This window comes from Sphingopyxis indica (assembly GCF_900188185.1).
GTDB classification, from domain to species: Bacteria; Pseudomonadota; Alphaproteobacteria; order Sphingomonadales; family Sphingomonadaceae; genus Sphingopyxis; species Sphingopyxis indica.
Genome location: NZ_FZPA01000001.1, coordinates 790,647 through 847,034, shown reverse-complemented (window position 1 = coordinate 847,034; position 56,388 = coordinate 790,647). Strand labels below are relative to the sequence as shown.

General features: G+C 66.0%; 51 protein-coding genes and 1 tRNA gene (2 of these 52 running past the window's edge). 22 read left to right on the top strand and 30 right to left on the bottom strand.

What is annotated here, in order from left to right; genetic code table 11:
* Nucleotides 1-40 carry the end of a peptide ABC transporter permease gene (locus CHB69_RS19595; RefSeq protein ID WP_141133904.1) on the top strand. Its footprint begins 128 nt before the window's first position, so only the last 40 of its 168 coding nucleotides appear in the window; the start codon falls outside the window, past its left edge; its stop codon occupies nt 38-40.
* An 86-nt stretch (nt 41-126) separates the two neighbouring features.
* Here CHB69_RS19595 and CHB69_RS03980 read toward each other — a convergent pair whose 3' ends face one another.
* The gene (locus CHB69_RS03980; protein ID WP_089214616.1) at nt 127-411 is read right to left on the bottom strand and encodes a hypothetical protein; all 285 of its coding nucleotides are present in this window, start codon (nt 409-411) and stop codon (nt 127-129) included.
* Between the two features lie 147 nt (nt 412-558).
* Complete coding sequence (locus CHB69_RS03975; protein ID WP_089214615.1) at nt 559-2,001, bottom strand: M28 family peptidase; 1,443 nt, start codon at nt 1,999-2,001, stop codon at nt 559-561.
* Nucleotides 2,002-2,128: 127 nt separating this feature from the next.
* On the opposite strand from CHB69_RS03975, the gene ettA reads away from it, so the two are divergent.
* The 3 genes from ettA to CHB69_RS03960 all read left to right on the top strand — a co-directional run bounded on the left by ettA (nt 2,129) and on the right by CHB69_RS03960 (nt 5,942).
* On the top strand, nt 2,129-3,808 hold the full coding sequence (ettA, locus tag CHB69_RS03970) for an energy-dependent translational throttle protein EttA (RefSeq protein WP_089214614.1): 1,680 nt from the start codon (nt 2,129-2,131) through the stop codon (nt 3,806-3,808).
* A 4-nt stretch (nt 3,809-3,812) separates the two neighbouring features.
* Nucleotides 3,813-4,262, top strand: coding sequence for a PaaI family thioesterase (locus CHB69_RS03965; protein ID WP_089214613.1), 450 nt, complete (start codon nt 3,813-3,815; stop codon nt 4,260-4,262).
* A 129-nt stretch (nt 4,263-4,391) separates the two neighbouring features.
* Nucleotides 4,392-5,942 carry an arylsulfatase gene (locus tag CHB69_RS03960; RefSeq protein WP_089214612.1) on the top strand — a complete coding sequence of 517 codons (1,551 nt, stop codon included), beginning with the start codon at nt 4,392-4,394 and terminating at the stop codon, nt 5,940-5,942.
* Nucleotides 5,943-6,007: 65 nt separating this feature from the next.
* On the opposite strand, the gene CHB69_RS03955 is transcribed toward CHB69_RS03960, so the two are convergent.
* From CHB69_RS03955 to CHB69_RS03940, 4 genes are all read right to left on the bottom strand, one after another.
* Nucleotides 6,008-7,348, bottom strand: a complete 1,341-nt coding sequence (locus CHB69_RS03955; RefSeq protein WP_089214611.1) for a chloride channel protein — start codon at nt 7,346-7,348, stop codon at nt 6,008-6,010.
* Between the two features lie 93 nt (nt 7,349-7,441).
* Nucleotides 7,442-8,152 carry an NYN domain-containing protein gene (locus CHB69_RS03950; RefSeq protein ID WP_089214610.1) on the bottom strand — a complete coding sequence of 237 codons (711 nt, stop codon included), beginning with the start codon at nt 8,150-8,152 and terminating at the stop codon, nt 7,442-7,444.
* A complete protein-coding gene (putP, locus tag CHB69_RS03945; RefSeq protein ID WP_089214609.1) occupies nt 8,145-9,578 on the bottom strand; it encodes a sodium/proline symporter PutP in 1,434 nt (477 codons plus the stop codon). The genes CHB69_RS03950 and putP overlap by 8 nt, the downstream gene beginning before the upstream one ends.
* A gap of 47 nt (nt 9,579-9,625) precedes the next feature.
* A complete protein-coding gene (locus tag CHB69_RS03940) occupies nt 9,626-10,264 on the bottom strand; it encodes a carbonic anhydrase (RefSeq protein WP_089214608.1) in 639 nt (212 codons plus the stop codon).
* A gap of 62 nt (nt 10,265-10,326) precedes the next feature.
* Between CHB69_RS03940 and lipA the strand changes: the two genes are divergently transcribed.
* Both lipA and CHB69_RS03930 read left to right on the top strand, forming a co-directional pair.
* Nucleotides 10,327-11,262 (top strand): lipoyl synthase, encoded by a 936-nt coding sequence (gene lipA / locus CHB69_RS03935; protein ID WP_089214607.1) that lies wholly within the window; start codon nt 10,327-10,329, stop codon nt 11,260-11,262.
* Nucleotides 11,263-11,265: 3 nt separating this feature from the next.
* Complete coding sequence (locus tag CHB69_RS03930; RefSeq protein WP_089214606.1) at nt 11,266-11,706, top strand: type II toxin-antitoxin system RatA family toxin; 441 nt, start codon at nt 11,266-11,268, stop codon at nt 11,704-11,706.
* A 249-nt stretch (nt 11,707-11,955) separates the two neighbouring features.
* On the opposite strand, the gene CHB69_RS03925 is transcribed toward CHB69_RS03930, so the two are convergent.
* The gene (locus CHB69_RS03925; protein WP_089214605.1) at nt 11,956-12,516 is read right to left on the bottom strand and encodes a CinA family protein; all 561 of its coding nucleotides are present in this window, start codon (nt 12,514-12,516) and stop codon (nt 11,956-11,958) included.
* A complete protein-coding gene (locus CHB69_RS03920) occupies nt 12,513-13,694 on the bottom strand; it encodes a bifunctional 2-C-methyl-D-erythritol 4-phosphate cytidylyltransferase/2-C-methyl-D-erythritol 2,4-cyclodiphosphate synthase (protein ID WP_089214604.1) in 1,182 nt (393 codons plus the stop codon). The genes CHB69_RS03925 and CHB69_RS03920 overlap by 4 nt, the downstream gene beginning before the upstream one ends.
* A gap of 97 nt (nt 13,695-13,791) precedes the next feature.
* On the opposite strand from CHB69_RS03920, the gene dusB reads away from it, so the two are divergent.
* The 7 genes from dusB to hflX all read left to right on the top strand — a co-directional run bounded on the left by dusB (nt 13,792) and on the right by hflX (nt 22,999).
* On the top strand, nt 13,792-14,790 hold the full coding sequence (gene dusB / locus CHB69_RS03915; RefSeq protein WP_089214603.1) for a tRNA dihydrouridine synthase DusB: 999 nt from the start codon (nt 13,792-13,794) through the stop codon (nt 14,788-14,790).
* Complete coding sequence (locus CHB69_RS03910; protein WP_089214602.1) at nt 14,787-15,881, top strand: two-component system sensor histidine kinase NtrB; 1,095 nt, start codon at nt 14,787-14,789, stop codon at nt 15,879-15,881. Before dusB ends, CHB69_RS03910 begins: the two co-directional genes overlap by 4 nt.
* Entirely contained in the window at nt 15,878-17,296 is a 1,419-nt protein-coding gene (gene ntrC / locus CHB69_RS03905; protein ID WP_089214601.1) for a nitrogen regulation protein NR(I), read from the top strand. Before CHB69_RS03910 ends, ntrC begins: the two co-directional genes overlap by 4 nt.
* An 82-nt stretch (nt 17,297-17,378) precedes the next feature.
* On the top strand, nt 17,379-19,670 hold the full coding sequence (locus CHB69_RS03900; RefSeq protein ID WP_245836493.1) for a sensor histidine kinase: 2,292 nt from the start codon (nt 17,379-17,381) through the stop codon (nt 19,668-19,670).
* Nucleotides 19,660-21,039 carry a nitrogen assimilation response regulator NtrX gene (gene ntrX / locus CHB69_RS03895; RefSeq protein WP_089214599.1) on the top strand — a complete coding sequence of 460 codons (1,380 nt, stop codon included), beginning with the start codon at nt 19,660-19,662 and terminating at the stop codon, nt 21,037-21,039. Before CHB69_RS03900 ends, ntrX begins: the two co-directional genes overlap by 11 nt.
* 114 nt (nt 21,040-21,153) lie before the next feature.
* Nucleotides 21,154-21,651, top strand: coding sequence for an RNA chaperone Hfq (gene hfq / locus CHB69_RS03890; RefSeq protein WP_089214598.1), 498 nt, complete (start codon nt 21,154-21,156; stop codon nt 21,649-21,651).
* 7 nt (nt 21,652-21,658) lie between these two features.
* The gene (hflX, locus tag CHB69_RS03885) at nt 21,659-22,999 is read left to right on the top strand and encodes a GTPase HflX (RefSeq protein ID WP_089214597.1); all 1,341 of its coding nucleotides are present in this window, start codon (nt 21,659-21,661) and stop codon (nt 22,997-22,999) included.
* On the opposite strand, the gene mazG is transcribed toward hflX, so the two are convergent.
* The 10 genes from mazG to CHB69_RS03840 form a co-directional block, all read right to left on the bottom strand.
* Nucleotides 22,977-23,702, bottom strand: a complete 726-nt coding sequence (gene mazG, locus CHB69_RS03880; protein WP_245836491.1) for a nucleoside triphosphate pyrophosphohydrolase — start codon at nt 23,700-23,702, stop codon at nt 22,977-22,979. The two genes, hflX and mazG, sit on opposite strands and share 23 nt — an antisense overlap.
* Before the next feature lie 119 nt (nt 23,703-23,821).
* Nucleotides 23,822-23,998, bottom strand: coding sequence for a hypothetical protein (locus CHB69_RS20020; RefSeq protein ID WP_170935423.1), 177 nt, complete (start codon nt 23,996-23,998; stop codon nt 23,822-23,824).
* Nucleotides 23,995-24,762: an MBL fold metallo-hydrolase gene (locus CHB69_RS03875; protein WP_089214595.1), complete on the bottom strand. Its 768-nt coding sequence runs from the start codon at nt 24,760-24,762 to the stop codon at nt 23,995-23,997. The genes CHB69_RS20020 and CHB69_RS03875 overlap by 4 nt, the downstream gene beginning before the upstream one ends.
* A 13-nt stretch (nt 24,763-24,775) precedes the next feature.
* Entirely contained in the window at nt 24,776-25,552 is a 777-nt protein-coding gene (locus CHB69_RS03870) for a TatD family hydrolase (RefSeq protein WP_089214594.1), read from the bottom strand.
* Entirely contained in the window at nt 25,552-27,129 is a 1,578-nt protein-coding gene (gene metG / locus CHB69_RS03865; protein WP_089214593.1) for a methionine--tRNA ligase, read from the bottom strand. The genes CHB69_RS03870 and metG overlap by 1 nt, the downstream gene beginning before the upstream one ends.
* A gap of 172 nt (nt 27,130-27,301) precedes the next feature.
* Nucleotides 27,302-28,276: a DNA polymerase III subunit delta' gene (locus CHB69_RS03860; protein WP_089214592.1), complete on the bottom strand. Its 975-nt coding sequence runs from the start codon at nt 28,274-28,276 to the stop codon at nt 27,302-27,304.
* Nucleotides 28,264-28,893: a dTMP kinase gene (gene tmk / locus CHB69_RS03855; protein ID WP_089214591.1), complete on the bottom strand. Its 630-nt coding sequence runs from the start codon at nt 28,891-28,893 to the stop codon at nt 28,264-28,266. Before tmk ends, CHB69_RS03860 begins: the two co-directional genes overlap by 13 nt.
* Nucleotides 28,887-30,104 (bottom strand): D-alanyl-D-alanine carboxypeptidase family protein, encoded by a 1,218-nt coding sequence (locus CHB69_RS03850; RefSeq protein ID WP_089214590.1) that lies wholly within the window; start codon nt 30,102-30,104, stop codon nt 28,887-28,889. The genes tmk and CHB69_RS03850 overlap by 7 nt, the downstream gene beginning before the upstream one ends.
* A gap of 40 nt (nt 30,105-30,144) precedes the next feature.
* Nucleotides 30,145-31,131 (bottom strand): septal ring lytic transglycosylase RlpA family protein, encoded by a 987-nt coding sequence (locus CHB69_RS03845; protein ID WP_089214589.1) that lies wholly within the window; start codon nt 31,129-31,131, stop codon nt 30,145-30,147.
* The gene (locus CHB69_RS03840) at nt 31,115-32,173 is read right to left on the bottom strand and encodes a lytic murein transglycosylase (RefSeq protein ID WP_089214798.1); all 1,059 of its coding nucleotides are present in this window, start codon (nt 32,171-32,173) and stop codon (nt 31,115-31,117) included. Before CHB69_RS03840 ends, CHB69_RS03845 begins: the two co-directional genes overlap by 17 nt.
* A 152-nt stretch (nt 32,174-32,325) precedes the next feature.
* Here CHB69_RS03840 and CHB69_RS03835 point away from each other — a divergent pair.
* From CHB69_RS03835 to CHB69_RS03805, 7 genes are all read left to right on the top strand, one after another.
* Nucleotides 32,326-32,412: transfer RNA gene (locus CHB69_RS03835), tRNA-Ser, on the top strand.
* A gap of 197 nt (nt 32,413-32,609) precedes the next feature.
* Nucleotides 32,610-33,653 carry a linear amide C-N hydrolase gene (locus CHB69_RS03830; protein WP_089214588.1) on the top strand — a complete coding sequence of 348 codons (1,044 nt, stop codon included), beginning with the start codon at nt 32,610-32,612 and terminating at the stop codon, nt 33,651-33,653.
* A gap of 14 nt (nt 33,654-33,667) precedes the next feature.
* Complete coding sequence (locus CHB69_RS03825; protein ID WP_089214587.1) at nt 33,668-34,633, top strand: linear amide C-N hydrolase; 966 nt, start codon at nt 33,668-33,670, stop codon at nt 34,631-34,633.
* A gap of 466 nt (nt 34,634-35,099) precedes the next feature.
* Nucleotides 35,100-38,303 carry an autotransporter outer membrane beta-barrel domain-containing protein gene (locus tag CHB69_RS03820; protein ID WP_089214586.1) on the top strand — a complete coding sequence of 1,068 codons (3,204 nt, stop codon included), beginning with the start codon at nt 35,100-35,102 and terminating at the stop codon, nt 38,301-38,303.
* 191 nt (nt 38,304-38,494) lie between these two features.
* Entirely contained in the window at nt 38,495-39,109 is a 615-nt protein-coding gene (locus tag CHB69_RS03815; RefSeq protein WP_317151082.1) for an RNA polymerase sigma factor, read from the top strand.
* Nucleotides 39,099-40,031, top strand: coding sequence for a FecR family protein (locus CHB69_RS03810; protein WP_089214585.1), 933 nt, complete (start codon nt 39,099-39,101; stop codon nt 40,029-40,031). The genes CHB69_RS03815 and CHB69_RS03810 overlap by 11 nt, the downstream gene beginning before the upstream one ends.
* A 1-nt stretch (nt 40,032) precedes the next feature.
* Nucleotides 40,033-42,426, top strand: coding sequence for a TonB-dependent receptor (locus CHB69_RS03805; protein WP_089214584.1), 2,394 nt, complete (start codon nt 40,033-40,035; stop codon nt 42,424-42,426).
* Nucleotides 42,427-42,441: 15 nt separating this feature from the next.
* On the opposite strand, the gene CHB69_RS03800 is transcribed toward CHB69_RS03805, so the two are convergent.
* From CHB69_RS03800 to aspS, 6 genes are all read right to left on the bottom strand, one after another.
* Nucleotides 42,442-42,978, bottom strand: a complete 537-nt coding sequence (locus CHB69_RS03800; protein ID WP_089214583.1) for a J domain-containing protein — start codon at nt 42,976-42,978, stop codon at nt 42,442-42,444.
* A 63-nt stretch (nt 42,979-43,041) separates the two neighbouring features.
* Nucleotides 43,042-43,827, bottom strand: coding sequence for a polyphosphate kinase 2 family protein (locus CHB69_RS03795; RefSeq protein ID WP_089214582.1), 786 nt, complete (start codon nt 43,825-43,827; stop codon nt 43,042-43,044).
* A gap of 59 nt (nt 43,828-43,886) precedes the next feature.
* A complete protein-coding gene (locus CHB69_RS03790) occupies nt 43,887-44,705 on the bottom strand; it encodes an alpha/beta fold hydrolase (protein WP_245836489.1) in 819 nt (272 codons plus the stop codon).
* An 89-nt stretch (nt 44,706-44,794) separates the two neighbouring features.
* Nucleotides 44,795-45,181 carry a type II toxin-antitoxin system VapC family toxin gene (locus CHB69_RS03785; RefSeq protein ID WP_089214580.1) on the bottom strand — a complete coding sequence of 129 codons (387 nt, stop codon included), beginning with the start codon at nt 45,179-45,181 and terminating at the stop codon, nt 44,795-44,797.
* Nucleotides 45,178-45,513 (bottom strand): hypothetical protein, encoded by a 336-nt coding sequence (locus tag CHB69_RS03780; RefSeq protein WP_089214579.1) that lies wholly within the window; start codon nt 45,511-45,513, stop codon nt 45,178-45,180. The genes CHB69_RS03785 and CHB69_RS03780 overlap by 4 nt, the downstream gene beginning before the upstream one ends.
* Nucleotides 45,514-45,552: 39 nt before the next feature.
* On the bottom strand, nt 45,553-47,334 hold the full coding sequence (gene aspS / locus CHB69_RS03775) for an aspartate--tRNA ligase (RefSeq protein WP_089214796.1): 1,782 nt from the start codon (nt 47,332-47,334) through the stop codon (nt 45,553-45,555).
* 144 nt (nt 47,335-47,478) lie between these two features.
* Here aspS and CHB69_RS03770 point away from each other — a divergent pair, with 144 nt between their 5' ends.
* The gene (locus CHB69_RS03770; protein ID WP_141133903.1) at nt 47,479-47,727 is read left to right on the top strand and encodes a hypothetical protein; all 249 of its coding nucleotides are present in this window, start codon (nt 47,479-47,481) and stop codon (nt 47,725-47,727) included.
* An 8-nt stretch (nt 47,728-47,735) separates the two neighbouring features.
* On the opposite strand, the gene CHB69_RS03765 is transcribed toward CHB69_RS03770, so the two are convergent.
* Complete coding sequence (locus CHB69_RS03765; RefSeq protein ID WP_170935422.1) at nt 47,736-49,247, bottom strand: FAD-binding protein; 1,512 nt, start codon at nt 49,245-49,247, stop codon at nt 47,736-47,738.
* Nucleotides 49,247-49,576 (bottom strand): hypothetical protein, encoded by a 330-nt coding sequence (locus CHB69_RS20015; protein ID WP_170935421.1) that lies wholly within the window; start codon nt 49,574-49,576, stop codon nt 49,247-49,249. The genes CHB69_RS03765 and CHB69_RS20015 overlap by 1 nt, the downstream gene beginning before the upstream one ends.
* 107 nt (nt 49,577-49,683) lie before the next feature.
* Here CHB69_RS20015 and rnd point away from each other — a divergent pair, with 107 nt between their 5' ends.
* Nucleotides 49,684-50,871: a ribonuclease D gene (gene rnd, locus CHB69_RS03760; RefSeq protein WP_089214576.1), complete on the top strand. Its 1,188-nt coding sequence runs from the start codon at nt 49,684-49,686 to the stop codon at nt 50,869-50,871.
* Between the two features lie 3 nt (nt 50,872-50,874).
* Here the strand turns inward: rnd and CHB69_RS03755 are convergent, their stop codons facing one another.
* The 4 genes in view from CHB69_RS03755 to CHB69_RS03740 are tightly spaced (at most 5 nt apart) and all read right to left on the bottom strand, a layout consistent with a single transcriptional unit that may run on beyond the window.
* Complete coding sequence (locus tag CHB69_RS03755) at nt 50,875-52,344, bottom strand: Ppx/GppA family phosphatase (RefSeq protein ID WP_089214575.1); 1,470 nt, start codon at nt 52,342-52,344, stop codon at nt 50,875-50,877.
* A complete protein-coding gene (locus tag CHB69_RS03750; protein ID WP_245836519.1) occupies nt 52,337-54,508 on the bottom strand; it encodes an RNA degradosome polyphosphate kinase in 2,172 nt (723 codons plus the stop codon). Before CHB69_RS03750 ends, CHB69_RS03755 begins: the two co-directional genes overlap by 8 nt.
* 5 nt (nt 54,509-54,513) lie before the next feature.
* Entirely contained in the window at nt 54,514-55,173 is a 660-nt protein-coding gene (locus CHB69_RS03745; protein ID WP_089214574.1) for an HdaA/DnaA family protein, read from the bottom strand.
* A protein-coding gene (locus tag CHB69_RS03740; RefSeq protein WP_089214573.1) for a heavy-metal-associated domain-containing protein crosses the window boundary here: on the bottom strand, nt 55,173-56,388 show its 3' portion. 56 nt of this gene lie beyond the right edge of the window; only the last 1,216 of its 1,272 coding nucleotides appear in the window; its start codon lies beyond the right edge, outside the window — the gene reads right to left on this strand; the stop codon is at nt 55,173-55,175. The genes CHB69_RS03745 and CHB69_RS03740 overlap by 1 nt, the downstream gene beginning before the upstream one ends.

Genomic DNA, 56,388 nt, shown 5'->3' with positions numbered 1-56,388 from the left:
GATCGTCGCCTTGATCGCCGCGCTGCTGGCGCCGGGCTGACTTGTCCCGCGGCAAAGAAAAAGGCGGCCTTCCGCGAAGGAAGACCGCCTCTTTTCGGTTCGGTCATTGCCCCGAAGGGCTGTGACTTACTTCGTTTCTTCGGCCGGAGCGGCAGCGGCGTCAGCCGGAGCAGCAGCAGCGTCGGCAGCCGGCGCAGCAGCGTCGGTCGCAGCGGCGTCAGCGGCGGTCGCAGCAGCTTCCGCACCTTCGGCAGCGGCGTCAGCGCCGGCAGCGGCAGCGTCGGCACCGGCTTCCATGGTCGCGTCAGCGGCCGGAGCTTCGGTGGTGGTGGCTTCGTCAGCAGCCTTCTCACCGCAAGCGGCGAGGGCGAACATGCTGGCGGCAACGGCGATAGCAGCAAACTTCTTCATGATGTGTGGGCTCCCTAAAATGCCTTTCCGCGCTAGGGCAAATTTCCCGTTGCGCGAGCGGCGGGATTTAGACGTTCCGCGTGAATCGTCAACAAAAATAATTGAGATGGAACGGCCGCGCGGAAATCGGCCATTCGCCGTCAAGGCCTATGGCAGCTCGCTGTCGCTGCTGTTCGCGAGAATCGCCAGAGTTGCCGCCCAGACCGTCACATTCTGCCGCAATTGCGCCGGATCGACCTTGTCGAGCGTGTCGTCGGGCGTGTGATGAACGTCGAAATAACGTGTCCCATCCTGACCCAGATCGACCGCAGGCGTGCCGGCTTCGACCAGCGCCCCGACGTCCGCGCCGCCATGCGCTTCGTCATGGCCCGTGACGACGCCGAAGGGGGCCACGGCGGCGCTGACGCGCTTCTCAAGATCGGCGGCGCTTTCGGGAAGTTTGAATTGGACGCGCCATACGCGGTCGGCACCGAAATCCGATTCGAGCGCCACGGCATGTTTTTCCTTGCCGTGCGCGTCGAAATAGGCCTTGCCGCCGAACACCCCAACCTCCTCGGCGCCCGCCCACAGAATGCGGATCGTGCGGCGCGGCTGGCCACCAGCCATCTGGCCAGCGGTCATGACATGCTTCGCGGCGGCGGTGATGATGCCGCACCCCGCCGCATCGTCGATCGCCCCGGTGCCGAGATCCCAGCTGTCGAGGTGGCACGCGACGATCACCGGGCTCGCCGCGGGATCGCTCCCCGGCACTTCGGCGATCACATTGCCCGACACCTGCTCGCCGAGCTGCTTCGGCGTCAGCAGCAGCTTCATGCGCAGCGGCTCGGGCGTATAGCCGAGATAGGTTTCCTTGGTGCGCATCGACAGCGTCCGCTGCCACTGGCGCACCAGCAGGTCGGCGTCGGGGTTGGCGATCGCGCCCGCCGGGATCGGCTTCACGCCTTCCTCGAAAGTGGTGACGCCCGTGTGCGGGTTGCGGTGGCTGTCGGTGCCGATCGAGCGGATGACGATCGCCACCGCGCCCTTCTTTGCCGCGACATTCGGCCCCTGAAAGCGGCCGCGGCCATATTGGCCATAGCCGCTGCCGTCCTGCGCCGGCTCCATCTGATGGTCGATGAAGACGATCTTGCCCGCCACCAGATGATCGGGCGCCGCGACGAGCGCGTCGAAGCTCGCAAAATAGGCGATCTCGCCCTCGATCCCATTGGGTCCGGTCGATCCGCTGTTCCCGAGCGCCGCAATCGCAAGCTTCTGCGGGTGAAAGGGACCGACCAGCGATGCCGCTTCCTCGCCGCGCACCCAGGTCGGCATCATATAGGGCTCTTCGCGGACATTGTGGAAACCCATGTCGGTCAGCCGCTTGACCGCCCAGCGCCGCGCCGCCGCTTCGGCCTCGGTGCCCGCCTGGCGCGGGCCGATCTCGGTCGTCAGCGCCTCGGTGATCGCCCACGCCGGATCCTCGCCTTGCTGCGCCAGCTCGGCGGCCGAGGGCGGCGGCGGGATCGACGCCGCGGCGGGAAGGCTGAGGATGAGGGCAAGGCCCGCGGCGGTTGCGCCCGCAAGCGGCGCGGCGATCGGCTGTCTCGTCATGGCGCCGGTCCTAGCGGGCGGGTGGCGCATCCCGCAAGCGCCGATTGCCAAGGCGGCGCCCATTCGCTAACCGGCGCCCAATTCTCTCCCGGCCGCGTCTGCGGCCCAGCCAGCTACCGGAGCATCTATGGCCGCCCAATATAGTTTCGTGATGAAGGGTCTCAGCAAGACCTATCCCGGCGCGCAAAAGCCGGTTCTCAACAACATCAACCTGCAATTCTATCCCGACGCCAAGATCGGCATCGTCGGCCCGAACGGCACGGGTAAATCGACGCTGATGAAGATCATGGCGGGTATCGACAAGGATTTCACGGGTGAGGCGTGGCCGGGCGAGGGGATCAGCGTCGGCTATCTGCCGCAGGAGCCCGAGCTCGATCCGACCAAGACGGTGAAGGAAAATGTCATGGACGGCGTCCGCGGCGTCGCCGACATGATGGACCGTTTCAACGCGATCAGCGCGTTGATGGCCGATCCGCCCGAGGACGCCGATTTCGACGCGCTGATGGCCGAAATGGGCGAGCTGCAGGAAAAGATCGACGCGGTCGACGGCTGGACGCTCGACAACCAGCTCGAAATCGCGATGGAAGCGCTGCGCTGCCCGCCGGGCGACTGGAGCGTCGAAAATCTGTCGGGCGGCGAAAAGCGCCGCATCGCGCTCACCCGCCTGCTGCTCGAAAAGCCGTCGATCCTGCTGCTCGACGAGCCGACCAACCATCTCGACGCCGAAAGCGTCGCGTGGCTCGAAAAGCATCTGGTCGACTATCCGGGCAACGTCATCCTCGTCACCCACGACCGCTATTTCCTCGACAATGTCGTGAACTGGATCCTCGAACTCGATCGCAGCCGCTATTTTGTCTATGAGGGCAATTATTCGACCTATCTCGACAAGAAGGGCAAGCGGCTCGAGCAGGAGGCGCGCGAGGACGCTGGCCGCCAGAAGGCGATCAAGGACGAACTCGAGTGGATCCGGCAGTCGCCAAAGGCGCGCCAAGCCAAGTCGAAGGCGCGCATCAAGAGCTTCGATCAGCTCGTCGAAGCGCAGGAAAGCCGCGCCCCCGGCAAGGCGCAGATCGTCATCCAGGTTCCCGAGCGCCTCGGCGGCAAGGTGATCGAGGTCGAAAATCTGTCGAAGGCCTATGGCGACAAGCTGCTCTTCGAGGATCTGTCCTTCACGCTGCCGCCGGGCGGCATCGTCGGGGTGATCGGGCCCAACGGCGCGGGCAAATCGACGCTGTTCCGCCTGCTCACCGGACAGGAACAGCCCGACGAGGGTTCGATCACGCTCGGCGACACGGTGCGCCTCGGCTATGTCGACCAGAGCCGCGACGCGCTCGACCCTAACAAAAATGTCTGGGAAGAAATCTCGGGCGGGCACGACATGATGACCGTCGGCAAGCACGAGATGCAGACGCGCGCCTATGTCGGCGCGTTCAACTTCAAGGGCACCGATCAGCAGAAGAAGGTCGGGATGCTGTCGGGCGGCGAGCGCAACCGCGTCCATATGGCGAAGATGTTGAAAGCCGGCGGCAACGTGCTGCTGCTCGACGAGCCGACCAACGACCTCGACACCGAAACGCTCGCGGCGCTCGAGGAAGCGCTCGAAAATTTCGCCGGCTGCGCGGTGGTCATCAGCCACGACCGCTTCTTCCTCGACCGCCTCGCGACGCACATCCTGGCCTTTGAGGGCGACAGCCATGTCGAATGGTTCGAGGGCAATTTCGAAGCCTATGAAGAGGACAAGATCCGCCGCCTCGGTGACGAGGCGACGCGTCCGCATCGCACTTCGTACAAGAAGCTGACGCGATAAGCCGATGAGCGAAGGGGAGGGCACGCCGCCGTCGTCGGACGCGATCCGCATGGACGTGGACGCGCTCAACGCATTCATGGCGGAGGCTTTCCCCAATTCGGCGCCGGGATCGCGCGGCCGCGTGATCTCGGCCGAGCCGGGGCGGATCGTCGCGCGGCAGGAGCCGGCCGAGACGATGCTGCGCCCCGGCGGGCTCATTTCGGGGCCGACCCAGATGGCGCTCGCCGACATGGCGGCCTATGCGCTCGTCCTCGCGCATATCGGCCCCGTCGCGATGGCGGTGACGAGCGCGCTCAATTATCAGTTCCTGCGCCCGTGCCTGCCGAAACCACTCAACGCCGAAGCGACGCTGCTCCGGCTCGGCAAACGGCTCGCGGTGATGGACGTGCGGCTCTACACCGAAGAGGCGAGCCGGCCGGTGGGGCAGGCGAGCGTCACCTACGCGATTCCGTGACCCGCGCGGCGCGGTCGATATATCGGGCCTCAGCCAGCGTCCCCGACTAAATCGGTGTTTACCCCGATAGGCCGGCAAAGGCCTTTCGATAGGCTTCTCCTCGAATCACGCGCAACGAGGAGATCTGCGATGCCCAATGGAAAGCCCAATATTCTCGTCATCTGGGGTGACGATATCGGCATGTGGAACGTGGGTGCCTACACGCATGGAATGATGGGCGACACGCCCAACATCGACCGCATCGCAAAGGAAGGCATGATCTTCACCGATCATTACGGCCAGCCGAGCTGCACCGCCGGGCGCGCGGCCTTCATCACGGGTCAGATGCCGATCCGCACCGGCATGACGACGATCGGGATTCCGGGCTCGCCCCGGGGGCTGCAAAAGGAAGACCCGACCCTTGCCGAAGTGCTCAAGGTCGCGGGCTACAAGACCGGACAGTTCGGCAAGAATCATCTCGGCGATCGCAACGAGTTCCTGCCCACCGTCCACGGTTTCGACGAATGGTTCGGCAACCTCTATCACCTCAATGCCGAGGAGGAACCCGAGGAACTCGACTATCCGGGCCAGAAAGACCCGGAATACAAGAAAAAATACGGTCCGCGGGGTGTGCTCCACGCCTGGGCCACCGACAAGGAAGACAAGACCGACGACGGCATCTTCGGCATTCGCGGCAAGCAGAAGGTGGAAAATACCGGTCCGCTGACGCGCAAGCGCATGGAAACCTTTGACAGCGAGGTGACCGAAAAGTGCATCGATTGGCTGAACCGCAACAAGGACGGTCCGTTCTTCTGCTGGTACAACACCACCGCGATCCACATCCATTCGCACTCGCCGCAGAAATATATCCAGATGGCGGTGGACGAAGGGCGCGCCGAAGAGGATGTCGTCCGCGCCAAGATGCTCGAACATGACGAACTGGTCGGCAAGCTGCTCGACTGGCTCGACGAGAATGACCTCGCCGACGACACGATCGTCATCTATTCGACCGACAACGGCAACGAGATGATGCTGTGGCCCGACGGCGGCTATGCGCCGTTCCGCGGCGAGAAGGGCACGACCTGGGAGGGCGGTGTGCGCGTTCCGATGCTCGCGCGCTGGCCGGGCCATATTCCGGCGGGCAGCAAGAGCAATGCGCTGCAGAGCCACGAGGATGTGTATGTCACCCTTGCGGCGGCGGCGGGCCTGACCGACGTCAAGGAAAAGCTGCTCAACGGTTACAAGATGAACGGCATCGACTACAAGGTGCATCTCGACGGCTTCAACCAGCTCGACGTCTGGAAGGGCAAGACCACCAAATCGGCGCGCATGAGCTATTTCTATTACGACGAAACCGACCTGACGGCGGTGCGCGTCGGCAACTGGAAAATGCACATCGGGGTCAAAAAGGAAGGGAGCTGGTGGAACGAGAAGAGCTGGCCGTCGGTTCCCTATATCTTCAACCTGCGCATGGACCCGATGGAAAAGATGGACCCGGAAAGCCACGAATGGGGCTATATCGGCCGCAAGTTCTTCGCATCGAAGCTGTGGGCGCCGACCGCGGCAACCCCTTATATCGCCGAGCATCTGCAGAGCATTCAGGCCTATCCGCCCCGCCAGGGCGCCGATACGCTCAGCATGCACGTCGCGCTCGAAAAGGCGATGGCCAAGCTCGACAATCCGGCGGGCAGCAGCAACTGACGATCTTCCAGAGGCGTCTCGGGAAAGGGCGTGCGCTGCGGCGTGCGCCCTTTCTCGTTGCGGCGTCAGGGAACCGCGACCGCGGGCGGCTTGCCCTTTTGCGGCATCATCCGCCGCGCGAGGCCGTGATAGAGGCGGGTGGGGCAGATTTGCGCGCTCGTCCAGTCGGCGATCAGCGCGGTCGCGAACAGCGGCAGGATGACGCCGCGCGCCGCGGTCGCTTCGATCAGGATAATCACCGCGGTCAGCGGCGCGCGCACGACGCCGACGAAATAGGCGACCATTCCCATCATCACGACCGCGCCGACCGGGCTTTCGGGGAAGATCGGCGTCAGCAGATTGCCGAAACCCGCGCCCACGGCGAGCGACGGCGCGAAGATACCGCCCGGCGCGCCGCTCAGCGTCGAAGCGAGCGCGGCAGCGAATTTCGCGGGGAAGAACCACAGCTTGCCGTGGTTGCCTTCGACGAGGAACTTGGTGACGTCATAGCCCGTGCCCCATGTCGCGCCCTTCGTCGCGACGCCGACCAGCGCGACGACGAGTCCGCAACCGGCGGCGAAGAGGATCGGGCGCGTGGCGACGCGGCGCGCCCAGTTGGCGGTCCTGTCGCTCGCCGCAAGGACGATACGCGCGAACAGCCCGCCGGCGAGCCCGCCGCCGAGCCCAGCGACCGGCGCGATCAGCAAGGTGTCGCCGACCCCCAGCGTGTCGCGCATCACGCCGAAATAGATATAGTCGCCGGCGACCGCGAGGCTCACGAGGCCCGAGATCATCACCGCCCCCATCGTCAGCACCGCGACGCGCTGTTCATAGGCCGAGGCGAGTTCCTCGATCGCGAAGGCGATCCCGGCGAGCGGCGTGTTGAACGCCGCCGCGACCCCCGCGGCGCCGCCCGCGATATAGACGCCCGCGGTGATGCGGACTTTCAGCAAACGGTGCATCGCGATCATGATCGCGGCGCTGACCTGCACCGTCGGCCCCTCGCGGCCGACCGATCCGCCGACCGCGAGCGTCGACAAGGTCAGCCCCAGCTTCGCGAAGGCGGTGCGCAGCGACACCAGCGGACCGTTCGCTTCCATTTCGGGGCGGCGCCCGGCGGCGATGATCTGCGGAATGCCCGACCCGCGCGATTCGGGCGAAAAGCGGTTCGCCGCCCAGACGACGAAGGCGAAGCCCGCCGGGGTGACGAGGATGGGCAGCCACCACGCCCGATGCGAAATATGGAAGATCAGCTTCTGCGCCTCGTCGCCCGCCTTGGCGAAGGCGAGCGCGACGAAGCCGAGGAGCAGGGCGCCGCCGACCATCGCGGCGCGGCGCCAGATGTCCACGACCTCGCTGCGCGCCCGGCGCTGCGCGCGCAGCTGCCACAGGCGCACCCAGCGCGGCAGATTTGGCTTGGTCGGCATGGGCGTCCCTGTGGACTGAGCGTCCGCCGAGCGCAACCCCTGCAACTCGATTCGTTCGGTTGAGTTGCAAAATCGTCGTGTAGAGAGCGAATCCTATCGCAGCCTTTTGACGCGCAGCGGTCCGCCCTCGGCGCGCTCGGTCACGAAATTGGGGATGTCGGCGATCATGTCGGACAGGCGCGTATAGCCATAGTTGCGCACGTCGAAGCTCGACCGGTTGCCCGCGATCTGCCCGACCTCGCCGAGCAAGGCGAAGCCATTGTCGTCGCGCTTTGCGGTTTTCCATGCATTGCCGAGCAGTTCGATGACGTCGGGGTCGATCGCTTTCTTGGCCGCCGCCTTCCTGTCCGCGCCGCCTTGCTCGCGGCCCGCATCGACGAGCGCGTCGACGTCGATAAAGCGCGTGCAGGCACCCTGAAACCCCTCGGGCGTCTTTGCGCTGCCGAAACCATAGACGGGAATGCCGTCCTGCCGCACGCGCATCGCGAGCGGCATGAAATCGCTGTCGCTCGACATGATGCCGAGCCCGTCGAGCCGCCCGCGATAGAGCAGGTCCATCGCGTCGATCGTCAGCTTCATGTCGGTGGCGTTCTTGCCTTTCGTCAGGTCGAACTGTTGCTGCGGCTCGATCCCGAAGCGGTGGAGCTGGTCGACCCAGCCCTTGAGCGCGGGCTTGCGCCAATTGCCATAGGCGCGGCGGATGTTGACCGTGCCGAGCTCGGCGAGCGCGGTGAGCACCGGGTCGAGCCCCGCGGGGCGCGCATTGTCGGCGTCGATCAGCAGCGCGACATTGCCGTCAGCCATGGGCGATCTCCTTCGGTTCGGGGGCGGCGAGGCTGACCGCGACGATCGCGAGCATCGCCGCGGCGAAGCCGGGCACCAGCTCGTAGAGCGCGGCGCTGAGTCCCGCCTGTATCCAGACGATCACGACGAGCGCACCGGTCACCATCCCGGCGAGCGCGCCGCCCAGCGTCATGCGCGGCCACATCAGCGAGAGCAGGATGACCGGCCCGAACGCCGCACCGAATCCGGCCCAGGCGTTCGAGACGAGGCCGAGGACGCTGCCGTTCGGATTCTGCGCGAGAATCATCGCGACCGCGGCGACCGCGACCACCGACAGCCGCCCGACGGTGACGATCTCGCGCTCGCCCGCGTCGCGGCGCACGAACAGGCGATAGAAGTCCTCGGTCAGCGACGATCCGGTGACGAGCAGCTGCGCCGAAATCGTGCTCATGATCGCGGCGAGGATCGCCGAGAGCAGGAAACCGAGCGCGAGCGGATGCAGCAGCACCTGTCCGAGCAGGATGAACACCGTCTCGGGATCGTCGATCGGCGTCGCGTGCGCGGTGAACCACGCGCGCCCGACCAGCCCGACCGCGATCGCGCCGGTCAGCGAGATCAGCATCCAGGCAAGGCCGATGAAGCGCGCAGTAGGAATGTCGCGAACCGAGCGGATCGCCATGAAGCGCACGATGATGTGCGGCTGCCCGAAATAGCCGAGTCCCCATGCGGCTGCGGATATGACGCCAAGCAGGCTCGTTCCGCCGAACAGGCTGAGCATCGCCGGGTCGATGTCGCGAAGGACGTCGGCTGCGCTCGCGCCTTCGTTGAAATTGCCGAGCGCGACGAGCGGCAAGGCGACGAGCGCGATCATCATGATCGTGCCCTGCACGAAATCGGTCAGGCTGACCGCAAGGAAGCCGCCGAGCACGACATAGGCGACGACCACCGACGCGGTGACCCAGAGGCCGGTCTGATAGGAGAGGCCGAACGCCGATTCGAACAGCTTGCCGCCCGCGACGAGGCCGGAGGCGCTGTAAACCGCGAAAAAGACGACGATCACCAGACTGGCGACGATGCGCAGGATATGGCTCTGATCGGCGAAGCGATTGCCGAGAAATTCGGGGATGGTCAGCGCGCCGAGGCGCTCGGTCTGTTCGCGCAGCCGCGGCGCGACGAGCACCCAGTTCGCCCACGCGCCGAAGAAGAGCCCGATGCCGATCCAGCTTTCGGCGAGCCCCGAGACATAGATGGCGCCGGGAAGCCCGAGCATCAGCCATCCCGACATGTCCGAAGCCCCGGCCGCGAGCGCGGTGACCGCGGGGCCGAGGCTGCGCCCGCTCAAGAGATATTCGCTGCTGTCCGAGGTCGATTTGCGCCAGGCATAGAGGCCGATGCCGAGCATCAGCGCGAAATAGGCGCCGATGGCGAAGAGGGTCGCGTTATTCATCGGGGCAGGGTGTAGCGCCTTTGGCCGCGAAAGAAAGGGGAGGCCGTTCAAGCCGGCGCGAACGTTCCGCTTTCCTCGTCGAGCAGATGCAGGATGCCGTCGCTGATCGCGAAAAAGGCGCCGCGCAGCTTCAGCGTGCCGCGCTTCTCGCGCTCCTGAATGCACGGGAAGGTGCGCAGATTGGCCAGGCTGACCTTGACCCCCGCCATTTCCATCGCACGGCCCGCGTCGCGATTGTCGATGTCGGTGTGGCTCGCGCGAACGGCGGCGCTCGCTTCGTCGAGCAGCGCGATCCAGTCGGCGATGAAGCCGCCGCGTCCCGGCTCGGCGCCCTCCATCGTCCGGTGCAGCGCGGCATGGCAGCCGCCGCACAGCCCGTGCCCCATCACGACGATTTCCTCGACGTTGAGGAACTGCACCGCGAATTCGAGCGCCGCGGAGACGCCATGGCGCCCCGGGCTGGTCTCGAACGGCGGGACAAGCGCCGCGACGTTGCGGACGACGAATATCTCGCCCGGACTGGTATCGAAAATCTGCGCGGGTTCGGACCGGCTGTCCGAACAGGCGATGATCATCACCTTGGGCGACTGGCCTTCGGCGAGTTCCTCCCAACGTGCGCGCTGCTGCTCCCAGTCCGTCGCGCGAAAGCGGCGATAGCCCTCAATCAGTTCTGCAAAGCGAGTCATGCGCGCGCCTTAGCACAAGATCGACGGTTGAGAAGAGGCGCGCGCGCGCCTATGTGAGCGCGATGAACGCACCCGTCCAACCGCTTTCGCAGCCCTCGCAGCGCGCCCGCAAACCCGACTGGATTCGCGTCAAGGCGCCGACCAGCCCCGGCTATGCCGAGACGCGCAAGCTGATGCGCGATTTGAACCTCAATACGGTGTGCGAGGAAGCGGCGTGTCCGAATATCGGCGAATGCTGGACCAAGAAGCACGCCACGGTGATGATCCTCGGCGACACCTGCACGCGCGCCTGCGCCTTCTGCAACGTCAAGACCGGGATGCCGCGCGCGGTCGATCCGCTCGAGCCCGAGCATGTTGCGGTGGCGGCGGCGAAGATGGGGCTGACGCATATCGTCATCACCTCGGTCGATCGCGACGACCTGCCCGACGGCGGTGCGCGTCAGTTCGTGCGCGTGATCGAGGCGCTGCGCCGCGAAACGCCGCAGACGACGATCGAAATCCTGACCCCCGATTTCCGCAACAAGCCCGAGGATGCGGTCGCGTCGATCGTCGATGCGCGGCCCGACGTCTATAATCACAATCTCGAAACGGTGCCGCGGCTCTATCCGACGATCCGCCCCGGCGCGCGCTATTACGCCTCGCTGCGCCTGCTCGAACAGGTCAAGCGCCGCGATCCGTCGATCTTCACCAAGTCGGGGATCATGCTCGGCCTCGGCGAAGAGCGGATGGAAGTGCATCAGGTGATGGACGACATGCGCAGCGCCGACATCGATTTCATGACGATGGGCCAATATCTCCAGCCGACGCCGAAGCACACCAAGGTGATCGACTTCGTGACCCCGCAGGCCTTCGACGCCTATGCGCAGATCGCGCGCGCGAAGGGCTTCCTTCAGGTCGCTTCGTCGCCGCTGACGCGCTCGAGCTATCACGCCGGCGACGATTTCGAGCGGATGCGCGCGGCGCGCGAGGCGAAGCTCGCGCGTGCGGCCGCCGACTGAGCCTTGCCCCGCCACCACGAAACGCGCGAGCTGCCGTACAGCGCCGAGCAGATGTTCGCGCTCGTCACCGACATCGCGCACTATCCCGATTTTCTGCCGTGGGTCGTCGCGCTGCGCGTCAAAAGCGACAGCGAGACCGAGTCGGTCGCCGACATGATCGTGGGGTTCAAGGGGCTGCGCGAGAGCTTTTCGTGCCGCGTCGAGAAGCGGCGGCCGTCGCATGTCGATGTTCACTATCTCGAAGGCCCGATGCGCCATCTCGACAATGAATGGCATTTCACACCGCTTGACGACGGGGGTAGCCGGGTCGACTTCATGGTCGATTTCTCGTTCCGCAACCGCCTGTTCGAAGCGCTCGCCGGACAGATGTTCGACAAGGCGCTGCGCCGCATGATCGCAGCCTTCGAAGAACGCGCTGCGGCGCTTTACGGCGCTCCCGCATAAAATAACCGTCGCCCCCGCGAAGGCGGGGGCCGCAGGCGGGCTGGAGCGCGATCGACTTTGAGCGAAACCTTGCAAAGGTTCGCGGGAGCGCACGCTTCAGCGAAAGATGATGGTCATTATCCCTTTTGCATCCGTAATCCTCGTCATTGCGAGCGAAGCGAAGCAATCCAGAGTGTGCGTAAAACGCTCTGGATTGCTTCGCTTCGCTCGCAATGACGAAACATGCTTTAGCGAAAGGCGACGATATTCCTACGCCGGCAGCTCGACGTCCTCGGACGGTCTGAGCGAATCCTTCTCGGGCTGAAGCAGTTCGAGCGCGAACAATGTCGCGGCATGGCGGATCGCGGCGCGGTCGGTCGACTGGAACTGGATGCGCTGGGTGAAATAATCGTCGGGGTCCTGCCCGCGCAGGGCGCGTGCGAAGACGACGAGCCCGACCGGCTTCTTCTCCGACCCGCCGCCCGGCCCGGCGATCCCCGTGATCGCCACCGCGACGTCGGCGTCGCTCTTGGTCAGCGCGCCCGCCGCCATCGCCCAGGCGGTCGCGAGCGCGACCTCGCCGAAGGTGTCGAGGATTTCGGTGCTCACCTCGAGCTGCGACTGTTTGGCGGCACGCGAATAGGTGATGAAACCCGCCGAAAAGACATCGCTGCTGCCGGCTATGTCGGTCAGCGCGGCGCACACCATGCCGCCGGTGCAGCTTTCGGCGATCGCGACGCGGCGCCCCGCGGCGCGGTTGGCGTCGAGGGCGGCCGTGGCGGCGGCTTCACGCGCGGCAAGGCGCGATTCGAGGTCGGGCTGCAAACTCATGTCTCCGGAAGTTGTAACGTGGCGACGGCCTGTGCGGCGATCCCTTCCCGGCGCCCGGTAAAGCCCAGCCGCTCTGTGGTGGTCGCCTTCACACTAATGCGCGTGGGCGAAATCGCAAGAATTTCGGCGATGCGCGCGCGCATATTGTCCCGAAAAGGGCCGATTTTCGGCGCTTCGGCGATGATCGTCAGGTCGAGATGCCCGATCCGTCCGCCTGCTGCTGTCACACGCTGACCGGCGAATTCGAGGAAACGCCATGACGCCGCGCCGCGCCATTCGGGATCGCTGGGCGGAAAATGCGCGCCGATGTCGCCGTCGCCGAGCGCGCCGAGGATCGCGTCGGTCAGCGCGTGGAGCGCGACGTCGGCATCGCTATGGCCTTCAAGCCCATGACTATGCGGGATTTCTATCCCGCCGAGCCACAGCGGTTTGCCCGTGACGAGGCGGTGGACGTCATAGCCCATGCCGACCGCGGTTCGCATCATCGCCTTCGCCTCCAGCAGCCCCGACAGGATCGCCATATCGTCGGCATAAGTCAGTTTGTGCAGCCGCGCATCGCCCTCGACCGCGGCCACCGGAACGCCGAGCCGCCGCACAAGTTGCGCATCGTCGGTCGCCGCGCCCGGGCCAGCGCCGCCATGCGCGCGGCGCAGCGTGCCGAGCCGGAAGGCCTGCGGCGTCTGGACGCGGGCGAGCGCGGCGCGATCGACGACCTCGCCGGCCTCGCCGCCGGTCTGTGCGACAAGCGTGTCGGGGACGGGAAGGGTCGGGATTGCCGCATCGGCGCCCCCCTCGAGCGCCGCGAGCAACCGGTCGATCACCGCCGCCGGCACCCCCGGCCGCGCGGCATCGTGAACCAGCACAAGCGCATCGTCGTCCCAGTCGCCAAGGACTGCCAGCGCGTTCGCCACCGATTGCTGGCGTTCGGCGCCGGGACGTGCGGAAATCCAGCCTTCCGGTAGCGCGGCGATCGACGCCATGACGTCGTCGCCCGCGACGAGCACCCCGCCCGAAATCGCGGGATGCGCGGCAAAAGTGTCGAGGCTCCATTGCAGCACCGGCTTGCCGCCGAGCAGCGCGAGCTGCTTGGGCTGGCCCAGCCCGGCACGCGCGCCGACGCCGCCCGCGAGCAGGATGGCGGCGACGCGCCGAACGGGCGAGAGAGCGGAGTCGGTCATATCCCGCGCCGGGTAGCGCAGCGGCGGCTTGCGGGGAAGCCGTTGAGCGTGTAGGGCGCTGCTTAAATTTTAGGCAATTTTGACGAAAGCTCCCCCCATGGCGCCGCTGCGGCCCATCCAGATCGGTCCTGTCACGATCGCGGATCCAGTGATCCTCGCGCCGATGACGGGCGTCACCGACCGCCCCTTTCGCACGCTCGTGCGCCGCTACGGCTCGGGGCTCAATGTCACCGAGATGATCGCCAGCCAGGCGGCGATCCGCGAAACGCGCCAGTCGATCCAGAAGGCGGCGTGGGACCCGGTCGAAGAGCCGGTGTCGATGCAACTCGTCGGCTGCACCCCCTATGAAATGGGCGAGGCGGCGAAATTGAACGAGGATCGCGGCGCCGCGATCATCGACATCAACATGGGTTGTCCGGTGCGCAAGGTCACCAACGGCGATGCCGGATCGGCGCTGATGCGCGACCTGAAGCTCGCCGCCGAACTGATCAAGTCCTGCGTCGAGGCGGTTTCCGTGCCGGTCACGGTCAAGATGCGCATGGGCTGGGATCACGACAGCCTCAACGCCCCCGAACTCGCGCATATCGCCGAGGATCTGGGCGCGAAGATGGTCACCGTCCACGGCCGCACGCGCAACCAGATGTATCGCGGCAGCGCCGACTGGCGCTTCGTCCGCTCGGTCAAGGAGGCGGTGTCGATCCCGGTGATCGTCAACGGCGATATTTGTTCGCCGGCCGACGCGCGCACCGCGCTCGCGCAGAGCGGCGCCGACGGGGTGATGATCGGCCGCGGCGCCTATGGCCGCCCGTGGCTGCTCGGCCAGGTGATGGCGGCGCTGCGCGGCGAGAGCGAGCGCCCAGACCCCGGAATCGACGAACAATATGACATCATCACAACGCATTACCGCGCGATGCTCGACCATTATGGCGAGATGACCGGTGTCAATATGGCGCGCAAGCATCTCGGCTGGTACGTCAAGGGGCTCCCCGGCTCGGCCGAATTCCGCAACAAGGTCAACCAGATCCCCGACAGCAAGGGCGTGCTCGACGCGCTCGAAGGCTTTTACGGCCCCTTCCTCAGCAGGGCGGCCGCGTGACCGCGCAGTCGTCGAGCATTCCGACCTTCGACCATGACGAGCTGATCCAGTCGCATCCGGTGGCCACGCTGCTGCTCGACAAGGGCGGGGTGGTGCTGTTCGTCAACGCCGCCGCCGAGCAGCTGTGCAATCTCAGCCGATCGGTGATGGTCGGGCGCGTGGTCTATGACGTCATCCGCATGGACCGCAGCTATCGCCAGCGAATGAGCGATCCCGCGACCCCGGCGCTGTTCGCCCACCGCGCCGAAATCGCGGTCGGCGGGCGCAAGGCGATCTTCGTCGACATGCAGATGGTCCCCTATGGGAGCAACGGCCACCGCATCCTCGCGCTCGTCCCGTCGCAGAGCGAGGCCGAGCTGATGGGCGGCGCGATCGGCCGCTCGGGGCGCGCGGCGGGCGCCGCGGCGTCGATGCTCGCGCACGAAATCAAGAACCCGCTCGCCGGCATCAAGGGCGCGGCGCAGCTTCTCGCACGCAAGGTCGACGCCGGCGGCGAGCGCTTCACGACGCTGATCTGCGCCGAGGTCGACCGGATCACCAATCTGATCGACCAGATGGAGCATTTTTCGCGCGGGCAACCGCTCGCCTGCTCGGCGATCAACCTCTATCCGCCGATCCACCAGACGATGGAGGCGGTGCGCGCGCGGCAATTCGACGGCGTCCGCTTTGCCGAGGATTTCGACCCCTCGCTGCCGCTCGTTCTCGGCAACCACGATGCGATGGTGCAGATCCTGCTCAACCTCGTCACCAACGCCTGCGAAGCGCTCGCTGGGCGCGACGACGGGGTGGTGCGCATCGCGACCGCCTATCGCCACGGGCTCTCGATCGACAATGGCGACGGGCGCGGCCGCATCGCGCTGCCGATCGAGCTCAGCGTCAGCGACAATGGTCCGGGCGTTCCCGCCGATATTCGCGGCGACCTGTTCGACCCCTTCGTCACGACCAAGCGCGAGGGTAGAGGGCTCGGCCTCGCGCTCGTCGCCAAGCTCGCCCGCGACATGGGCGGCACCGTCCAGCATATGCGCGACGGCGACTGGACGCGCTTTCGCGTCCACCTGCCCACCGCGGCGCAGAAGGCGGTGACGTCATGACCGCCGGCAAGACCATTCTGCTCGTCGAGGACGACCCGGCAATCGCGTTGATCATCCGCGAAACGCTTGCGACCGAATGCGGCCAGTTCGCCTCGGTCGCCAGCATCGCCGAGCGCAACGCCTGGCTCGCCGATCATCGCCCCGACCTGATCATCACCGACGTCGTATTGCCCGATGGCGACGGCATCGACTCGCTCCCCGGCGTCGGGGTCGATCCGCTGACCCCGGTGATCGTCCTGTCGGCGCAGAATACGCTCGACACCGCGGTGCGCGCGACCGGGATCGGCAGCTATGATTATCTGCCCAAGCCTTTCGATCTCGACGAACTGACCGCGAGCGTGCGCGCCGCGCTGCAGCGGCGCACGCTGCCGAGCGAGGGCGCCGATGCGGCGCCGCAGGACAGCCACGGGCTTGTCGGCCGCGCGCCCGCGATGCAGGCGGTCTATCGCACCATCGCGCGGCTCGCGACCAACGACCTCGCGGTGCTGATCCTCGGCGAATCGGGCACAGGCAAGGAAGTGGTCGCGCGCGCGATCCATTCGACCGGGCTTCGGCGCAGCGGACCGTTCGTCGCGATCAACATGGCGGCAATCCCGCGCGAGCTGATCGAGGCCGAGCTGTTCGGGCATGAAAAGGGCGCTTTCACCGGCGCGACGAGCCGCAACGCCGGCCGCTTCGAGCAGGCGGCGGGCGGGACGCTGTTTCTCGACGAGATCGGTGACATGCCGCTCGAGGCGCAGACGCGGCTGCTGCGCGTGCTCCAGAGCAACGAATATTCGACCGTCGGCGGCAGCCAGGCGCTGAAAGCCGACGTGCGTGTCGTCGCCGCAACGCACCGCGACATGCGCACGCTCGTTGCCGACGGACGCTTCCGCGAAGACCTCTTCTACCGGCTCAACGTCATTCCGGTGACGCTGCCCCCGCTGCGCGATCGGCGGAGCGACATTCCCGCGCTCGTTCGCCATTTCATCGACGCGGGGCGCCATTCGGGATTGCCCGATCGCCAGTTCGCCCCCGCGGCGATGCAGCTTCTCGAACGCCACGACTGGCCCGGCAATGTTCGCGAACTGGGGAATGTCGTGCAGCGGCTTGCCGTGCTCTCGCGCGACACGATCGTTGGCCCGCGCGATGTCGAATCGGTGCTGCGCGAAAGCGGGGAAGGGGTTTCGCTCGCCGACCCCGCAGAGTTGATCGCGCGCGCGGTCGACGACTGGACGCGCGAACAGCTCGCCGGCGGCGAAGGCGACGGCGACGTCCACGGCCGCCTTGAAGCGATCGTCGAGACGGCGCTGCTGCGCCGCACCCTGCGCGAGGTGCGCGGCAACCAGCTCGAGGCCGCGCGACGTCTTGGCATCAACCGCAACACGCTGCGCAAGCGGCTCGTGCAGCTCGCTATCGACCCCGCGCAGCCCTGACCGCGCCCGGCCCGGCAGTTAATCCGGCCGAAGCGCATATTGTGTGTTTTCTATGCAACAGCTTTGTCGTATCGAAGCCACAATGGCGCAATCCGCTCCTCTGGTTTTCGACGACGCATCCGACGAACAGCCCGCGCGGGTGTGGCGCTTTGCAGCGCCCGAATATTATACGCTCGCGCTGATCCTCAGCATCGGGATCGCGACCTATATCTTCGTGACCGGCGACGCGCAGAGCCAGCGATTGCTAACCCCCGCGCTCGTCGCGGCGATCATGATCGCGAACCTCGTGCCCGCGATGGCGCTGATCGTGCTGATCGGCAGCCGCGTCGCGCGCGCGCGCGCCGGCCGTACCATGGGTGGCGGAAACGGCCGGTTGCACGTCCGACTCGTCGCATTGTTTTCCTTGCTCGCGGCGGTGCCGACCTTGCTCGTTGTGATCTTCGCCTCGCTGCTCTTCCAATATGGGGTCGATTTCTGGTTCTCCGACCGCTCGCGCGGCATGTTCGAAAATGCCGCGAGTCTCGCCGAGGGCTATTATCAGGAAAACCAGCGCGAAGTCGGCGACAATGCGGCCGCGATGGCCGGCGATCTGGTCAGCAAGCTTACGCAGGTTCCGATCGACAGCCGCGAGTTTGTCAACTATCTCTATTTGCAGGTCCTGTCCCGAAACCTCAATGAATCCGCGATCATAGAGGTCGGCGACGACGGTGTCGCACGCACGGCCGCGATGATCGACCCGGACAATCGCGATGCCAAAAGTCGGCTTTCGAAAGAAGTCATCGCACGGCTCGATGCTGGAGAGGATGTCGTCGTTATCCGGCGCGCGGGAAGGATCGAAGCGACGACCCGTATGCCGGGGTCGCAGCGCGCTTATCTCTATGTTTCGCGCGATTTCAACGTCCCCGGTTTCCAGCAGTCGCAGCGTGCCAGCACCGTGCTCGCGGACTATAACAATCTGTTCGAACGCTCGCAGCAGCTGCAGGTGCGTTTCAACGGCGCGCTCTACCTTGGGTCGTTGCTGCTGCTGGCACTCGCCGTCGTTGCCGCGATCGTCGTCGCCGACCGGATCGTCCGTCCGCTCGGGACTCTGATCGGCGCGACGCGAACCGCGGCGGGGGGGGATTTGTCGGTGCGTGTGCCCTTGCCTGCGCGCGACGACGAGATTGCCGTTCTAACCAACGCCTTCAACCGGATGACAGAGCAGTTGCAGGGACAGACAAGTGCGCTCGTCAGCGCCAACCAGCAGCTCGAGACGCGGCGCAGCTTCATCGAGGCGGTGCTCTCGGGCATCACCTCGGCCGTCGTCTCGGTCGATGCGCAGGGGCGGATACTGCTCGCCAACGCCGCGGCCGAGCGCCTGATCGGGACCGAAGGCGAAAGTCTGACCGGCAAATCGCTTGCCGACGTCGCGCCCGAACTCGCCGCGCTCATCGACAGCGACGAGCATGAGGCGATCGTCCAGTTCGCGCGCGCCGACGCCGAACCCGCGACGCTCGCCGCCAAGGCGGTCGCGCAGGGCGACGGTTTCGTGCTCAGCTTCGAGGACATTACCCAGCAATTGCTCGACCAGCGCCGCGCCGCATGGTCCGACGTCGCACGGCGCATTGCGCACGAAATCAAGAACCCGCTGACGCCGATCCAGCTCGCCGCCGAGCGCTTGCAGCGCCGCTTCGGCGACAAGGTGGAGGGCGACGAGGCGACATTCCGCAGGCTGACCGACACCGTCATCCGCCAGGTCCACGACATGCGGCGGATGGTCGACGAATTTTCGAGCTTCGCGCGGATGCCCAAGCCGACCTTCGGGGTCGAGGATGTGCGCGACATATTGAAGCAGGCGGTCTTCCTGTTCGAGGTGGCCAAGCCCGACATTCATTTCAGCGTCCGCACGCCGAACGAGATCGAACCGCTCGTCTGCGATCGCCGCCTGCTGTCGCAGGCGCTGACCAACATCGTCAAAAATGCTGTCGAAGCAATTGAAGAAAAATCGAAAAATGACGATGCGCCCGCCGTCGGGAATATCGAGGCCAAGCTCGATATGGGCGCGCGCGGCGAGGTGCGGATCACGGTGCTCGATGACGGTATCGGCCTGCCGGCGGCGCGCGACGCGATCGCCGAGCCCTATATGACGACGCGGCGCGGCGGCACCGGTCTGGGGCTCGCAATCGTGCAAAAGATCGTCGAGCAACATTTTGGCGAACTTGAATTTTCCGACAATCCGGCGGGGCAGGGGACGTGCGTGACGCTGACCCTGCACCCCGACCGGCTCGGGCCGCTCGTCGGCAAAAGCGGGGAGGGAACAGCGGGGCAAGGTGAATCGGTGCCGGGACGGATTCGCACCCGCAGCCGGCAAGACAGAGAAGATCATGGCACTTGATATTTTGATCGTCGACGACGAACGCGACATTTGCGAGCTGGTGGCCGGCGTCATGGAGGACGAAGGCTATGAAGCGCGGACCGCGCCGGACAGCGACGCCGCGCTCGAAGCGATCCGCCAGCGCCGCCCGTCGCTCGCGCTCGTCGATGTCTGGCTCCAGGGCTCGCGGCTCGACGGGCTGGGACTCGTCGAGGCGATCAAGGCCTTCGACCCCACCTTGCCGATCATCGTGATTTCGGGGCACGGCGGGCTCGACACCGCGGTCGCGGCAATCCGCCGCGGGGCGTTCGATTTCATCGAAAAGCCCTTCGAGGCCGAACGGCTGCTCCACCTCGTCGCGCGCGCGACCGAGAATGAACGGCTGAAATTCGAATATGAACAGCTGCGCGAAAAGGCCGGCCCCGCCGAAGAGCTGACCGGCAACAGCGGTGCGATCAACAATGTCCGCGCGACGCTGAAACGCGTCGCCGGCACGGGCAGCCGCGTCCTCATCACCGGCGCGCCCGGCGTCGGCAAGGAGGTTGCGGCGCGCGTCCTCCACGGCTGGAGCGGGCGCCAGAACGCGCCGTTCCGCGTGATTTCATCGGCGCGGATGGACCCCGAAACGGTCGAGGCCGAACTCTTCGGGACCGAAAGCGACGACGGCGCGATCCGCGTCGGCCTGCTCGAACAGGCGCACGGCGGCACCCTTTTCCTCGACGAGGTCGCCGACATGCCGCTGACGACGCAGGGCAAGATATTGCGCGTGCTGACCGATCAGAGCTTCACCCGCGTCGGCGGCCGCACGATGATCCGCGTCGATGTGCGCATCATCTCGGGATCGGCGCGCGACCTGACCGCCGAAATCGCCGAGGGGCGTTTTCGCGAGGATCTCTACTACCGGCTCAATGTCGTCCCGGTGCATATCCCGCCGCTGCGCGAGCGGCGCGACGATATCGCCAGCCTGTGCGATCATTATATCCGCCGCTATGCCGCCGATCGCCGCGTCGCGCCGCCCGAGATGAGCGCCGAGGCGATGGCGGCGCTACAGGCGCATGATTGGCCGGGCAATGTCCGTGAACTGCGCAACGTCATCGAGCGCGTGATGATTCTCGCGCCGAGCGACCGGCTCGCGCGCATCGACGCCGATATGCTGCCCACCGAGCTGGTGCGCGGCGGCAGCGACATGATGCCGGGCTCCGAATCGATCACCGCGATCCCGCTCAAGGAAGCGCGCGAGAATTTCGAGCGCGAATATCTGCGCATCCAGATCAACCGTTTTTCGGGCAATATCTCGCGCACCGCGACCTTCATCGGCATGGAGCGGTCGGCGCTTCACCGCAAGCTGAAGCTTTTGGGATTGACCGAAAACTCTTCGGACGAAACGTGACGGCTTTGTCCTAGACGTGCGGAGCGCTTTGCAGCATATTGCCGTCGTCAATATGAAATGGCGGTTCGATAAACGAACCCCCAGCGGCGATGCCGCCAAGAACAGGAGGCCAAAGTGTCCGACAAGAACCAGAATCTCCAGGATCTCTTCCTCAACGCCCTGCGCCGCAGCAAGACCCCGGTAACGATGTTCCTCGTCAAGGGGGTCAAGTTGCAGGGAATCATCACCTGGTTCGACAATTTCTCGCTGCTGCTGCGCCGCGACGGCCAGTCGCAGCTCGTTTACAAGCACGCGATCTCGACGATCATGCCGTCGCACGATTTCGACCTTGCGGCGCTCGGCGACGATGTCCGCAGCGCGCCGGCGAGCAAGGGCAAGGCATTGCAGGACGTCTTCCTCAACGCCGTGCGCCGGTCGGAGGAATCGGTGACGATGTTCCTCGTCAATGGCGTGATGCTCCAGGGCGACATCGTCGCCTTCGATCTCTTCTGCATGCTGCTCGAGCGCGAGCGGCAGGTGCAGCTTGTCTACAAGCACGCGATCTCGACCGTGCAGCCCAATGGTCCGGTCAACCTGACCGACAATGGCGACGACGAGGCCGAGGACGCCTGACGAACCGATGGACGATAGCGTCGGCGAAGTGACGCGCGGCGCCCGCGCAATATTGGTCGTGCCCGAATGGCACGGGCAGGGGCTTTCGCGCGACCTCGACGCGCGTGTGGGTGAGGCAAAGGGGCTCGCGGTCGCGATCGGCCTCGACGTCGTCGCGGTGCATCCGCTTCGCCTGCGTCAGACGCGCGCTGCGACGCTGATCGGGGTCGGGCAGATCGAGGCGATCAAGCCCGACGTCGCGGCGAGCGAGGCGCAGCTCGTCATCGTCGACGCGCCGCTCACCGCGATTCAGCAGCGCAACCTCGAAACCGAGCTCGGCGCGAAGGTGATCGACCGCACCGGGCTGATCCTCGAAATCTTCGGCGAGCGCGCGGCGACCGCCGAGGGGCGGTTGCAGGTCGAACTCGCGCACCTCGACTATCAGGCGGGGCGGCTCGTGCGCAGCTGGACCCACCTCGAACGCCAGCGCGGCGGCTTCGGCTTCCTCGGCGGCCCCGGCGAAACGCAGATCGAGGCCGACCGCCGGATGATCCGCGACCGGATGGCGCGCATCCGCCGCCAGCTCGACGACGCGCGCCGAACGCGGCAATTACAGCGCGCAAAGCGTCAACGCGCGCCGTGGCCGGTGATCGCGCTGGTCGGCTATACCAATGCCGGAAAATCGACCTTTTTCAATCGGCTGACGGGCAGCGACGTCATGGCGGAAGACATGCTGTTCGCGACGCTTGATCCCACGATGCGCGAAATCCGCCTCCCCGGCATCGACAAGGCGATCCTGTCCGATACTGTCGGATTCGTCTCCGATCTGCCGACCGAGCTCGTCGCCGCCTTCCGCGCGACGCTCGAGGAAGTCACGACCGCCGACCTGATCGTCCACGTCCGCGACATCGTGCATCCCGATACCGAGGCGCAATATGACGATGTGCGCGCCATCCTCACCGCGCTCGGCGTCGTCGAGGGGGAAGGGGAGGATGGCGAGGCGGTGCGCCCCGTCCCGCAGATCGAGATATGGAACAAGATCGACACCGCGAGTGCGGAACGGCGTGCGGCGATCCTCGAGATGGCGGCGCGGCGGCGTGGCGTCGCGGTGATCTCGGCCGAAACCGGCGAGGGCGTCGATGCCGCGCGCGCGCTGATGGCGGCCGAACTGACCGCGCGGCACGAATTGGTGCGGATTGCGCTGCGCTTCGATCAAGGCGAGGCGATGGCATGGCTCCACGCGCGCGGTGAAGTGCTCACCGACGAGGCGAAGGATGGTGGCCATCTGCTGACCGTGCGCCTCGATCCGGCAGACCGCGCACGTTTTGAACGATTGTGGCCTGAAGCTAGCTTCGTTCCGAGCGTTTGACCGCCTGCCAATGCGCTTCTTGCGCATCGAGCGACAGGCCGTCGAGGCTGCCGCCGGCTTGGGTTTCCATTGCGAAAAAGCGCCGTGCGAACTTGGCGTTGGCATCGCGCAGCGCGCCTTCGGCATCGACGCCGAGCTTGCGGGCGTAGTTGACGACGGCGAACAGCAGGTCGCCGACTTCCTCGTGGCGCGCGGCGTCGCTGTCGGCGCCGGCAACTTCGGCGAGTTCCTCGGCGATCTTGTCGCGCGGGCCTTCGGTGTCGGGCCAGTCGAAGCCGACGCGCGCGGCGCGGCCTTGCAGCTTTTGCGCACGTAGCAGCGCCGGGAGCGACAGCGCGACACCCGCGAGCGCGCTCTGCGGCCCGTCGGTGGCGCGCTCGCTTGCCTTGATCGCTTCCCATTGCTGGCGCACGTCACTGGTTCGCGCGTTGCCGAAGATATGCGGGTGGCGCCGCTCCATCTTGTCCGAGATCGCGTTGGCGACATCGTCGAAGCCGAAAAGCTGTTTGTCGGTTGCGATCTGGGCGTGGAAGACGACCTGAAGCAGCAGGTCGCCGAGTTCGTCGCAAATCGCGGCAGGATCGCCGCCGGCGATCGCGTCGGCAACCTCATAGGCTTCCTCGATCGTGTAAGGCGCGATCGTATCGAAATCCTGCGCCAGATCCCATTCGCAGCCGCCGTCCGGGTTGCGCAGCTGGCGCATGATCGCCAGCAATCGATCGATGGGGGACCGGGGGGAGCCGCTCGCGGTCTGAGACATTGGACTATCCGATAATATATATTATGTTAAATATGCGATGGAATGGCGAAGCTCGGGGGCCCTCACGTCACCAGCTGCCACGTCCGGATGACGAGAAACACCAGCGCGAAAATCGCGGCCCATGCGAGCCCCATCTTCAGCCAGTCCTTCATCGGCAAGCGGCGCGCGACGAGCGCGCTCACCACCAGCGTGAACGCCATTGCAAACCACAGCATGTCAGCGCCGGTTTCCATCGTCATAGCTGCACCTCCAGCCCATCATAGCCCGGCTCGACGCCCGGCGGCAATTCGCCCGCAAGGTCATCATAATCCATCGTATTGTCCATGTGCGTGATGATCGCGCGCGGATGGCCGACCTGCGCGAGCGCTTCGAGCGTCATCGCGAGATGCGGGTGCGTCGGGTGCGGATAGCGGCGCAGCGCGTCGATCACGAACAGGTCGACGCCCTGGAAGAACTCGACCATATCATCAGTAAATCTTGAAAAATCAGTTGCATATCCGACCCTGTGCGCACCATCGCTGAAGATGAGGCCCGACGCCAGGATCGGGCCATGCGGCATGTCGATCGCCGAGACTTCGATCGGTCCGATCGACTGATGATCGCGCAGTTCGATGGGGTCGATCGACGCCGGATAGCCCGCATTGCCTGCAAAGGCATAAGTGAAGCGCCATTTGAGCGTTTCGAGCACATGGTCGCGCGCATAGGCCGGAACCGGCGATCCATGGCGCAAATGCATGATCTGCCGCAGATCGTCGAGCCCGTGGCAATGGTCGGCATGTTCGTGCGTCCAGATTACCGCATCGACCTCGCCGACACGCGCGTCGAGCAATTGCATCCGCATGTCGGGACTGGTGTCGACGAGCAGCCGATAGCCACCGAGCGAAACGAGAATCGACGCGCGGCTGCGCAGATTGCGCGGATTGTCGGGATCGCACGCACCCCAGTCGTTGCCGATCCGCGGCACCCCCGACGAGGTGCCGCATCCGAGAATCCGTACCTTCATGCGGCGCGTGACGTCATGGCTGCGCCTTGTTGAAAAGACGGTAGAAATTGACGCTCGTCGCCTCCGCCAGCGCCTCGCGGTCCTCGCCGCGCAGCTCCGCCAGAAACGCCAGCGTGTCGGCGACGAACGCCGGCTCGCCGGTCTTGCCGCGGTGCGGAACGGGGGCGAGGAAGGGGGAGTCGGTTTCGATCAGCAAGCGGTCCTGCGGCAGCCATTTGGCGGTCGCCTGCAAATCGGCGGCATTCCTGAAGGTCACGATCCCCGAAATCGAGATATAGAGGCCGAGATCGAGCGCCTTGCGCGCGAAATCGTCGCTCGCGGTAAAGCAATGGATGACGCCCGGATAAGTCGCCTTCCCCATTTCCTCGCCGAGCAGCGCCAGCGTGTCGGCCTCGGCCTCGCGCGTGTGGACGATGATCGGCAGGCCGGTCTGCTGCGACGCATGGATGTGGCGGCGGAAACTGTCCTGCTGCCGACGGCGGTCGCTCTTGTCGTAATAATAGTCGAGCCCGGTCTCGCCGATGCCGATCACGCGCGGGTGCGCGGCGCGCTCCACGAGCTTCGCGGTATCGACATCGGGATGCTGATCGGCGTCGTGCGGATGGATGCCGACGCTCGCCCAGACGTCCGGATTGGTCTCGGCCGCGGCGAGCACCTCGTTCCACTCGCTCTCGCGCGTCGCGATGTTGAGCATCGCGGTGACGCCCCGGGCGCGCGCGCGTTCGAGCACCTCGTCCTGCTGCTCGGCGAGGCCCTTGTAATTGAGGTGGCAGTGCGAATCGACGAGCATCAGGCTTCCCCTTCCCCATCGGGAAGTTCGAGGCGCGGGAAGATGGGAACGGGCTGACCCACCTTGAAGCCGCTCGCGGCGAGTTTTGCGAACCAGTCGGTATCGGCAAGCGCCACGAAATCGCGCGCATCAGGTGCGATGCCCATCTGGTCGAGCAATTTGTCGGCGGCGTCGGGCACGACCGGGCGGATCGCGATCGCGAGCGTGCGGACCGCCTGGAACAGGGTCATCAGCACGGCGCGCATCCGCTCGGGGTCGGTCTTGCGCAGCGCCCAGGGCGCCTGCGCATCGACATATTGGTTGCACGCGAAGACCGCGCGGATCCAGTCCTCGATGCCGATCGAGAAAGCGAGCTGTTCGAACTCGCGCGGCAGGCGCGTCCCTGCCATGTCGAGAATATCGTCGATCAGCGAAACATCGTCGGACGCCGGCTGATAGTCGACCGTCAGTTCGCCGCCTAAATTCTTGAAAATCATCGACAAGCTGCGCTGCGCCAGATTGCCGAAACTGTTCGCGAGATCGGCGTTGGCGGTGCGCACGATCGCTTCGGCCGAATAGCTGCCGTCCTGCCCGAAGCTCACTTCGCGCAGCAGATAATAGCGCAGCGCGTCGACCCCGAACTGCTCGGCGAGCGCCATCGGATCGACGACATTGCCGAGCGATTTTGACATTTTCTCGCCGCGGTTCAAAAGGAAGCCATGACCGAACACCTGTTTGGGGAGCGGCAGGCCGGCACTCATCAGGAAGGCCGGCCAGTAAACGGTATGAAAACGCACGATATCCTTGCCGATCATGTGAATGTCGGCGGGCCAGAAACGCGCGAAATCGCTCTCCGCATCGGGGTAGCCGAGCCCCGAGAGATAGGTGGTGAGCGCGTCGACCCAGACATACATCACATGGCCCGGCGAATCGGGCACCGGCACGCCCCAGTCGAAGCTGGTGCGCGAAACGCTGAGATCCTTGAGCCCGCCCTCGACGAAGCGCAGCACCTCGTTGCGGCGGCTTTCGGGGCGGATGAAATCGGGATTGTCGCGGTAGAACGCGAGCAGCCGGTCCTGATAGGCCGACAGGCGGAAGAACCAGCTTTCCTCGACGGTCCATTCGACCGGCGTGCCCTGCGGCGAGAGCTTTGCACCGCCTTCCCCTTCGACGAGTTCCTCCTCGTCGTAAAAAGCTTCGTCGCGGACCGAATACCAGCCTTCGTAGCGGTCGAGATAAAGATCGCCGTTCGCCGCCATGGCGCGCCACAGTGCCTGCGACGCCGCATGGTGCGCCGGGTCGGACGTGCGCATGAAGCGGTCATAGCTGATATTCAGCTTGGCATACATCGCACGGAAATATCCCGACATTTCGTCGGCAAGGTCGATCGTCGCCCGCCCCTGGCCGCGCGCGGTCTGGTACATCTTCAGCCCATGCTCGTCGGTGCCGGTGACCATCCGCACGTCGCGGCCGCGCGCGCGCTGAAAGCGCGCCATGACGTCGGTGGCGATCGCCTCATAGGCATGGCCGATATGCGGGCGGCCATTGGGATAGCTGATCGCGGTGGTGATGTAGAAAGGGGTCTTATCCGTGGACATGCGCGCGCCTTAGCGGTTGGCGGGTGGAAGGGAAAGGGATTGCATGGCCGAACCCCTCCTCGTCACGCCGGACTTGATCCGGGGTCCATTGGACCGGCGCCGGGGGACTGGAACCCGGATCAAGTCCGGGATGACGAAGGTGAGCAAACAGAAGTTCCCCACCCCCAGGCCGCTATTGGCGCGGTGCCAGTTCGGCGAGGCAATTGCCGATTTCGAACCCGACCATCGCGCCGTCGTAGGAGCCGCGCACCGCGTCGCGCACGGTGCGCTGCACCCGGTCCCACTGAACGAGCACCGGCTCGATCTCGGCGAGCGGGCGTTCGCGCGCGATGCGCGACAGCAGCGCCGGGACGATGTCGATGACGAGTTCGAGCCGCGCGCGGTTGGCGGCGCCGCCGACCTCTTTCGCCAGTGCTTCGCGGAGCCGGTTGTCGGGATCGCCCGAGGCCGCGATCGCCAGCAATTTCTTCTCCATCGCCGCGACGTCGCTGTCGATCAGCGCGAGCGCTTTCCCCGGCACGCCGCCCGACGCGGCAACGATCGCGCGCAGCTCGCTCATGTCGAGCATCGAGCGCAGCTCGTGCAGCCATGTCGTCATGGCGTCACGCTCAACCGGCTGAAAACGCAGCGTTCGGCACCGCGAGCGGATCGTCGGGAGCAAGCGTCCGGGCGAATGGCTGACGAGCAAAAACAGCGTCTTCGCCGGCGGCTCCTCGAGCGTCTTCAAAAAGGCGTTGGCGGCGCCGGGCTCGAGATCGTCGATCGCGTCGACGACGATCACCCGCCAGTCGCCAAGCGAAAGCGAGAAGTTGAGCCGGCCCTTCAGTTCGCGCACCTGTTCGACCGTGATGTTGCGCGCCAGATCCTTGCCCTTGTCCTTGACCTGGCGTTCGAGCCGCAGGATTTCGGGATGATTGCCCGCATCGACCAGCTTCGCCGCGGCGGCATCGCCGGGGTCGTCGAGCGTCGCCGCATTGCCCTCGCCGCCCGCGCCATGCGTGACCAGAAAGCGCGCGACGCGTGCGGCGAACGCCGCCTTCCCCATCCCTTGCGGCCCGGCGAGCAACCAGGCGTGATGGAGCCGCCCGCCGCGCCACGCGTCGAGGAAAGCCTTTTCCGCGTCGTGATGGCCGATCAGGGCAGCCATGCTTCGAGCTCCGCAAGGATCGCGGCGGTCACCGCTTCCGCGGGCGCTTCGGCGTCGATCACGCGCCAGCGATCGGGCTCGGCCGCCGCCATGTCGGCAAAACGCGCGGCAAGGCGGGCCTGATAGTCGGCGGGCTTGTTTCCCATGCGATCGGCGCCGGCGGCATCGCGCAATGCGAGCCGACGTGCCGCTTCGCCCGAGCCCACCGTCAGCAGGAAGGTGCGATCGGGCAGCAGGCCCTTCGAGCCGAAGTCGTGCAGCGCGAGGATGTCGGCATCGGTGATCCCGCCGCCGCCGCCCTGATAGGCGCGGCTCGAATCGACATAGCGGTCGCAGAGCACCCACGCGCCGCGCGCGAGTGCCGGGCGGATCGTGCGCGCGACATGGTCGGCGCGGGCGGCGGCGAAGAGCAGCGCTTCGCTGCGCGCATCCCAGCGCTCGTCGGCGCCTTCCATCAGCAGCGCGCGGATCGCTTCGGCCCCCGCGCTGCCCCCGGGCTCGCGCGTCGCGACCACCTCGACATCGCGCGCCGCAAGCGCCGCGGCGAGCGCCGCGATCTGGGTCGATTTGCCGACCCCCTCGCCGCCCTCGAGCGTGATGAAGCGCCCCGTCACCATCCCGTCAGCCGGTAAAAGCCAGTGCGCAGGCGATCCCAACCGTCGCCCTTCCCCACATCGTTCGCCGCGAGCAGCGGGGTCGCCTGCGGCGGCAGGCCGTCGGGCGTGACGATCAATTCGGCGATGCGCGCACCCTTGTCGACCGGGGCGGCCAGCGGCGCGCGGGCGCGCATCGTCGCGCGGAAGCCGCCCTCATATCCCTTGGGCACCGTCATTCGCACCGGGATCGCCGCCTCGGCCGCGACCGTGGGGGCATCGCCCTGCCCGACGTCGAGGTGCCCGACCTTTGCATGCGCCGGGACGAGTTCGCGCCCTTCCCATGCCTCGAACCCCCAGCGCATCAGCCGTTCGGCTTCGTCGCGGCGCGCCTTTTCGCTGTCCATTCCCGCCACCACGAGGATCAGACGTCGGCCATTGCGCTTTGCCGAGCCGAGAAAGCAATAGCCCGCCTCACTCGTATGCCCGGTCTTCAATCCGTCGGCGCCTTCGATGTTGCCGAGGATCGGATTGCGGTTCGGCTGGACGATCGGCGTGCCGTCGGGCGCCGTGCCGTGCTGGAGACGCGGTATAGAGAAATAGCGCGCATAGCCGCCGGGATGATCGCGGATCAGCCGGTCGGCGAGCGTGATCAGATCGGCGGCGCTCACCTTGGTCACGCCGCCGTCGGGCCAGCCGTTGGGCGTGCCGAAATGGCTCGACGTCATCCCAAGGAGCTTGGCCATTGTATTCATTCGATTGACGAAAACCTCTTCGCTGCCGTCGATGCCCACCGCCAGCACCGCCGCCGCGTCATTGCCCGAAACGGTGATCAGCCCCTTGAGCAGTTCGTCGACCGAGACTTTTTCGCCGGCGCGCAGGAACATGGTCGAACCACCATTGCTGCCGTTCCATTTGTCATAGGTCTTCTGGTCGACCGTAAAGATCGCGTCGCGCGACAATTTCCCGCTGTCGATCAGATCGAGCACGACATAGGCGGTCATCACCTTTGCCATCGAGGCGGGCGCAAACCGCTTGTCAGCGCCGCGTTCGAACAGGATCGCGCCCGAATCCATGTCCTTGAGCATCGCGACGGGTGCGGCGGTGGTATAGAGCGGACGGCTGGCGGGCGCATGGGCGACGGTGCCGCTCGCCGATGTCGCCGGAAGGGCAAGGGTCAGAGCCGCCGCTGCGAACAGAGCCGCCCCGCTTTTCGCTAATATGGTCCACCGCATGATCCGGCGTGTAGAATGCCCGCCGCGCGATGGAAAGGGGTCAGCGCTCGCGGCGGATCAGTGCGTCGCCGAAGCCTTTCGCCTTTGCCTTCGCAAGCGCGCTCTGCGCTTCGGCTTCGCTTGCGAACGGTCCCATCGTTACGCGCCACAAATTGCCGGCTTGCGTGATCGCACCGTCCAATTCCTTTGCGGTGGCATCGGCGTTCGCCTTGTTGCCGAATGTTGCGACCTGAACGCTGTAGCTGCCGGTGGTTGCGGGAGTGGGCTTCGGGACCGCGGTTACGGGCTTGGGCGGCGCCGAGGCTGTGGGCGGCGCGGGCTGGCCGTTCGGGCCTTCGACGGAGAGGCGGTCGTCTCCGGGCTTGACGCGGGCTGGCGGAGCGGCGGGCGTCGCAGGCTTGGCGACCCCTGCGGCGATCGCCGCGGGCGAAGGCATGCCGCTCAATTTGCTGCGCAGGATCGCGAGCAGCGAGTCGGGGGTCGGCAGCCGTTCGGGCACCGGTCGCCCGGCGCGTAGCTGCGCGCGCTCGGCGGCGGGCGGATGGACGCGGCGGACGCGCACGCCGGTCGTGGTATCGGTCAGCCCGAGCTGTGCAGCGGCGGCGGGCGACAGGTCGATCAGCCGGTCGTTCACCATCGGCCCGCGATCGTTGACGCGCACCAGGATCGTGCGCCCCGTATCGAGCGCGGTGACCTCGACATAGCTCGGCAGCGGCAACGTCTTGTGCGCCGCCGAAATCGCAGCGGGGTCGAATATTTCGCCGTTGGCGGTCGGCTTGCCCGCAAGGTCGGCACTATAGACGCCTGCAAAGCCGACCTCGTCATAGTCGGAGATATCGACGGGGGTATAGGTCACACCTTGCACCATGAAGGGCGCGCCGATCACCACCGGCGTATCGGCGGCGAGGGTGGGCGCGGACGGTGCGGCTTTGCCGTCGGCCGCTCCGCCCTCGCTGCCCGACGCCGCGCATCCGGCGACAAGCGCCATCACTGCGATCGCGACGCCGCCCCTAACGATCGATTTCATCCGCCAACACCCCCACGGACAATGCGTAAAAATTGGAGCAATTATAGTCCAATATCGCACGATAATTACCGGTGAGCAAATAGGCGGTATTCCCGGGACCGTCGGGTTCGAGCAAGGTCGCCTGGATCGACCCGTCGGGCCAGCGGCCGCCGAGCGGTTGCAATCCGTCGGCGCGCCACTCGGCCATCGAGCGCCAGCGGCTGTGGCGTTCGAACACGCGCGGGCAGCGCGTCGGCACCAGCTTGTTGGCATAGCGGCTGCGGTCGAAACTCGCGGGAACGCGCACGGGGATGCCCCACGGCTGTCCCGGACGCCAGCCGGCGTGGCGCAGATAGGCGCCGATCGATTCGACCGCATCGGCCTCGCTCGACCAGATGCGCGCGACCCCGTCGCCGTCGCCATCCTCGGCGAGCCGCAGATAGACCGAAGGCAGGAATTGCGGATAGCCGAAGGCGCCGGCCCAGCTGCCTTTCAGGACGCTGCGCGGCACGCCTTTTTCGACCATTTCAAGCGTCGCGAGGAATTCGGGCTCGAACAGGCTGCGGCGGCGTCCTTCATAGGCGAGCGTGGCGAGCGCTTCGGGCAGGTCGAAACCGCCGGTCACCGCGCCATAGGCGGTTTCGTGCCCGAAAATCGCGATCATTATGCTCGGCGGAACGCCGGTGCGCGCCTCGATCCGCGACAGGAGCGGCAGCAGCCGGTCGTGGACGCTGCGCCCGCCGTTGATCCGCGCCGCATCGACATGCTTCGCCTTATAGGGCGCAAAGGGCGGGATCGGCTGGTTGGGATCGGGCGGGCTGCCCAGATTGTCGCGGTCGAGCGCGACGACGCGGCTGTTATACTGCAACCCCGCCGTCACCCGGTCGAAAGTCGTGCGCGAGACCCCGCGTGCCTGCGCCTTGGGCCACAGCGACTGGATATAGGCATCGAAGGCGGCATTGCCGCTCCCCTGCGCGTGGAGCGGCGCCGAAGCGCTGAGCAGCCACGCCGAGAGCGCCACGCCGAGGAGAGGGAAAAGACGTCCGAATCTGAAAGGTTTCATCTGCGTCATCCCTTCCCCATAGGCAAAGAGTGGCACAGATGCACCCGCCTTGACCAGAGCCGCGCGCGACGGCCCGAGTCAAAGCCGCGCCGGAGCGAGCGCGCAATCTTTGGGCTTGCCGCCCCGCGCCCGCGCGCTATGTCGCGCGCAGAGGACAGGTGGCCGAGTGGTTTAAGGCAGCGGTCTTGAAAACCGCCGTGGGTTCACGCTCACCGTGGGTTCGAATCCCACCCTGTCCGCCGTGCGTTAGGCCAGGCCGATATGCGACGACCTGCGACAAGGCGGACGCTAACGAAAAACACATGTTTCCAACTGACAGCCGATGCATAATGGATTGATCCTGGGTTCAGGGAGCGGGCGGACGCGCTGTTCCTTGGGCTGAGGGGGCATTCTGATTATAACGCGACCGGATTGGTTGAAGGAAAGGAACAGAGATATGTCCATCAATTGCCGCCCGATGCTCATCGGCGCCGCCGCGACGCTGGGCCTTCTGACCGGCACGACCGCCGATGCCTGCACCCGTGTCATGTTCCAGGGCGACAAGGCGGTGATGACCGCGCGCTCGATGGACTGGAGCTCGGACGTCAAGAGCAACCTCTGGGTCTTCCCGCGCGGGATCGCCCGCACTGGGCAGACCACGAAGAATCCATATAAATGGACGTCGAAGTACGGCAGCGTCGTCACCGCCGCCTTTGATGTGGGCACGACCGACGGGATGAACGAAAGGGGGCTGGCAGCGAACTTGCTCTGGCTCGCCGAATCCGAATATCCTGCGTGGGACGGCACCAAACCCGGCATGTCGATCGCGGTATGGACGCAATATGTGCTCGACAATTTCGCGACGGTGAAAGAGGCGGTGGCGGGCATGGAGTCCGCCCCTTTCGTCATCGCGACGGGCGGCTTTCCGGGGCAGGAAGAACTGAAGGCGACGCTGCACCTCGCAGTCTCCGACGCGTCGGGCGACAGCGCGATCTTCGAGTTCATCAAGGGCAAGCTCGTTGTCCATCACGACCCGTCCTATCACGTGATGACCAATTCACCGGTCTATGACCAGCAGTTGGCGCTTGCCGCCTATTGGAACGGCATCGGCGGCACTGCGATGCTGCCGGGCACCAGCCGCGCCGCCGACCGGTTCGTGCGTGCGTCCTATTATGCCGGGCTGCTGCCAAAGGACGGCGACACCGCAAGTACACTCGCCGGAATATTCAGCGTGATCCGTAACGCCTCGGTGCCGATCGGCGTGTCGTCGCCCGGCCAGCCCAATATCTCCTCGACGCTGTGGCGCACCGTTTCGGACCACAAGAACCTCGTCTATTATTTCGAATCATCGCACACGCCCAACACCTTCGGGGTCGATCTCAAGAAGTTCGACCTCTCGGTGGACGCGCAGACGAAGAAGCTCGAGATGACCGGCGGGCAGATCTATGCGGGTGAAGTCTCGAGCCAGTTCAAGCCAGCCGAGCCCTTCAAAATCCGCTGAGAGGAGGCAAGCACATGTGCAGCCGCGTGCTCTGGGCCGATAATGGTCAGGCCGTCGTCGTTGGACGCACGATGGACTGGGTCAATCCCTGGCCGATCGACCTTTGGCTGCTGCCGCGCGGGATCGAGCGCGACGGACGCCAGGGCCCGGACACGCTTCGATGGACCGCACGTTATGGCAGCGTTGTCGCGTCGAAAGATGGTGCGTCGGACGGAATGAACGAGGCGGGCCTTGCGGCGCATATGCTCTGGCTCGCCGAGGCGGAATATGGCGCGCGCGATCCCGCGCGCCCGGGGCTCAGCGTCGGACTGTGGCTGCAATATTATCTCGACAGCTTCGCCACGGTGGCGGAGGCGGTCGCATGGACCAAGGCCAGCAATTTCCAGCTCGTGACCGGCGAATATGATGGGCTGCAGGTGGCCGTCCACCTGGCGATCGAAGATGCGAGCGGCGATTCCGCCGTCATCGAATATGTTGGCGGGCGGCCGCGCATCTATCACGGCCGCGACTATTGCGTGCTCACCAACTCACCGACCTTCGACCGGCAGCTCGCGCAGCTCAAGCGCTATCAGGGCTTTGGCGGCGAACTGCCGTTGCCGGGCACGACCGACGCCGCCGACCGCTATGTCCGCGCGGCCTATTATCTGAAGCACCTGCCTCGCCCCGCCGATTATCGCGAAACGGTGGCGGCGATGCTCAGCGTCATGCGCAATGTGGCCCAACCCTTCGGCACCGTCGATCCCGCGCGCCCCAATGTCAGCCCGACGCGCTGGCGGACGGTGTGCGACCTCACCAACAGCGTCTATTATTTCGAATCGACTACCAGCCCCACGATCGTCTGGGCGAAACTGCCCCAGCTCAATTTCTCCGAAGGAGCGCCCGTGCAGAAGGCCGACCTGATCGACAGTCCGGATCGGATCGGCGACGTCACCCTGCAGTTCATCCCGGCGAAGCCTTTTGAAGTGCATTCGTCGGGTTGATCTGCATATCCGGCGTATCCGTCGCCAAACTACCGGAGCGCTGGATACCTTGTCATAGAGCAATAGCGAAAAGCGTAGTGCTCATCACTCGAGGTCGGCGCGAAAGGGCGGCCGGGGTCGTCTGGCATATGGCACTCCTGTGGATTTGCCGCTTTCCTTTAGAGCAAATTGCGCGAAATCTGAATCATCCGCATCCCCGAGCGAAGACGAGGGGCTCGTTCGAGCGGAGCGAGAACCGCAGCGTCGCCGCCTCGACTTCGCTCGGCAGAGCCCCTCGTCTTCGCTCGGGGAAACGGTGCAGATTTCCGGCACGATGCTCTAGGGTTGCAGGCCCCGTGTGTGCGCCCCGCTTCTTGCGTTCAAAGCGCGAGCCGGCCGCCGCAAAAATTTTCCAAGGCCCCGCCCTCGCCGCTCCGTCTTGCGATTGTCCCGGGAGGACGTCCCGACCGATCACAAGAGGAATTTCATGCGCAAGACTTTGCTGGCATCGACCTGCCTGGCCGCCATGGCGGCGGCGCCTTCTTATGCCGAAACCACGATCAATTCCGCGACGACGACGCCGGTCAAAACCTCGACCGTGAAATCGGGCGCGCCCGACGACATCAAGATCACCAAGGACGGCTCGATCAAGCCAGCCGGCGGCACCGCGGTGACGATCGACAGCAACAACAAGGTCGTCAACGAGGGCACGATCCAGATCGGCAATGCAAACGGCGCCACCGGCATCTTTGCCGAAGCCGGCGTCACCGGGTCGATCACCAACAGCGCGACCGGCAAGATCGTCATCGACGAAAGCTATGAAGGCGAAGACATCGACAAGGACGGCGACAAGGACGGCCCCTTCGCGGTCGGCAACGGCCGCACCGGCATCGGCACCGGCGGCGCCTTCGCCGGCAATATTGCCAACGAAGGCGCGATCACCGTCGAGGGTAATGATTCGGCGGGCATTCGTCTCGGCGGCCCGCTGACGGGCAAGTTCACCAACAATGGCACCGTGTCCGTGCTGGGCGATAACGCGCTCGGCATCGGGTTGCAGGACGTGACCGGCGACGTCCGCATCGCGGGCAAGGTCGCCGCGATCGGCGAGAATGCGATGGCCGCACAGCTCACTGGCGACATCGGCGGCGCGCTCGAAATCCAGGGCGAGCTCACCGCGAGCGGTTATCGCTTCATCACGGCGCCGTCGGATCCGTCGAAGCTCGACGCCGACGACCTGCTTCAGGGCGGGCCGGCGCTGTCGATCGAAGGCGATGTCAGCGGCGGCGTCATCCTCGCCGTAGCACCCAAGGACGCCGACAAGGACGACAAGGACGAGGACGACGACGGCATCGACGACGACAAGGAGGGCGCGGCCGCCGTCCGCTCGTTTGGCGAAGCGCCTGCGATGCGCATCGGCTCGGCCAACCGCGACGTCACGATCGGCGCGGTTGCGGGCACCGGGACCGATTTCGGCCTGATCATCAACGGTACGGTCGTCGGCAACGGGCTCTATGCCGGCAAGGATGCCACCGGCCTCCAGATCGGCGGGCTCGGCGGCGCGGTCGATATTTCGGGCGGCGTCAAGGTCGGCGGCTCGGTCAATGCGATCTCGAAAGATGCTTCGGCAACCGCGATCCGGATCGGAGCGGGTGCGACGGTTCCCGAAATCCGCGTTTCGGGCAAGGTCGAGGCGAAGACCGGCGGTGAAAATGCCGCCGATGTCGCGACCGCGATCCTCGTCGAGAGCGGCAGCGATGTCGCGACGATCCGCAACAGCGGAACGATCAACGCCGAAGTCGGCGGCAAGGCTGCGACGGCGCGCGCGATCGTCGACCTGTCGGGCAACGTCGATCTGGTCGAGAATAGCGGCGCGATCAGCGCCAAGGGTGCCGAGGACGATGGCGACAATATCGCAATCGACCTGACGGCGAACGCCGGGGGCGCGACGGTCAAGCAAGTTGCGGTCGCCTCGGGCGTTACGGCGCCTTCGATCACCGGCGACGTCCGTTTCGGCGGCGGCGACGATGTTTTCGACATCGCCGACGGCGCCGTGACGGGCAACACCGGATTCGGCGCCGGTGACGATCAGATGAAATTGTCGGGCGATGCCGCCTACACCGGCGATGTCGCTTTCGGCGCGGGCAACGACAGCCTTGCCATGGAAGGTTCGTCGAGCTTCGTCGGCCTGGCCGATTTCGGCGGCGGTGCCGACAGCCTGACCATCGGCGGATCGGCGGTTTTCTCGGGCACGCTCGCCAATTCGGCGGGGCTTGCGGTTGCGGTGAACGGCGGCGCGTTCGACGTCGGCGGCGCGGCGACGATTTCGTCGCTGTCGGTCACCGACGAGGGCATTTTGGCGGTCACGCTCGACGGCGGCGACGGCGGCACCGCGCTGACGGTCACGGGCAATGCGAGCTTTGCCGAAGATTCAAAGCTCGCGCTCAAGCTGTCGAGCCTCGACGAGGCCGAGGGCGAGCATATCGTCGTCACCGCGGGTTCACTGACCGGCGCCGACAATCTCACCACCGAAACGACGCTGCTCCCCTATCTCTTCAAGGGCGAGCTGACCGCGACCGGCACCCAGCTGATCGTCGATGTCGAGCGCAAGAGCGTCGATGAGCTCGAACTCAACCGCTCGGAAGCCGGCGCCTTCAACGCGGTGATCGACGCGCTTGCCGCCGACGAGGATATCGAGGGCGTGTTCCTCGACATCACCGACCGCGACACCTTCCGCGCGCGGATGCAGCAGATGCTGCCCGAGCATGAAGGAGGCGTGTTCGAAACCGTCACCACCGGCTCGCGCGCGCTCGCCCGCTATCTTCAGGACCCCAATGCGCCTTATCAGGACGAGGGCAAATGGGGTTATTGGGTGAACCAGGCCGTATGGGGCACGTCGAAGAGCCTCGGCGATACCGCAAGCTATGACGTGTCGGGCTGGGGCATTTCGGGCGGCGCCGAAATCAAGACCGACGTCGGCAGCTTCGGCGGTTCGATCGCCTATCTTTACGGCAAGGACGGCAATGGCCTCAACGACAATCAGGTGACCACCAGCCAGTTCGAAGGCTCGCTGCACTGGCGGCTGCGCTCGGACGGCTGGATAGCGAATGCGCGCATTTCGGGCGCGCCGATCAAGATGAAGGGCACGCGCGTCTTCCGCGCCGAGGCCGGCGCCGAGGACATCGACAAGACGATGCGCGGCAAGTGGGACGGCACGCTCTATTCGGCCTCGGGCAGCGTCGCGCACGACGGCCGCCTTGGCGGGCTCACGCTGCGCCCCACGGTCGCGGTCGACTATTACAAGCTCAAGGAAGACGGTTACACCGAAACCGGCGGCGGCGATGCGCTCGACCTGACGGTCGGAGCGCGCGACAGCGACGAGCTGGCGGTCACCGGCACCGTTGCGCTCGGGCTCGAGTTCGGCGGCGCCGACGAATATGACGGCTGGACGCGTTTCGAACTCGAGGGCGGACGGCGGCAGATCGTCGGCGGGTCGCTCGGCGCCACCGTCGCCTCGTTCAAGGACGGCGACCCCTTCACCCTGGTCCCCGCGGAACGCACGAGCGGCTGGGTCGGCCGCCTGCGCGGGATCGCGGGCAACTCGGCCTTTCAGGTCGGTGGCGAAATCTCCGCGGAGGAACAACAAAATCATGTTGGATGGGCCTTCCGCGCGAGCCTGAAGGTCGGTCTGTAACGGACCGGCCCTCTTCCAGGGTTCGCCCAATCCCCCCGGGCGGGCCCTGCCTCCGCAAGGGGGAAGCGCCCCTCACCCTGCTTCCCCCTTGCCTCTGGAGTCGCAAACCGATGACCGCACTCGCTTCTCCCCTCCGCCCCTCCGCCCGCGTGGCGGAGGGGTTTGTGCCGCTGCGGTTGCATGACGCTGCGATGCCGTTATACCACAGCGGTTTCAGGGGGCAGGACAGGGCCGGCGCCGCCGGCACCGCCAGACAAAAGACGGCGCTGCGAACCAAATATTATATGACACAGGCGACCGATCGGACCGACGCCGCACATGGCATCGAGGGCGTATTGCTCGCCAACCGCGCGCGTATCGTCCGGTTTCTGGAAGTGCGCGGCGCGGGCGACGCCGCCGAGGATCTGTTTCAGGATCTGTGGATGCGCTTGACCGAAAAGGCGAGCGGACCGATCGGCGAACCGCTCGCCTATGTGATGCGCGCGGCGAACAATCTGATGCTCGACCGCTATCGGTCGGCAAGGCAGAGCGCGCTGCGCGACAAGGCATGGGGCGAGGCCGCCGCGGTTCAGAAACCCACGGCCGAAAGCGCGCTGATCTCGCGCGAGCAGCTGGCGCTCGTCGAAGCGGCGATCGCAGCGACGGGCGAACGGCCCGCGCGTATCTTTCGCCGGTTCCGGGTCGACGGAATGCTCCAGCGCGATATAGCCGCCGAAATGGGGGTAAGCCTGAGCACCGTCGAAGCCGATTTGCGCAAAGTCTATGCCGCGCTTGCGGCCGTGCGGAGGCAGTTCGATGCAAGCTGACCCCACCATTGCCATCGACGCAGAGGCGGCCGGCTGGCTGATCCGCCAGCGCGATCCCGCCTTTGCCGACTGGGACGGCTTCACCGATTGGCTCGCAGCCGATCCGGCGCATGCTGCCGCTTATGATGCGCTCGCCAGCCTCGACGCCGACCTCGACGCCCTGCCCGTCGCCGAGCAGCCGCAGATCGTCTGGGACGCCGAGCCGATCCGTCATCGTCCCTCGCGCCGCGCCTGGCTGGGCGGCGCGCTGGCCGCGGCGATCGTCGGCGTGATCGGCGTGTCGAGCTTTGGCCTTTTCGACGACACGCAGCGGATCGAGACGCTCGCGGGCGAGCACCGCAGCATCACGCTTGCCGATGGATCGAAAATCGAGATCAACGGGGCCTCCACGCTCCTTCTCGACGACGACCGCCCGCGCTTCGCGCGGCTCGAGCGCGGCGAAGCGATGTTCCATGTCACGCACAAGGATGCCGATCCATTCGTTGTCGAAGCTGGCGAGGCCGAGATCGTGGACCTGGGAACCGCCTTTAACGTTGTGCGCGGGGAACGGCGCACTTCGATCGCCGTGTCCGAAGGTATCGTCGCCTATAATCCGAAGCGCGAGAATGTTCGTCTCGCGGCGGGCAAGGGACTCGAAGCGCGCGACGGTGCCGCGCCGCAGGTCCACGACGTCGAAGCCGCCACCGTGGGCGGCTGGCGCACGGGGCTGCTCGTCTATAATGGCGCGCCGCTCGGCGAGGTCGCCGCGGACCTGAAACGCACGGCGGGAATCGACGTGGAGATCGCGCCCAATGCCGAAGCGCTCGTCTTTCGCGGCGCGCTGGTCATAGATCGCGATCGCGCGCGGACAATGGCCGATCTCGCGGCCCTCTCGGGAACGCGGGCCGAGCGGCAGGGCGATGGCTGGGTGCTGATGCGCTGAGATGACCCGCGGTTTTCTTTCCCTGTTCGTCGCCGGCGCCGCGATCGCCCTGCCCGCACAGGCAATGGCGGCCGAAGAGCGTGCATTCGACGTCCCTTCGGGCAGCCTTGCGGCGGCGCTTCCTGTGCTCAGTCGCCAGGCAGGAGTCAGCGTCAGCGTCGCCGACGCCGATCTGTGGAAAAGCCGTGTTCGCTCGGTGCGCGGACGGATGCCAGTCGGCGAGGCGATGGCGCGGATGCTCGCGGGGACTGCGGCGCGCGCCGTACGGGTCAGCGGGACAAGCTGGCGCATAGAACGGCGGCCGGCGCAGCGCGTCGCGCAACGCTCGACCTCGCCGCCGCCTGCACCGGCTCCGACGCCGCAACCGGCGATGGTGGCCAGGCCCGAGGACGAGATCGTCGTCACCGCGTCGAAAGCCGATACCCCCTATTCGCACTTCGCCGGCGTCGTCACCGCAATGGATGGCGACGATCTGGCATTCGGCGGCGAGCGCGGCACCGAATCGATCCTGTCGCGCATGGCCACCATATCCTCGACCCATTTGGGTGCGGGGCGGAACAAGCTGTTCATCCGCGGCATCGCCGATTCGAGCTTCACCGGCCCGACACAGGCGACGGTGGGACAATATCTCGGCGATATCCGCCTCAGCTACAACGCGCCGGACCCTGACCTCCGCCTCTATGATGTCGACAATGTCGAAGTGCTCGAAGGCCCGCAAGGCACGCTCTACGGCGCGGGCTCGCTCGGCGGGATCATCCGCGTCGTCCCCAACGCACCCGATCCCGATGCGATCGAACTCCAGGCGATCGCGGGCGCATCGGTAACGCAGCATGGCGACCCCGGCGGCGACATCGGCGCGATCGCCAACCTGCCCGTCGGCGACAACGGCCATGCACTGCGCCTCGTTGGCTATATGCTCGCCGAGGGTGGCTATATCGACAATCCGCTGCGCGGTCAGAATGACGTCAACCGCGTCAATACGCGCGGGGCGCGCGCGACCTTTCGCTTCGATGCGGGCGACGACTGGGCGATCGACCTGGGAGGCGTCTATCAACGCATCACGTCCGACGATGCGCAATATGCCGACAAGGACGCCCCGCCGCTCACCCGCTATTCGATGGTCGAGCAGAATGCACGCGCGCGCTACGCGATGGGTACGCTCGTCATCGCGAAGGATTGGGACGGGCTGCACCTGCAGTCGTCGAGCGCCTTCATCGACCACAAGCTGTTCGAGCGCTTCGACGCGGGCAAGGTTGGTGAAACGCCGCGGCTGCTCGATCAATATAATGCGACGCGGATGTTCGTCAGCGAAACGCGGCTGTCGCGCCCCTTTCACGATGGTCTCGGCTGGGTCGTCGGGGCGAGCTTCGTCGACAACAGGACGCGCCAGCGGCGCGAATATGGCGAGGCGATGTTCCAGGCGCCGCTCACCGGGGTTACCAACGACGTCACCGAATTCACCGGCTATGGCGAAGCGACGGTGGAAATCGCCCGCGACCTCGTCGCGACGGGCGGGGTGCGCGTCTCGCACGCACGGCTCGGCGGCAGCGGCGAGGACGTGCCTTTCGCGCTCGCCGACGCCAACCGCGCCATCGCCGCGCATCGCACCGAAACCGATCTTCTCCCCTCCTTCTCGCTCCTCGCGACGCCGCTCGAAAATCTGACGTTATATGCGCGTTATCAGGAAGGATTCCGCCCGGGCGGGCTCGCGATCGACGGCAATTTCGTGCGCCGCTTCAGCAACGATCAGGTGCGCACCTGGGAGGGCGGCGTACGGGTCGGCGAGCGCGGCGAGACGCCATTCGATGCCTATGTTTCGCTATCCTACAGCCGCTGGCGCGACATCCAGGCTGATTTCATCGACGCGAGCGGCTTTCCGAGCACCGCCAACATCGGCGACGGGCGGATCACCAGCATCTCGGGCGCGCTGGCGGTGCGCCCGACCCGGCAGCTGTCGTTCGAACTCGGCGCGGTCTATAACGAGAGCAAGGTCGACGATCTGGCGCCGCAGATCGCGCTGATCGCGATGGCGGCACCTGCGCGGCTCGGCCGCATTCCCAATGTCGCGAGCCACGCGGTTCGCGGCGCCTTCAATTACTGGACGATCGTCGGCGACGGCGAGGAGTTTCGCGTCAACGGCTGGGCCAAATATATCGGCCCGTCGCGTCTCGGGATCGGCCCCGTGCTCGGCGAGGGCCAGGGCGACTATGTCGATACCGGCCTTGCAATGCGCGTCGGCAACGCGCGTCGCGGGCTGACGCTGACGCTTACCAATCTGCTCGACGAACGCGGCAACCGCTTCGCGCTGGGCACGCCTTTCGTCGAAGGCAGCGACGGTTATCTGACGCCGCTACGCCCGCGCACGCTGCGCGTCGCCATCGACGTCGCTTATTAAGGTCCTGACCTATGGTCAGGCCGGTTTCCAGCTCTTGCGCTCTTCGGCCTGTTTGAGCACCTCAAAGGCGGCCTGCCCGGCGGCGAAGCGTTTTGCAGCATCGGCGTCGCCCGGCTTGACGTCGGGATGACATTCCTTGGCCAGGCCGCGCCACGCTTTCTTCGCGGCTTCGAAATCGCTGTCGGGGTCGAGCCCCAGCACCTCAAGCGCGCGCATTTCGTCCGCGCTGCGGCTGCCGTCGCCCTCGCCGCCCCAGCCATAATGCTGGGCGCGGGCATAGCTGCGCGCGCCGCGTGCTTCGCTCGCCGCGCGCTCGGCGGCCTCCTCGGCGCTCAGCCCGGCGAAATAGTCCCAGCCGCGATTATATTCGGCGGCGTGGCTTTCGCAGAAATACCAGCGATCGGGGCTGTTCGGCGACTTGGGCGCCGGGCAATTGCCGGGCTGGGTGCAGCCGTGGCGGTCGCAAATGCGGACCTGCTGCGCCTCGCGCGACGCACCATAGGCGCGCCAGCGAGGAAAACCCCAATCGTCGGATCTCTTGGCGCGGCTCATCCCGCTCATGTAACAACTGGCTCGCCGCATTGCTAGCCGAAGGGCCGCAAAATAGGGGATAGGCTAGTCTTTCACCTTGTAGCCAAACGCCTCTGATGCGAGCTCGACGAGCGCGGGGTCGCGATCGGGCGGTGTCATCGGCACCGCGGCCTCCAGCGCCTCGGCAACATGGGTCAGCGCGGCAATCCGCGCCGCCTTCTTGTTGTTGCCGTCGATCACCTTCCACGGCGCCCAACGCGTGTCGGTGAGCCGGAACATCTCGTGCATCGCGTCGAGATAATCCGCCCGCCGCGCACGGTTGCGATAATCCTCTGTGCCGGTCTTCCAACGCTTCCACGGATCGTTCAGCCGGTCGGCGAGGCGCTTGTCCTGTTCGGCCTGCGTTACATGGATGAAGAGCTTGACGAGGTTGGTGCGGCTGCCGGTGAGTTGCGCCTCGAACTCGTTGATCTCGTCATAGCCCTTGCGCCATTCGGCTTCGGTCGCAAAGCCCTCGACGCGCTCGACGAGGACGCGGCCGTACCAACTGCGATCGAAGATCGAGATTTCGCGATTGCCGGGCAGGCGCGTCCAGAAACGCCACAGAAAATGCCGCGCCTTTTCCTCCTCGGTCGGCGCGCCGATCGGCCAGACTTCGAAATAGCGCGGGTCGAGCCGCGCGGTCATCCGCTGGATGATGCCGCCCTTCCCCGCCGCATCCCAGCCTTCGATCATGATGACGCTACGTTGACGATGCGTGATATGTGCGGCCTGCACGCGCTCAAGCCGTTCCTGCAGCGCGAGCAGGTCGTCTCCATATTTGCCCTCATGTTTCGCGCCGGCCTCATAGTCGGCGAGGTCGATGGTCATCGCGTGCCTCTTTGATCTCGCCGGGCTGCTATCACGGCCGTGCAAGAGTGGCGACGCGGTTAACCCTGTTGAGGCCCGAAAGCGTCCAGTTTTGATACAGAAGTGGCCAGTAGCGCGGCGACCCGGGCTGGATCTTCCATCGGGATAAAATGGCTGTTTTCCGCCCATAACTCGTCGCGTTGCGCGCCGAGATACGTGCCGAGTTCCGGCCAGGTCGGGCTTCGCGAAAAGTCGAGATCGCCGCCGCGCTCTCCCGCTGGCGCGCGGACCAGCGTGACCGGTGCAACCAGCTCTTTGAGCCAGCGGTAGGGATCGGTCCGCAGCGCATTCTGGTACATCGACGCTTCGAGTGCGGGCGGACAGGCGAGTTCGAACCCTTCGCCCGAGGCCGAAGGAAGCAGGCCATAGGTGCAATAGTCAGCGAGCACATGCGGCTGCCAACGGCTGTAGGGCAAGCGATCCGCGAAGCGCGCGCGCATCGCCTCCGCGCCCTCCCAGCGGTTGCGCCGCCGTGCGACCGGGTGCAGCGCCGGGTCGGGCACCGCCCCCTCGCCCGCGCCTTCATAGAGCGCCGGCGCCATGATCACCGGATCGACGAGCACGAGATGGCCGAACGCCGGGGACCGCTCGGCCGCCAGCCGCGTGAGAACATAGCCGCCCATGCTGTGCCCGCATCCGACCAGCGGCGTGCCCGCAAAGAGGTCGACCAGCGGCAGCAGCACCTCTGCATTGGTGGCCCAGTCGGACAGCGATGCCGGTTTGAAGCTGCGTCCGTGCCCGCGGTGATCGGGGGCAATGACATGTGTACCGGACGGCAACGCCGCGACGACCTGATCCCACAGCCGCGCATGAAAGCCGGTCGCGTGGAGCAGCAGCAATGAAGGTGCTGCGCCGCGCCTCCCCCATTCGAACCAGCAGATGTCGCCCTCAGGCGTTTCGAGCCGGTGTTCGCGCATGGGAGGCATTGCTATTTGCCCGCCGCGATGCAGGGAATGCCATAGGCGCCGATCATCGCATCGTCGGTGATGACGGTGGCCGACAGCGCCAGCGCCTGCGCGACCACCATCCGGTCGAACGGGTCGCGATGGATCAGCGGCAATTGCTCGAGCAAGGTAAGATGTGCGAGTTCGACGGGAAGAACCGGGATGGCGCAGTCGGCAAGATGGGCAGCGATCAGCGATGCCGTCGCGTCGATCTTTCCCGTCCGGTTTTTGATCGCGATTTCCCACAGCGAGGCGATGCTCGCATAAAGCTCGTCGTCGCCGCGCTGGAAACGCCCGCGCGCCTCCGGCCCGAGACGCGGATTATCGCCGAGCCACCACAGCAGGACATGCGTGTCGAGCAGCAGCCTCATTCGGGCCAGGGCAGGTCCGAATCCTTGCCTTCAAAAGCGTCGATCAGCCAGTCGGGCGTAACATCGAAATCGTCGGCGACCCGGATCTTGCCTTTCAGCGCGCCCGGCTGCCGCGGCTTGCGGGGCTTGGGCGGAGCGCCCGAAGCGACGGGCGGCATCGCCGTAAAGCTCGTCGGCATCTCGCGCACTCCCGTTGCCGGGGCGGTCTCGTCGCTCCCGAGCTGTTCCAGATAGGCCTTCACCAGCGCCGACAACGACGTGCCCAACTCGGCGGCGCGGATGCGCGCGCGGCGATGGGTTTCCTCGTCGAGCGCGATAGTGACATTCTTCATGTGAAACCGTGTAGCACAGTTTCACATGAACTGCAAAGATCAGCCCTTGGGGCCGTCCACCAGCCGGATATGCAATTCCTTGAGCTGCTTGTCGGTGACGGGTGCGGGGGCGCCCATCATCAGGTCCTCGGCCTTCTGGTTCATCGGGAAGACGACGACCTCGCGAATGTTGGGCTCGTCGGCGAGCAGCATCAAGATCCGATCGACGCCCGGTGCGGACCCGCCGTGCGGCGGTGCGCCATATTTGAAGGCGTTGATCATGCCGGAGAAATTGGCATCGACCTCGGCCTGGCTATAGCCCGCAATTTCAAAGGCCTTGTACATGATGTCGGGGCGATGGTTGCGGATCGCGCCCGACGACAGTTCGACGCCGTTGCAGACGATGTCATATTGCCACGCGAGAATGTCGAGCGGGTCCTTGGTCTCCAACGCTTCAAGCTCGCCCTGCGGCATCGAGAAAGGGTTGTGGCTGAAGTCGATCTTGCCCGTTTCCTCGTCGGCCTCGAACATCGGGAAGTCGACGATCCAGCACAGCTCGAACTTGTTCGCGTCGATGAGGTCCAGCTGTTCGGCGACGCGCGTGCGCGCCAATCCCGCGAGTTTCGCCGCGACCGCCTCCTTGCCCGCGGCAAAGAACAGCCCGTCGTCGGGGCCGAGGCCGAGTTCGGCGGCGAGCGCGTCCATCTTGTCGGCGCCATGGTTCTTGGCGATCGGGCCGCCCCACTCGCCGCCCTTGCGCGTCGCATAGCCGAGCCCCGCAAAGCCCTCGCCCTGCGCCCAGCTGTTCATGTCGTCGAAGAATTTGCGGCTCTTCTCGGCGGTTCCGGGCGCAGGAATCGCGCGCACCACGTCGCCCGCGGCGACGATGTCGGCGAAGCGGCCGAAGCCCGAACCGGCGAAGTGCGCCGACACGTCGCTGATGATGAGCGGATTGCGGAGGTCGGGCTTGTCGTTGCCATATTTCAGCATCGACTCGCGATACGGAATGCGCGGGAACTGCCCCGCCGGCGTCACCGATTTGCCATTCGCAAATTCCTCGAACACCCCTGCGAGCACGGGCTCGATCGCATTGAACACATCGTCCTGCGTGACGAAGCTCATCTCGAAATCGAGCTGGTAGAATTCGCCGGGCGAACGGTCGGCGCGCGCATCCTCGTCGCGGAAACAGGGCGCGATCTGGAAATAGCGGTCGAAGCCCGCGACCATCAGCAGCTGCTTGAACATCTGCGGCGCCTGCGGCAGCGCATAGAATTTGCCGGGATGGACGCGGCTCGGCACCAGATAGTCGCGTGCGCCCTCGGGCGATGAGGCGGTCAGGATCGGTGTCTGATATTCGGTGAAGCCTTGATCGACCATGCGGCGGCGGAGGCTCGCGATCACGTTCGAGCGGAGCAGGATATTGGCGTGCAGCCGTTCGCGGCGCAGGTCGAGGAAGCGGTATTTAAGGCGAATGTCCTCGGGATAGTCCTGCTCGCCCGCGACCGGCAGCGGCAGTTCGGCTGCCGACGACTGCACAGCGACTTCGCGCGCGCGAACCTCGATCTCACCGGTCGGCAGGCTCGCATTGACCGTCTCGGCCGAGCGCGCGACGACGTCGCCGGTAATGGTCACGACGCTTTCGGAGCGCAGCGCATCGAGCGTCGCAAAGGCGGGATCGCTGCTGTCGGCGACGATCTGGGTCACCCCATAGTGATCGCGCAGGTCGACGAAGAGCAGCCCGCCATGGTCGCGCTTGCGATGCACCCAGCCCGACAGGCGGACCGTCTGGCCGACATCCTGGCTGCGAAGCTGGCCGCAATTATGGGTGCGATAGGCGTGCATCATTCGGTCTTTCATGTGTTGGAGACGCGCGGAAAATCAGCGCGCAGACATGGCGCGCCTAAGGCAGGGCAAAGCGGCTTTTGTCAAGGGGCGCCAAGGGATTTTCGCCCGCCGCGGTTGACAGCGCACGGCGGAACCGTTTCGATGCGCGCGCCGAAATCGAAAGGGGTGGCGATGGCAAAACCAGTCAAGGCAGCGGGCAAGGCGGTTCGCGCAAAGCCCAAATCGACGCCGCCGAAGCCGGGCAAACCGGAGGCAGTGACAGCCGCCGAAGCCTCCCCCTCGGCCGAGCCGGTGCATCCCGGCCGCAAGCTTGCCGGCGTGGTGGTGGGCATCGTTGCGCAGCGGCTGCTCATTGCCGGCGTCAAGCGTCTGGTCCGCCGCTTGCGCTGACCGCCGCGTCAGCAGGTCAGGCCCAGCCCGTCGAGCACTTCGCTGCGGAACAGGGCGCGATCCGCCGGATCGGGGATCAGCCGGTTGCGCGCCGCCAGCCAGCGTTGCAGATCCTCGCCATAATCGGCGGCGACGCGCGCCGCGTCGAGCCGGCAGCTTTTGGCCCAATGGCGCGTGAAGGCGACGCCTTCGGCATCGAGCAGGTCGACGACCGCCTGATAGGCCTTGGCCGTGCGCTCGCTGCGCGGGCCGTCGAAATCGATCACCGCATTGTGCGGAAAGCGCGCGGGCGCGAGCAGGCCCTGGGCGCGCTCCATGAAGCGCACCGTCATCACCGTCGAACCGCCGTGCCGCACATAGGCACGGCAGGCGAGCTCGAACACATGCGGCAGGTCGGCGCGGTCGATCGTCACCGAGGCGTTGAACAGGCCGGCGAGCGGGCGGTGCGTGTCGAGCCCCTCCCCCCAGCTGCCATAGACCGGCGGATCGTCGACATCGGGTCCGCTCGCATAGCCGCGCTTCATCGCAAATTGCAGCAGCGCGCCACGCGCGAACGGATAATCGTCGAGGAAGCGGCCGAGCAGGCTCAACGCATCGTAGCCGGCGCCCAGCTCGCCGGGCGTCGCGCGCGGATAGTCGGGGCGCCACTCCTCGCGATAGAGAAAGCGCAGCATCGCGGGCCGCCTGAAAGGCTTATAGGGATTGACGATCATCTGGACGAACGCCGGGTCGCGATCGAGCGCATAGGCCGCCGAAAAGCGGCGAAAGTCGCCCGCGGCGAGCCAGTCGAGCGCATCGCGGTCGATGATTCGCAAATTCTGGATCGGCCGAACGAGGAATTTGGGCACGCTGTCGACCACCATCGCGGTGACGATGCCCAGCGATCCGACCGGAAGCTGCGCCGCGGCGAAAATATCCTCGTTTCGCAGCGGCACCGCGCCCGCGGCGGTGATGAAATCGTCGGTCATCACGCCTGCTTCGGGCTCCACCCAATAGGCCGTTTGCGGCGTGACGATCTGGACCGCCCGGACATGATCCTGAATGCCGCCGCGCGCGACCATCGAACCGTGGGTTCCGGTGGCGCAGGCGCCGGCAAAGGTCTGGCCGTTGCCCGCCCCGCTCGTCCACAATGAGCGCCCCTGCTCCTCGAGCTTGTCCGAAACCTCGTCGACCAGCGCGCCGGCTTCGACGAGCATCAGCCTCGCGGCGTCGATGCCGGGTCGCACGTCGTCCTGCGCGATCCGGAAACAGCGGTTGAAGCGGCGCGTGTGGAGCAGCCAGCCATCGGCGCATATGTTGATGTTAGAGGGCGACCAGCCCGCGCCGAGCGGACGCACGCGCTTGCCTTCGGCCTTGGCGCGTCCGAGCCAGTCCTGCACCGCCGCCGCCGCGATCGCGAGTTCGTCGCGCCCGCGCTGCGCATCGCCGCTGCGCAGGCCGAAGCGCGCCGCGTCGCGGCAAAAGCCGGTGCCGTGATAATTGGTCCATCGCCCCGGATCGCCCAGCTGCACGATCGGCATCAGGCGTCCCCGAGCGGCTGGATGCCGGCATGGGCGCGCCACGCGACGGTCACTGGCCGCACAAAGCCGAAGCTGGCGATCGACTTCAGCATCTGGCGCCGCGTGGCATAGACGCGCACATCGGACAGTCCGAAGTCGGAAGCGCCGGCAAGGAAGGGCTGCGCGGCCTTGCTCGCGAATCCCCATCCTTTCAGCGTCACCACCATATGATCTTCGTCGAGCGGTCGCGGATTGGCGATCGAGACGAACATATCCGCCTGTCCGGCGGCATATTGCCCCGCGAGCAGCGCGAGCGCGAGGAGGGCGACCCCCCAACCGACCCACAACATGACAAACCCCTTCTGTTTACCCCATGCCGGTATTCCGGCTGCGCGACCCGAAGAGATTTGGACAATTTTTCCTGCCCGTCCGCATCAACTAGCTGTATAGGCGCGACATGCAAGTCCATCCGTTAATCGAGTCCAGCGAAGCGCTCATCGAATTTTGCGATCTGATCCGGGACAGCGATTTCATCGCGGTCGATACCGAGTTCATGCGCGAGAATACTTTCTGGCCCGAACTCTGTCTGATCCAGGTCGCCGACAACGCGCACGCCGCCGCGATCGACCCGATGGCGCCGGGCATCGACCTTGCCCCTCTGCTCGACCTGCTCGTCGACAACGAAGAGATATTGAAGGTCTTCCACGCCGGCGGGCAGGATGTCGAAATCATCTTCAATATGACCGGCAAGACGCCGCACCCGATCTTCGACACGCAGATCGGCCAGATGGCGCTCGGCCAGGCCGAACAGGTCGGCTATTCGAACCTTGTCGAAGCATGGCTCGGCGTGCATCTCGACAAGGGCGCGCGCTTCACCGACTGGAGCCGGCGGCCGCTCGACAAGCGGCAGATCGACTATGCGATCGGCGACGTCACCCATCTCGCGAAGATTTTCCCGATGATGCTCAAGAAGCTGGTGAAAACCGGCCGAGGGCATTGGCTCGACGAAGAAATGGAAAAGCTCGCGGACCCGACCAACTATGCGGTCGATCCGGAGCGGGCGTGGCAGCGGATCAAGATGCCGTCGCGCAAGCCCGATGTGCTCGGGCGGCTGAAGGCGCTCGCCGCATGGCGCGAGCGCGAGGCACGCAACAAGAATCTGCCGCGCGGGCGCATCGTCAAGGACGAGACGCTCGCCGACCTCGCCGCGCATCCGCCGAAGGATCAGGACGGGCTCGGCCGCGTGCGCGGGCTGTCCGCGACGTGGAAATCGAACGATATCGGCGGCCGCCTGATGCAGGCGCTCGACACCGCGGCGCCATTGTCGAAGGACGATATGCCCGACCGCGTGCCGCGCGGGCCGGGGCTCGGCAAGGAAGGGGCGCTCGTCGCCGACCTGCTCAAGCTCTTGCTCAAAATCCGCGCGCGCGAACTCAATGTTGCGGCGCGGCTGATCGCGCGCAGCGACGACCTCGAAGCGCTTGCCGCCGGGCGACGCGACGATATTCCGATGATGCAGGGCTGGCGGTATGAGGTTTTCGGTCATGCCGCGCTCGACCTCGTCGAGGGGCGGATGGGCTTCGCGGTCAAGGACGGCAAGCTGTTGATGAGCCGGATCGAACCCGTTCCCGCTACCGCCGACTGACCCTCAAAGGAGCCGGATCTCGGGCTTGGTGTCGAGCGCCTGCGCCAGCGAGCGCAGCCGCCGTTCGACCGATTCGCCGACAAGATGATGCCAGCCCGGATCGAGGCTGAGCGTCAGCTTGCCGTCGGTTTCGGCGATCGCGCTCGCCTTCAGCGGCGCCTCGACGCCGCCGGTCAAGCGCTGGGCGAGGCGGATCGCGATGCCCCATTGCCGGGCGCGCGCCAGCCGTTCCTCGCGAACCAGCGTCCCCATTGGCGGAAAATCGGCATCGGCGCCGCCGAAACCTGCGTGGAGTGCGCGTGCGAGCAGGATGCGCCCCTCGATATCGATTCCGCGCCAATTGCCGTGCAGACCGATCTCGGTGCCGCGCTCGGCGCGGAAATCGGGGTTCGCCGACCATGCGACATCGCTGAGCAGGCTCGCCGCAAGCCGGATGCGGGCGTCGGCGGGTGATTCGCTGGCGAAGAGCGGCGCGATCCAGTGGGCGATCGCGCGGCCGTGCGGGGTAAAACGCGCGAGGCGGCGGCCTTCGAATTCGGCGGCGACGATCAGCGGGTCCTGCGCGCGCACCTTTCTGTCAAGCGCCTGATAGAGCAAGCCTTCGCGCAGGCCCGACGATGACACGGTCATCTCGGGCACGTCGATGATATTGACGAGCGCTGCGAGCAGCGCCGCGGCGTCGGGCAGCGTCGCGGCGCGGTTCGATGCCATCCCGGGGATCGCCTTGAGCTCGTCAAAGCTCAGCCGCTTGGTCGCGCGGAGCAGACGGCGCAACGCGCTACGCGGCAGGCGATGCTGGTCGAGCACCGCGAGCGGATCCTTGGTAAGGTCGAGGTCGAGGCGCGCGAGCGCGCGCCACGAGCCGCCAACGAGATAGAGCGGCGAACCGGTCAGGTTCCCCGGCCAGCCCGCCGCCCTCAACATCTTGCGGACCGCGCGCTCGAACGCCTGTTGCCCGTCCCTGCGCAGCGCCGGCAGGCGCAGCACGCCGAGCGGAAAGGATGCACAGCGGCCGATCTCGCCACCCGCAACCTCAGCCAGTTCGAGGCTGCCGCCGCCGAGATCGACGGCAATGCCGCGCGCGTCGGGAATCGCCGACAGGACGCCGCAACCGGCGGCTTCGGCTTCCTCCTCGCCCGACAACAGGCGGATTTTGAGGCCCGCTTCAGCGGCGCCGGCGATGAAATCGGCGCCGTTGGTCGCGTCGCGCACCGCGGCGGTGGCGACGCATTGCAGATCCTTCACCTCCATGTGCCGCGCAAGCAGCGCGTAGCGGCGCAGCGCCACCAGACCGCGCATTGCATCCTCGTCCGCGATACGACCGTCGATCGAGAGGCCGCGGCCGAGGCCGGCGGCGACCTTTTCGTTGAAGATGACCGCGGGCGCGCGCGCCGGGCCCTCGTAAACGACGAGACGGACGGAGTTGGAGCCGATGTCGATGACGGCGGAGCGGTGGGCGCGGATTTTATCCATCTTCGCGCATATCGAAGGCGAGGGTCGGGACGTCGTGGCGTTTGTGGAGCGCGGTGCCGCGGCCCGAGAGCGAGGGGTTGTTCATAAAATAATGGTGTAGATTAAATGGCTTGTCGCCCGGAGTTAAGCGCAGATAGGTGCCGTCGGGCTGGAGTTCCCAGCTTTGTTCATTGTCGATGAAGTTCGCGACGAGCACCTGGTCCAATATCTGGTCGTGGACGGTCGGATTTTCGATCGGGATCATATATTCGACGCGCCGGTCGAAGTTGCGCGGCATCCAGTCGGCGCTCGAGATATAGAGTTTCGCGCGCTGGTGCGGCAGCGCCGCGCCGCCCGCGAAGGCCCAGATGCGGCTATGCTCGAGGAAGCGGCCGACGACCGACTTGACGCGGATCGTCTCCGACAGACCCGGCACGCCGGGACGCAGGCAGCAGATGCCGCGCACGCTGAGTTCGATCGGCACCCCCGCCATGCTCGCTTCGTAGAGCTTGTCGATGATGTCGGGATCGACGATGCTGTTCATCTTCGCCCACACCCCCGACGGCCGCCCCGCGCGCGCCGCCCGAATCTCGTCATCGACCAGCTTGCACAGGCTTTTCCGCATGTTGAGCGGTGACATGATCACCATTTCTAGATGATCGGGCTCGACATAGCCGGTGATATAGTTGAAGAGTTGCGCCGCATCGCGCCCCGCGCGCGGATCGGCGGTGAAGAAGCTCAGATCGGTGTAGATGCGTGCGGTGATCGGGTGATAATTGCCGGTCCCGAAATGGCAATAGGTGCGATAGCCCTGCCCTTCGCGGCGCACGACCATCGAAATCTTGGCATGGGTCTTCCACTCGATGAAGCCATAGACGACCTGCACCCCCGCACGCTCGAGCTGGTTCGCCCAGAGGAGATTCTGCTCTTCGTCGAAGCGCGCCTTGAGTTCGACCACCGCGGTCACCGACTTGCCCGCCTCGGCCGCCTCGATCAGCGCGCGGATCACCGGCGACTGGTTGCCGGCGCGATAGAGCGTCTGCTTGATCGCGATGACGTCGGGGTCGGCCGCGGCCTGGCGCAGAAAGGAGAGCACGACGTCGAAGCTCTCATAGGGGTGATGGACGACGATGTCCTTCGACCGGATCGCGGCGAAACAATCGCCGCCATGTTCGCGGATTCGTTCGGGAAAACGCGGCGAATAGGCCGGGAATTTGAGGTCGGGACGATCGACGTCGACGATCGCCGAAAGCGCCGCGAGTCCGACGAAACCGGCGATCTTGGCGACGATCGCCTCGTGCCCCTGAATGTCGGCGTGCAGCACTTCGGCCAACTCGCCCGGCATGTCGGCGGCGAGTTCGAGCAGGATGACGCGGCCGCGGCGGCGGCGGCGGATCGCGGTGCGGAACAGGCGCACCAGATCCTCGGCCTCTTCCTCGATTTCGATGTCGCTGTCGCGAATGACGCGGAACACGCCGCGCGAGCGGATGGCATAGCCCGGAAAGAGCAGGTCGCCGAAGATTTCGATGAGATATTCGACCGGAACGAAGCCGGTCTCCTCGCCCGGCACCGGCACGAAGCGCGGCAGCGAGGCGGGGATCATGACGAGTTCGCGCACCGTGTCGCCCGTCGCCTTGCGCTCGAGGTCGAAGATGATGCCGAGCCCGCGGTTGGGCACGAAGGGAAAGGGGTGCGCGGGGTCGAGGACCTGCGGGGTCAGGATCGGAAAAATCTGGTCGACGAAATATTGGCGCAGCGAGGCGCGGAGCGCTGCCGCGTCGGACCCGTCGCCGTGGACGATCACCCCCTGTTCGGCGAGCTGGCCGTGGAGATATTGCCATTCGCTCTGCTGCTGGTCGACGAGGCGGTTCACCTCGGCCTCGATTTCGGCGAGCTCCTGGCCCGGCGTGCGGCCGTCGGCGGAGGGGTCGTCGATCCCCTGAAGCTGCTGTCCCTTGAGCCCCGCGACGCGCACCATGAAGAATTCGTCGAGGTTGCTGCCCGAAATCGACAGGAAGCGCAGGCGTTCGAGCAGCGGATGCGCGGGATTGCGCGCTTCCTCCATCACCCGCCGGTTGAAGGCGAGCCACGAAAGTTCGCGGTTGAAGAAGCGGTCGGGCCCGAAGGCCGGCGGGGCGGTGTCGGGTTCGAAGTCGGCGTGCAGCGGCGTTTCGGTCTGCGACATGGGGGTCATCCTGCCGGTGAAGAGCGCGAATCCCGCTCCAGCAAATCGGGGTCGATCAGCCCCTGTGACAGCAATGTTTCACGCGCGAGACGAACCCCGATCCGCCGCCCCTGCGCGAGCGAGGCCGAATCGAGGGCATCGACGACGCGGTGAATCATCGCATAGCTGCGCTCCATCCGCGGCACGACATAGGACGGAATTTCGGGTGAGATCGTCATGCCGCGCTGCGCGAACAGCGCCTCTATGAGATCGCGGGCGAGGCAGTCGTCGGGCTCGCCGATGGTGAGCACGGGCACCGCGCGCAGCCGCGAGGCGAGGTCGGGAAGCCCGATATTCCACGCGGATGGCGGGGTATCGGCGATCACGAGCAGCGGCGTGCCGCTCGCCTGCGCCGCGTTCCACGCATGGAACATCTCCTCCTCCGACACGCTTTTCGCGCCGTCGATCACGCGGCCGCCGGTTTCGCGGGCGAAGATGCGCCCGATCAGGCTGCGTCCCGATCGCGGCGGGCCGACGAGGATCGCGGTGCGGACCGGCCAGGTCGCGACATGCTGAAGATAGCGCACCGCGTCGGCGTTGCTCGCCCCGACGATCAGCGGACCGTCGTTGGCGCCGCCCGCGCTCCAGTCGAGTGGCAGCGCAAATTGGCCCGATGCGCGCGCCATCAACGGTTGATCCGAAGCGTGTTGCCGCCTTGCTGGACCTCGTAGCCGCGCGCTTCGAGCGCCGCCTTGAGCGCGGCGATGTCGCCGCGGAAGGACACGCGCATCACCGACGTGCCGCCGAGCGCGAGGCTGGTGGTCGAGGCCGACTGCACGCCGGGAACCGCGCCCACCGCGCGCTCGGTCGCCGACACCGATTCGACGTCGGGCGAGGCATATTGGACGGTGAAGCTCGCGACGCCGGGCTGCGGCGTCGCCGGCGGCAGGACGCTGACGTCGGCCTCGCCGGCGAGGGCGTCGTCCCCGATCGTTTCTTCGGGCAGATCCTCGGCCTCGACCGGCTTTTCGAGGACGAGATAGCGGTCGGTCCTGAGCGTGCCCGCCGCGAGCGCGTCGGTGTAGATGCGGTCCATCCGCGCCACCGCCTTTTCCATCATGTCGGGAAGCGCGCGGGTGCTGGGGCCTGTCATGGTGAAGGTGCCGAGCAATTCGTCGTCGGGGCCGAAACGCGCGGCGAAATGGCCGGTGATCGGACCGCCCGGATAGCTGTATTCGATGCGCGCGGTCGGTATCAGCACGTCAGCGGCGCCATATTGATCGAGAATGACGCGCCACCACACACGGCCGCGGCGCCCGACCTGCCCCGCGTTGATGAGCAGGGTATCGGCGCCCGTTCCCGCGGTGCGGACATAGTCGATCGCGCTTTGCCCCGTATTATATTCGGCCCAGGCGCGCTGCCACTCGCTGCGCCGTTCGAAGACCTGCGGGACGCCCGCGATCGAATAGACGGGGATGACGAGCAAAGGCGGCGAGCGCAGCGTGCGGCCGCTGACCCCCAGAATCTGCCCTGCGCGCACGCGGTCGAACTGGACGCCGAGAGTCGCGACATAGCGGCGCGGGCCGAATTCTTCCTTTTCGACGACGATCGCGGTGACGATGCCGTCGAGCACCGAATCGCCGAGCGCCGGGCCGTCGCTGCCGTTCGTCTTGCGATAGAGCTGCGCCCAGCCCTTGCGCTGCGCCTCGCGCCAGCCGAGTTCGCGCGCTTCCTCCGCATTTTTCGCGGTCACGTCGATCTTGATGCCGCTCGTCAGAAAGTCGCCGCTGCTGTTGATCGGCGTGATGCCGCGGTCACCGCGCGCGATCTGCCCCTGAACGATCCCCGTAACGAGCAGCGCGATCAGCAGGCCGGCGAGCGCAAACAGGCGCCAGTCGCGG

What these genes read in the sequence shown, in the direction of transcription:
- CHB69_RS03980 (WP_089214616.1), bottom strand. Translation starts at nt 411, where the DNA reads ATGAAGAAGTTTGCTGCTATCGCCGTTGCCGCCAGCATGTTCGCCCTC.
- CHB69_RS03975 (WP_089214615.1), bottom strand. Translation starts at nt 2,001, where the DNA reads ATGACGAGACAGCCGATCGCCGCGCCGCTTGCGGGCGCAACCGCCGCG.
- ettA (WP_089214614.1), top strand. Translation starts at nt 2,129, where the DNA reads ATGGCCGCCCAATATAGTTTCGTGATGAAGGGTCTCAGCAAGACCTAT.
- CHB69_RS03965 (WP_089214613.1), top strand. Translation starts at nt 3,813, where the DNA reads ATGAGCGAAGGGGAGGGCACGCCGCCGTCGTCGGACGCGATCCGCATG.
- CHB69_RS03960 (WP_089214612.1), top strand. Translation starts at nt 4,392, where the DNA reads ATGCCCAATGGAAAGCCCAATATTCTCGTCATCTGGGGTGACGATATC.
- CHB69_RS03955 (WP_089214611.1), bottom strand. Translation starts at nt 7,348, where the DNA reads ATGCCGACCAAGCCAAATCTGCCGCGCTGGGTGCGCCTGTGGCAGCTG.
- CHB69_RS03950 (WP_089214610.1), bottom strand. Translation starts at nt 8,152, where the DNA reads ATGGCTGACGGCAATGTCGCGCTGCTGATCGACGCCGACAATGCGCGC.
- putP (WP_089214609.1), bottom strand. Translation starts at nt 9,578, where the DNA reads ATGAATAACGCGACCCTCTTCGCCATCGGCGCCTATTTCGCGCTGATG.
- CHB69_RS03940 (WP_089214608.1), bottom strand. Translation starts at nt 10,264, where the DNA reads ATGACTCGCTTTGCAGAACTGATTGAGGGCTATCGCCGCTTTCGCGCG.
- lipA (WP_089214607.1), top strand. Translation starts at nt 10,327, where the DNA reads ATGAACGCACCCGTCCAACCGCTTTCGCAGCCCTCGCAGCGCGCCCGC.
- CHB69_RS03925 (WP_089214605.1), bottom strand. Translation starts at nt 12,516, where the DNA reads ATGAGTTTGCAGCCCGACCTCGAATCGCGCCTTGCCGCGCGTGAAGCC.
- CHB69_RS03920 (WP_089214604.1), bottom strand. Translation starts at nt 13,694, where the DNA reads ATGACCGACTCCGCTCTCTCGCCCGTTCGGCGCGTCGCCGCCATCCTG.
- dusB (WP_089214603.1), top strand. Translation starts at nt 13,792, where the DNA reads ATGGCGCCGCTGCGGCCCATCCAGATCGGTCCTGTCACGATCGCGGAT.
- ntrC (WP_089214601.1), top strand. Translation starts at nt 15,878, where the DNA reads ATGACCGCCGGCAAGACCATTCTGCTCGTCGAGGACGACCCGGCAATC.
- CHB69_RS03900 (WP_245836493.1), top strand. Translation starts at nt 17,379, where the DNA reads ATGGCGCAATCCGCTCCTCTGGTTTTCGACGACGCATCCGACGAACAG.
- ntrX (WP_089214599.1), top strand. Translation starts at nt 19,660, where the DNA reads ATGGCACTTGATATTTTGATCGTCGACGACGAACGCGACATTTGCGAG.
- hflX (WP_089214597.1), top strand. Translation starts at nt 21,659, where the DNA reads ATGGACGATAGCGTCGGCGAAGTGACGCGCGGCGCCCGCGCAATATTG.
- mazG (WP_245836491.1), bottom strand. Translation starts at nt 23,702, where the DNA reads ATGCGCCAGCTGCGCAACCCGGACGGCGGCTGCGAATGGGATCTGGCG.
- CHB69_RS20020 (WP_170935423.1), bottom strand. Translation starts at nt 23,998, where the DNA reads ATGACGATGGAAACCGGCGCTGACATGCTGTGGTTTGCAATGGCGTTC.
- CHB69_RS03875 (WP_089214595.1), bottom strand. Translation starts at nt 24,762, where the DNA reads ATGAAGGTACGGATTCTCGGATGCGGCACCTCGTCGGGGGTGCCGCGG.
- CHB69_RS03870 (WP_089214594.1), bottom strand. Translation starts at nt 25,552, where the DNA reads ATGCTCGTCGATTCGCACTGCCACCTCAATTACAAGGGCCTCGCCGAG.
- metG (WP_089214593.1), bottom strand. Translation starts at nt 27,129, where the DNA reads ATGTCCACGGATAAGACCCCTTTCTACATCACCACCGCGATCAGCTAT.
- CHB69_RS03860 (WP_089214592.1), bottom strand. Translation starts at nt 28,276, where the DNA reads ATGGCTGCCCTGATCGGCCATCACGACGCGGAAAAGGCTTTCCTCGAC.
- tmk (WP_089214591.1), bottom strand. Translation starts at nt 28,893, where the DNA reads ATGGTGACGGGGCGCTTCATCACGCTCGAGGGCGGCGAGGGGGTCGGC.
- CHB69_RS03850 (WP_089214590.1), bottom strand. Translation starts at nt 30,104, where the DNA reads ATGCGGTGGACCATATTAGCGAAAAGCGGGGCGGCTCTGTTCGCAGCG.
- CHB69_RS03845 (WP_089214589.1), bottom strand. Translation starts at nt 31,131, where the DNA reads ATGAAATCGATCGTTAGGGGCGGCGTCGCGATCGCAGTGATGGCGCTT.
- CHB69_RS03840 (WP_089214798.1), bottom strand. Translation starts at nt 32,173, where the DNA reads ATGAAACCTTTCAGATTCGGACGTCTTTTCCCTCTCCTCGGCGTGGCG.
- CHB69_RS03830 (WP_089214588.1), top strand. Translation starts at nt 32,610, where the DNA reads ATGTCCATCAATTGCCGCCCGATGCTCATCGGCGCCGCCGCGACGCTG.
- CHB69_RS03825 (WP_089214587.1), top strand. Translation starts at nt 33,668, where the DNA reads ATGTGCAGCCGCGTGCTCTGGGCCGATAATGGTCAGGCCGTCGTCGTT.
- CHB69_RS03820 (WP_089214586.1), top strand. Translation starts at nt 35,100, where the DNA reads ATGCGCAAGACTTTGCTGGCATCGACCTGCCTGGCCGCCATGGCGGCG.
- CHB69_RS03815 (WP_317151082.1), top strand. Translation starts at nt 38,495, where the DNA reads ATGCCGTTATACCACAGCGGTTTCAGGGGGCAGGACAGGGCCGGCGCC.
- CHB69_RS03810 (WP_089214585.1), top strand. Translation starts at nt 39,099, where the DNA reads ATGCAAGCTGACCCCACCATTGCCATCGACGCAGAGGCGGCCGGCTGG.
- CHB69_RS03805 (WP_089214584.1), top strand. Translation starts at nt 40,033, where the DNA reads ATGACCCGCGGTTTTCTTTCCCTGTTCGTCGCCGGCGCCGCGATCGCC.
- CHB69_RS03800 (WP_089214583.1), bottom strand. Translation starts at nt 42,978, where the DNA reads ATGAGCCGCGCCAAGAGATCCGACGATTGGGGTTTTCCTCGCTGGCGC.
- CHB69_RS03795 (WP_089214582.1), bottom strand. Translation starts at nt 43,827, where the DNA reads ATGACCATCGACCTCGCCGACTATGAGGCCGGCGCGAAACATGAGGGC.
- CHB69_RS03785 (WP_089214580.1), bottom strand. Translation starts at nt 45,181, where the DNA reads ATGAGGCTGCTGCTCGACACGCATGTCCTGCTGTGGTGGCTCGGCGAT.
- CHB69_RS03780 (WP_089214579.1), bottom strand. Translation starts at nt 45,513, where the DNA reads ATGAAGAATGTCACTATCGCGCTCGACGAGGAAACCCATCGCCGCGCG.
- aspS (WP_089214796.1), bottom strand. Translation starts at nt 47,334, where the DNA reads ATGCACGCCTATCGCACCCATAATTGCGGCCAGCTTCGCAGCCAGGAT.
- CHB69_RS03770 (WP_141133903.1), top strand. Translation starts at nt 47,479, where the DNA reads ATGCGCGCGCCGAAATCGAAAGGGGTGGCGATGGCAAAACCAGTCAAG.
- CHB69_RS03765 (WP_170935422.1), bottom strand. Translation starts at nt 49,247, where the DNA reads ATGCCGATCGTGCAGCTGGGCGATCCGGGGCGATGGACCAATTATCAC.
- CHB69_RS20015 (WP_170935421.1), bottom strand. Translation starts at nt 49,576, where the DNA reads ATGTTGTGGGTCGGTTGGGGGGTCGCCCTCCTCGCGCTCGCGCTGCTC.
- rnd (WP_089214576.1), top strand. Translation starts at nt 49,684, where the DNA reads ATGCAAGTCCATCCGTTAATCGAGTCCAGCGAAGCGCTCATCGAATTT.
- CHB69_RS03755 (WP_089214575.1), bottom strand. Translation starts at nt 52,344, where the DNA reads ATGGATAAAATCCGCGCCCACCGCTCCGCCGTCATCGACATCGGCTCC.
- CHB69_RS03750 (WP_245836519.1), bottom strand. Translation starts at nt 54,508, where the DNA reads ATGTCGCAGACCGAAACGCCGCTGCACGCCGACTTCGAACCCGACACC.
- CHB69_RS03745 (WP_089214574.1), bottom strand. Translation starts at nt 55,173, where the DNA reads ATGGCGCGCGCATCGGGCCAATTTGCGCTGCCACTCGACTGGAGCGCG.